The sequence below is a fragment of the Streptomyces roseus genome, from assembly GCF_001044425.1.
Lineage (GTDB): Bacteria > Actinomycetota > Actinomycetes > Streptomycetales > Streptomycetaceae > Streptomyces > Streptomyces roseus.
Genome location: NZ_LFML01000011.1, coordinates 1 through 40,544, shown reverse-complemented (window position 1 = coordinate 40,544; position 40,544 = coordinate 1). Strand labels below are relative to the sequence as shown.

35 protein-coding genes, 4 pseudogenes and 1 riboswitch are annotated in these 40,544 nt (G+C 72.2%); of the genes and pseudogenes, 18 read left to right on the top strand and 21 right to left on the bottom strand.

What is annotated here, in order from left to right:
- The 4 genes and pseudogenes from ACS04_RS02815 to ACS04_RS02800 all read right to left on the bottom strand — a co-directional run.
- A pseudogene (locus tag ACS04_RS02815) lies at positions 1 to 201 on the bottom strand (hypothetical protein); the annotation flags it as partial.
- Positions 202 to 307: 106 nt separating this feature from the next.
- Complete coding sequence (locus tag ACS04_RS02810; protein ID WP_048474851.1) at positions 308 to 1,219, bottom strand: N-acetylneuraminate synthase family protein; 912 nt, start codon at positions 1,217 to 1,219, stop codon at positions 308 to 310.
- Between the two features lie 20 nt (positions 1,220 to 1,239).
- Positions 1,240 to 1,962, bottom strand: a pseudogene (locus tag ACS04_RS02805) (acylneuraminate cytidylyltransferase family protein); the annotation flags it as partial.
- Entirely contained in the window at positions 1,959 to 3,341 is a 1,383-nt protein-coding gene (locus tag ACS04_RS02800; protein ID WP_048474850.1) for a DUF6716 putative glycosyltransferase, read from the bottom strand. The gene ACS04_RS02800 and the pseudogene ACS04_RS02805, both read right to left, overlap by 4 nt.
- Before the next feature lie 176 nt (positions 3,342 to 3,517).
- Here ACS04_RS02800 and ACS04_RS02795 point away from each other — a divergent pair, with 176 nt between their 5' ends.
- Positions 3,518 to 4,495 (top strand): glycosyltransferase family 2 protein, encoded by a 978-nt coding sequence (locus ACS04_RS02795; protein WP_048474849.1) that lies wholly within the window; start codon positions 3,518 to 3,520, stop codon positions 4,493 to 4,495.
- Positions 4,495 to 5,877, top strand: coding sequence for a polysialyltransferase family glycosyltransferase (locus ACS04_RS02790; RefSeq protein ID WP_048474848.1), 1,383 nt, complete (start codon positions 4,495 to 4,497; stop codon positions 5,875 to 5,877). The genes ACS04_RS02795 and ACS04_RS02790 overlap by 1 nt, the downstream gene beginning before the upstream one ends.
- 51 nt (positions 5,878 to 5,928) lie before the next feature.
- Here the strand turns inward: ACS04_RS02790 and leuE are convergent, their stop codons facing one another.
- A complete protein-coding gene (gene leuE / locus ACS04_RS02785; RefSeq protein ID WP_048474847.1) occupies positions 5,929 to 6,588 on the bottom strand; it encodes a leucine efflux protein LeuE in 660 nt (219 codons plus the stop codon).
- 44 nt (positions 6,589 to 6,632) lie between these two features.
- Positions 6,633 to 8,213 (bottom strand): acyl-CoA mutase large subunit family protein, encoded by a 1,581-nt coding sequence (locus ACS04_RS02780; protein WP_048474846.1) that lies wholly within the window; start codon positions 8,211 to 8,213, stop codon positions 6,633 to 6,635.
- 176 nt (positions 8,214 to 8,389) lie between these two features.
- Between ACS04_RS02780 and ACS04_RS02775 the strand changes: the two genes are divergently transcribed.
- The gene (locus ACS04_RS02775) at positions 8,390 to 9,262 is read left to right on the top strand and encodes a L,D-transpeptidase family protein (protein WP_048474845.1); all 873 of its coding nucleotides are present in this window, start codon (positions 8,390 to 8,392) and stop codon (positions 9,260 to 9,262) included.
- Positions 9,263 to 9,585: 323 nt separating this feature from the next.
- On the opposite strand, the gene ACS04_RS35195 is transcribed toward ACS04_RS02775, so the two are convergent.
- Positions 9,586 to 10,647 carry a hypothetical protein gene (locus ACS04_RS35195; RefSeq protein ID WP_053080679.1) on the bottom strand — a complete coding sequence of 354 codons (1,062 nt, stop codon included), beginning with the start codon at positions 10,645 to 10,647 and terminating at the stop codon, positions 9,586 to 9,588.
- Positions 10,647 to 11,390, bottom strand: coding sequence for an RNA polymerase sigma factor (locus tag ACS04_RS02765; protein ID WP_048474844.1), 744 nt, complete (start codon positions 11,388 to 11,390; stop codon positions 10,647 to 10,649). The genes ACS04_RS35195 and ACS04_RS02765 overlap by 1 nt, the downstream gene beginning before the upstream one ends.
- A gap of 343 nt (positions 11,391 to 11,733) precedes the next feature.
- Here ACS04_RS02765 and ACS04_RS02760 point away from each other — a divergent pair, with 343 nt between their 5' ends.
- From ACS04_RS02760 to ACS04_RS02735, 6 genes and pseudogenes are all read left to right on the top strand, one after another.
- On the top strand, positions 11,734 to 12,339 hold the full coding sequence (locus ACS04_RS02760; RefSeq protein ID WP_078864376.1) for a 2-oxo-4-hydroxy-4-carboxy-5-ureidoimidazoline decarboxylase: 606 nt from the start codon (positions 11,734 to 11,736) through the stop codon (positions 12,337 to 12,339).
- 152 nt (positions 12,340 to 12,491) lie between these two features.
- A complete protein-coding gene (gene sdhC, locus ACS04_RS02755) occupies positions 12,492 to 12,872 on the top strand; it encodes a succinate dehydrogenase, cytochrome b556 subunit (protein ID WP_078864375.1) in 381 nt (126 codons plus the stop codon).
- A 5-nt stretch (positions 12,873 to 12,877) separates the two neighbouring features.
- Positions 12,878 to 13,360, top strand: a complete 483-nt coding sequence (locus ACS04_RS02750) for a succinate dehydrogenase hydrophobic membrane anchor subunit (RefSeq protein WP_048474842.1) — start codon at positions 12,878 to 12,880, stop codon at positions 13,358 to 13,360.
- Positions 13,361 to 13,383: 23 nt separating this feature from the next.
- Entirely contained in the window at positions 13,384 to 15,138 is a 1,755-nt protein-coding gene (gene sdhA / locus ACS04_RS02745; RefSeq protein WP_048474841.1) for a succinate dehydrogenase flavoprotein subunit, read from the top strand.
- Positions 15,138 to 15,902, top strand: a pseudogene (locus ACS04_RS02740) (succinate dehydrogenase iron-sulfur subunit); the annotation flags it as partial. The gene sdhA and the pseudogene ACS04_RS02740, both read left to right, overlap by 1 nt.
- Positions 15,903 to 16,105: 203 nt before the next feature.
- Positions 16,106 to 16,708, top strand: a complete 603-nt coding sequence (locus ACS04_RS02735) for a membrane protein (protein ID WP_048474840.1) — start codon at positions 16,106 to 16,108, stop codon at positions 16,706 to 16,708.
- On the opposite strand, the gene ACS04_RS02730 is transcribed toward ACS04_RS02735, so the two are convergent.
- Together ACS04_RS02730 and ACS04_RS02725 are read right to left on the bottom strand one after the other, a co-directional pair.
- Positions 16,684 to 19,236 carry a DUF4132 domain-containing protein gene (locus ACS04_RS02730; RefSeq protein ID WP_048474839.1) on the bottom strand — a complete coding sequence of 851 codons (2,553 nt, stop codon included), beginning with the start codon at positions 19,234 to 19,236 and terminating at the stop codon, positions 16,684 to 16,686. The two genes, ACS04_RS02735 and ACS04_RS02730, sit on opposite strands and share 25 nt — an antisense overlap.
- A gap of 1 nt (position 19,237) precedes the next feature.
- Entirely contained in the window at positions 19,238 to 19,570 is a 333-nt protein-coding gene (locus ACS04_RS02725; protein ID WP_048474838.1) for a hypothetical protein, read from the bottom strand.
- A gap of 115 nt (positions 19,571 to 19,685) precedes the next feature.
- Between ACS04_RS02725 and ACS04_RS02720 the strand changes: the two genes are divergently transcribed.
- From ACS04_RS02720 to ACS04_RS02700, 5 genes are all read left to right on the top strand, one after another.
- The gene (locus tag ACS04_RS02720; RefSeq protein WP_048474837.1) at positions 19,686 to 20,867 is read left to right on the top strand and encodes an acyltransferase family protein; all 1,182 of its coding nucleotides are present in this window, start codon (positions 19,686 to 19,688) and stop codon (positions 20,865 to 20,867) included.
- A gap of 98 nt (positions 20,868 to 20,965) precedes the next feature.
- Entirely contained in the window at positions 20,966 to 22,972 is a 2,007-nt protein-coding gene (locus tag ACS04_RS02715) for a bifunctional metallophosphatase/5'-nucleotidase (RefSeq protein ID WP_048474836.1), read from the top strand.
- A gap of 104 nt (positions 22,973 to 23,076) precedes the next feature.
- Positions 23,077 to 23,481 (top strand): hypothetical protein, encoded by a 405-nt coding sequence (locus tag ACS04_RS02710; protein ID WP_048474835.1) that lies wholly within the window; start codon positions 23,077 to 23,079, stop codon positions 23,479 to 23,481.
- Between the two features lie 3 nt (positions 23,482 to 23,484).
- Positions 23,485 to 23,934 (top strand): thiol-disulfide oxidoreductase DCC family protein, encoded by a 450-nt coding sequence (locus tag ACS04_RS02705; RefSeq protein WP_048474834.1) that lies wholly within the window; start codon positions 23,485 to 23,487, stop codon positions 23,932 to 23,934.
- 11 nt (positions 23,935 to 23,945) lie between these two features.
- Positions 23,946 to 24,716 carry a TetR family transcriptional regulator gene (locus tag ACS04_RS02700; protein ID WP_048474833.1) on the top strand — a complete coding sequence of 257 codons (771 nt, stop codon included), beginning with the start codon at positions 23,946 to 23,948 and terminating at the stop codon, positions 24,714 to 24,716.
- On the opposite strand, the gene ACS04_RS02695 is transcribed toward ACS04_RS02700, so the two are convergent.
- The 3 genes from ACS04_RS02695 to ACS04_RS02685 form a co-directional block, all read right to left on the bottom strand.
- Positions 24,703 to 26,265, bottom strand: a complete 1,563-nt coding sequence (locus ACS04_RS02695) for an ABC transporter substrate-binding protein (RefSeq protein ID WP_048474832.1) — start codon at positions 26,263 to 26,265, stop codon at positions 24,703 to 24,705. The genes ACS04_RS02700 and ACS04_RS02695 overlap by 14 nt on opposite strands.
- A 140-nt stretch (positions 26,266 to 26,405) precedes the next feature.
- Positions 26,406 to 27,722 (bottom strand): metallophosphoesterase, encoded by a 1,317-nt coding sequence (locus tag ACS04_RS02690; RefSeq protein WP_048474831.1) that lies wholly within the window; start codon positions 27,720 to 27,722, stop codon positions 26,406 to 26,408.
- Positions 27,719 to 27,979 (bottom strand): SCO4848 family membrane protein, encoded by a 261-nt coding sequence (locus ACS04_RS02685; protein WP_048474830.1) that lies wholly within the window; start codon positions 27,977 to 27,979, stop codon positions 27,719 to 27,721. Before ACS04_RS02685 ends, ACS04_RS02690 begins: the two co-directional genes overlap by 4 nt.
- Before the next feature lie 121 nt (positions 27,980 to 28,100).
- On the opposite strand from ACS04_RS02685, the gene ACS04_RS02680 reads away from it, so the two are divergent.
- On the top strand, positions 28,101 to 29,357 hold the full coding sequence (locus ACS04_RS02680) for a D-alanyl-D-alanine carboxypeptidase family protein (protein ID WP_245236254.1): 1,257 nt from the start codon (positions 28,101 to 28,103) through the stop codon (positions 29,355 to 29,357).
- Here ACS04_RS02680 and ACS04_RS02675 read toward each other — a convergent pair.
- The 4 genes from ACS04_RS02675 to ACS04_RS02660 all read right to left on the bottom strand — a co-directional run bounded on the left by ACS04_RS02675 (position 29,354) and on the right by ACS04_RS02660 (position 33,587).
- On the bottom strand, positions 29,354 to 30,331 hold the full coding sequence (locus ACS04_RS02675; RefSeq protein ID WP_048474829.1) for a YihY/virulence factor BrkB family protein: 978 nt from the start codon (positions 30,329 to 30,331) through the stop codon (positions 29,354 to 29,356). The genes ACS04_RS02680 and ACS04_RS02675 overlap by 4 nt on opposite strands.
- A gap of 166 nt (positions 30,332 to 30,497) precedes the next feature.
- Positions 30,498 to 31,118: a 2'-5' RNA ligase family protein gene (locus ACS04_RS02670; RefSeq protein ID WP_048474828.1), complete on the bottom strand. Its 621-nt coding sequence runs from the start codon at positions 31,116 to 31,118 to the stop codon at positions 30,498 to 30,500.
- 98 nt (positions 31,119 to 31,216) lie between these two features.
- Positions 31,217 to 32,230 carry a tryptophan--tRNA ligase gene (gene trpS, locus ACS04_RS02665; protein ID WP_048474827.1) on the bottom strand — a complete coding sequence of 338 codons (1,014 nt, stop codon included), beginning with the start codon at positions 32,228 to 32,230 and terminating at the stop codon, positions 31,217 to 31,219.
- Between the two features lie 88 nt (positions 32,231 to 32,318).
- On the bottom strand, positions 32,319 to 33,587 hold the full coding sequence (locus ACS04_RS02660) for a serine hydroxymethyltransferase (protein ID WP_048474826.1): 1,269 nt from the start codon (positions 33,585 to 33,587) through the stop codon (positions 32,319 to 32,321).
- 35 nt (positions 33,588 to 33,622) lie between these two features.
- A riboswitch (ZMP/ZTP riboswitch) is annotated at positions 33,623 to 33,713 on the bottom strand.
- A gap of 159 nt (positions 33,714 to 33,872) precedes the next feature.
- On the opposite strand from ACS04_RS02660, the gene rocD reads away from it, so the two are divergent.
- Positions 33,873 to 35,081 (top strand): ornithine--oxo-acid transaminase, encoded by a 1,209-nt coding sequence (rocD, locus tag ACS04_RS02655; protein WP_048474825.1) that lies wholly within the window; start codon positions 33,873 to 33,875, stop codon positions 35,079 to 35,081.
- Positions 35,082 to 35,133: 52 nt separating this feature from the next.
- On the opposite strand, the gene ACS04_RS02650 is transcribed toward rocD, so the two are convergent.
- The gene (locus ACS04_RS02650; RefSeq protein WP_048474824.1) at positions 35,134 to 36,327 is read right to left on the bottom strand and encodes a glutathionylspermidine synthase family protein; all 1,194 of its coding nucleotides are present in this window, start codon (positions 36,325 to 36,327) and stop codon (positions 35,134 to 35,136) included.
- 5 nt (positions 36,328 to 36,332) lie between these two features.
- Positions 36,333 to 36,605: a hypothetical protein gene (locus ACS04_RS02645; protein ID WP_048474854.1), complete on the bottom strand. Its 273-nt coding sequence runs from the start codon at positions 36,603 to 36,605 to the stop codon at positions 36,333 to 36,335.
- A gap of 190 nt (positions 36,606 to 36,795) precedes the next feature.
- Between ACS04_RS02645 and ACS04_RS02640 the strand changes: the two genes are divergently transcribed.
- Positions 36,796 to 37,635, top strand: coding sequence for a DMT family protein (locus tag ACS04_RS02640; protein WP_048474823.1), 840 nt, complete (start codon positions 36,796 to 36,798; stop codon positions 37,633 to 37,635).
- A gap of 93 nt (positions 37,636 to 37,728) precedes the next feature.
- On the opposite strand, the gene pdxR is transcribed toward ACS04_RS02640, so the two are convergent.
- Positions 37,729 to 39,180, bottom strand: coding sequence for a MocR-like pyridoxine biosynthesis transcription factor PdxR (pdxR, locus tag ACS04_RS02635; RefSeq protein ID WP_078864373.1), 1,452 nt, complete (start codon positions 39,178 to 39,180; stop codon positions 37,729 to 37,731).
- A gap of 47 nt (positions 39,181 to 39,227) precedes the next feature.
- Here pdxR and ACS04_RS02630 point away from each other — a divergent pair, with 47 nt between their 5' ends.
- A complete protein-coding gene (locus ACS04_RS02630) occupies positions 39,228 to 39,731 on the top strand; it encodes a carboxymuconolactone decarboxylase family protein (RefSeq protein ID WP_048474822.1) in 504 nt (167 codons plus the stop codon).
- A 39-nt stretch (positions 39,732 to 39,770) separates the two neighbouring features.
- Here ACS04_RS02630 and ACS04_RS02625 read toward each other — a convergent pair.
- Positions 39,771 to 40,544 (bottom strand): annotated as a pseudogene (locus tag ACS04_RS02625) (hypothetical protein); the annotation flags it as partial.

The window sequence follows — 40,544 nt, the reverse complement described above, 5'->3', positions numbered from 1 at the left end:
GGGGGCGCGGACCGGGGCGGCCGCGGCCCCGCCGGCCCCGGCCGGGCCGCGGGAGCCGGCCCGGCCGGGCTGGGCCGGGACGGCGTCGAGCAGCGGGGCGCCGCCCGGGGCGCACGCGGCCTGGGCGTGCGCCCACTCCAGGACGTTCAGGAGCTGGACCGGACTCTCGACGAAAGCCAGGGTGGAGGCGGAGGGGGTCACCACGTACTCCTCGTCAGGGGCGGGGCGGGGCGCCGTACCGGACGGACACCGGACGGAGCGCCGGACGGGCCGCGGGGTGGGATCGCGGCCCGGACCGGGGGGAGGGTCAGACCGAGGCGAGGTCGCCCCGGACCCGTCGGAGCTTCTTCATGGGGCCGAGCTCGGACTCGTAGACGCGCTTGACGCCGTCGCCGAGGGCGGTCTCGATGGTGCGGATGTCGCGGACCAGGCGGGCCAGACCGCCGGGCTCCACGGAGGCGGCCTGGTCGGAGCCCCACATGGCCCGGTCGAGGGTGATGTGGCGCTCGACGAAGGCGGCGCCGAGGGCGACGGCCGCCAGGGTGGTCTGCAGGCCGGTCTCGTGGCCCGAGTAGCCGATCGGCACGTTCGGGTACTCCTCCTGGAGGGTGTTGATCACCCGCAGGTTGAGCTCCTCGGCCTTGGCCGGGTAGGTGGACGTGGCGTGGCAGAGCAGGATGTTGTCGCTGCCGAGCACCTCCACCGCGTGGCGGATCTGCTTCGGGGTGGACATGCCGGTGGAGAGGACGACGGTGCGGCCGGTGGCGCGCAGGGCGCGCAGCAGCTCGTCGTCGGTGAGGGAGGCGGAGGCCACCTTGTGGGCGGGGACGTCGAACTTCTCCAGGAAGGCGACGGCCTCGGTGTCCCACGGGGAGGCGAACCAGTCGATGCCGCGCTTGGCGCAGTACTCGTCGATGGAGCGGTACTCGGCCTCGCCGAACTCGACGCGGTGGCGGTAGTCGATGTACGTCATCCGGCCCCAGGGGGTGTCGCGCTCGATGTCCCACTGGTCGCGCGGGGTGCAGATCTCCGGGGTGCGCTTTTGGAACTTCACGGCGTCGCAGCCCGCATCGGCGGCGGCGTCGATGAGGGCGAACGCGTTGCCGAGGTCGCCGTTGTGGTTGATGCCGATCTCACCGACGACGTACACGGGCCGGCCGGGGCCGGCGGTGCGCGAGCCGAAGGTGCGCAGGCGGGGGTTGGGGGTGTCGACGGTCATGGCAGCTGAGGTCCTTCGTTCGGTGCGTGGGGGTGCTCGGGGGAGGTGAACAGGGGGGCGAGGAGGCGGGCGCGCGCCAGGTCGTGCGGGTCGTCGATCTCCAGGACCCGTGCGGGGTCGGTGGGGACGGGGAGGGTGCGCCCGAAGAAGCGGTGGCGCGCGCCGCGGAAGCCGGCGGCGTCCATGGCGTACGCGGCTCCGGTCTCCAGCAGGTCCTGGGGGCGGTCCTGGCGGCGGGGGCGGACGGCCTTGTCGTGGTTGACCCCGGTCCCGCCGGTGCCGTCGGCCGTCTCGCGCCAGAGGAACCCGTGGAACGGGGCGACGGTCAGGGCCGAGTCGGCCGCGCCGGTGGCGACGGCGGCGGCGACCGACTCGACGTCGCCGGAGGTCAGGAAGGGGCTGGTGCACTGGACGAGGAGGACGACGTCCACGGTGAGGGAGTGCAGCTCCTCGAAGGCGTCGAGCGCGTGCAGGACGGCCGCCTCGCTGCCGGCCGTGTCCCCGGAGAGCGCCGCGGGGCGGCGGATCACGGCGGCCCCGGCGGCGCGGGCCGCTTCGGCGATGGGCTCGGCGTCGGTGGAGACCACGACGTCGGTGACGGTGGCCGCGCCCCGGCAGGCCTGGACGGCCCGTACGACGAGGGGCACCCCGGCCACTTCGGCGAGGTTCTTGCCGGGGACTCCCTTGGAGCCGCCGCGGGCCGGGATCACGGCCAGGACGCGGGGGCTCGCGGGGGCGGTCACAGCTCCCCCATCCGGCGGATCACCGGGGCCACGCGCTGGACGCCGTGCCGGTACGCCCCCCGGGCGGCGTCGCGCAGGTACGAGCGGAGCCGGCGGCGCAGCCGGGACTCCCCCTCGTCGTCCCGGACGGCTCCGGGCAGCGGGCTGCCGTCGGGGGCGAGGTGGTGGCGGGCGAGGATCCCGGGCAGGTACCGGGGCGCGGTGACCTGCGTGTAGTAGGGGGCCACGGCGGGGAGCACCGGCAGCTCCAGCAGCTCGGCGAGCCGCTCGCGCGCGGCGGCGAAGGGATCACCGGCACGGGAGGGATCACCGGCGCGGGAGGGATCACCGGCGCCGGAGGCGCCCGTCACGCCCTGGTCGGCCAGCCAGTCGGGGTCGCCCTGCGGCAGCAGGCCCGCGTCGAGCTGGTCCCAGGAGGCCAGGCAGCCCGAGCCGAGGAAGTGATGGTTTCCGAGCGCCTCGCGGATGCCGAGGTCGGTGAGGACCGCCGTCGGGATCCCGCGGTGCAAGGACTCCAGCGCGGCCGTGGAGGAGACGGTGACCAGCAGGTCCGTACCGTCCAGGACCTCGCCCATGTTCCCGTACACCAGCCGGCAGTTGGCGGGCAGTCCGCCCGGGATGCGCTCGGCGAGCCGCTGGTAGGGCTGCTCCTCCAGATGCGTGGTGTGCTCCCCCGGGCGGCTGCGCAGCTTGATCAGCACCTCGCGACCGGGGTGCAGCCGGGCGTGCCCCGCGGCGCGTTCCAGCAGGTAGGCGCGGTCGGCGCGGCTCTCGGGGACGGACGGCTGGACGGCGAAGACGACCGTGTGGGCGCGGCTGCCGGCCTTCTCGTACGCCGCTCCCTCCAGGAAGGGCAGCGCGGTCCGGGTGACGGCGCCGGCGTCCGCGCCGACGCCCTCGTAGACCGCGCGGAAGCGTCCCGCGTCGTAGCGGGAGTTGGCGAGGACGAGGTCGGCGCCGTGGCGCAGCAGCAGGCCGTCGGCGAGCTTCTCGTATACGACGCCCACGTACCCGGTGACGAGCACGGGGCGCTCGGCCGGCTCCGGCCACAGCGCGCGGATCCCGTGCAGGACGGCCTGGACGGCCCCGCCGACGAGGGCGAGGACGACGACGTCGTACTTCTCGCGCTCGATCTCCGCGAGGAACTGTGCGCAGGTCACCTCGGAGAGCCGCTCCGCGCGGACGCCCACTTCGCCGAGCTGGCGCGCCGTCGGGGTGGCCCGGCCGCGGAGCAGGAATCCGGTGAGGTGCGGTTCTTCCGACAGGCGGCGGGCGGTGAGTGCGCCCCATTTCCACCGCGTATCGGAATCGGCGAGTACGGCGACGCGGAGGGCAGTCCGGGGACGACTACGGGATGCTGCGCGATTACTGGCTGGCACCCGGCAGAAGCTATTCCGCAATTTCGGTGATCGGCCCAACGAGCGCACAACAGCGGGTTAACAACCCGTCGACGTGATGCGAAACCGCACCGGTTAACGCGCCTGCCCCGCGTCGTTCACATGGAATCCGCGTACGGGCCATGGTGAATGCCGGAGGGCGCCTTAATGTCTCGCGGGTGCTCAAGCTCTCTGTTGTCGTGCCGTTCTACAACGTGCAGACATACGCACCGGATGCCCTGAAAAGCCTCGAACTGAACGCCCGGGACGATTTCGAGTTCCTGCTCGTCGACGACCGCTCGACGGACGGCACGCCCGAACTCCTGGAGCGGGCGGCGCGCGAGCTGCCGGGGGCGGTGCTCCTCAGACACGAACGGAACGGCGGCCTGGCCACCGCCCGGAACACCGGCCTGGACGCGGCGCGCGGCGAGTACGTCACGTTCCTGGACGGCGACGACTGGCTGGCGCCCGGCCACCTGGCCCGCACCCTGGCCGCCATAGAGGCTCTGAACTGCGATTTCGTCCGCAACGACCATGTCCAGGTGACCGGCCGCACCCGCAGCGTGCAGCGCGTTCCCCACGGTCCGCAGCTGGTCGCCGGCGATCCGCGCGCCGGGATCCTGCCCTCCTCCCGGGCCACCTCGGTCGACTACCCGTACGCCTGGGCCGGGATGTACCACCGGCGGCTGCTGGACCGCGGACTGCTGCACTTCACCGACGGCCTGCGCACGGCGGAGGACCGGCCGTGGATCTGGCGGCTGCACCGGGGGGCCGATTCCTTCGCGGCGATCGGACTGCCGGGGATCTTCTACCGGCGCGGGGTCGCGACCTCGCTCACGCAGATCAAGGACGAGCGCCAGCTCGATTTCATCAAGGCTTTCGACCAGGTCCTGGCGGATATCGCGGAGGACCGGGAAAGTGATCTTCTGCTTCCGAAAGCAGTCCGAACATATTGTGCAATTATCGCGCACCATATCGGGACCATCGAGAGGTACGAACCGGCCGTGGCGAGAAAACTCCGTTCGATGAGCACGGCCGCGCTCGGACGCATGCCCCAGGACGTACTCGACGGGACACTGGACTCGATGGACGCCGACCGCGCCGCGGTGCTGCGCCGCCTGCGCCGCCGGCCCGCACGAGCGGGAGCCTCGCTCTGATGGCGACGCAGAACGCTCTGACGGCGACGCGGGACATCCCCTGCACGCAGATCTTCCTCGCCTCCACCCTGTACGGAATGGCCACGCTCGCCGCCGGCATCGACGCGGGCGGTTTCCCGCCGGCCGGCCGGCGCATCCTGCTCACCAGCAATCACGCCCTCACCGCCGAGGTCTCCCCCGGCCTCGCCGGCATGCCGGGCTTCGCCGCGCTCAGCACCCGCTTCGACGAGGTCCTCGACTGGAACGCCGCCATCGCCCCGCAGCACCCGAGCGTCTGGGCCCCGCGCCCCGAGGACGTCCCGCTCTGGGAGCGCCAGCTGCGGGCGGTCTGGGCGCTGGGCGAGGACCGCGTCGAGATCATCGTGGAGTCGATCCAGGTCCCGCCCGCCCGGACGCTGTGCGCACTGTTCCCCGGCGCCGCCGTCGACGTGTACGCCGACGGGCTGATGAGCTACGGACCCACCCGCTTCCGCCTCGACCCGCAGCTCGGGATGCGTGTGCGCCGCGTCCTGCACCTGGACCTGGTGCCGGGTCTGGAGCCGCTGCTGCTCACCGAGTTCGGCGTACGGCCGGAGCTGGTCCCGACCCCCGAGTTCCTGAAGGTGCTCGCCGAGCTGCCCTCGTACGGGCCCGAGCTGGACGGGGTCGGCGAGGCCCCGGCGCTGCTGCTCGGCCAGTACCTCTCCGCGCTCGAACTCCTCTCCCCGCAGGAAGAGGAGGAGCTGCACGTGGAGATGGTCCGGGGCGCGCACGCCCTCGGCCACCACGAGCTCGTCTTCAAACCGCACCCCAGCGCCCCCGCCGCGTACTCGCGCCGCGCCGAGGCCGAGGCCGAGCGGCTGGGCGCCCGGCTCACCGTCGCGGCCACCCCGGTCCTGGCCGAGACCCTCTACCAGCGGCTGCGGCCCGCCCTGGTCGTCGGCTGCTTCTCCACCGGGCTGCTGACCGCCGCCACCCTGTACGGACTGCCCGTCGCGCGTACCGGGACCGAGGCCGTACTGGCCCGCCTGGCCCCGTACCAGAACAGCAACCGGATCCCGCTGACGATCGTGGACGCGGCCCTGCCCGCCCTCGCGGACGCCGGGGCCGTCGCCGGCTGGACCGCGCCCGGCCCCGAGGAGAACCGGGACCGGCTGACCGGGCTGCTCACCGCGGTCGGGTTCACCATGCAGCCGCAGATCCTCGCCCCGCGCCGCAGCGAGGCCGAGCGGTACCTGGCCGCGCACCTGGACGACCGGACCTGGCGCTACTTCAAACGGCGCCGGCTGACCACCCTCGGGCTGCCCGGAGGCATCCCGGCCCAGCTGTCCTTCCTGCCGAACAGCCGGGTCGTCCGCCGCGTGGTCCGCCGGCTGAAGCGGCTGCGGCGGCCCATCGGCTGACGGCGGGAACGGCGGGACCCGGAGGGGGCCGCCGGGGTCCGAAAGGCTCCCCTAGCCGACGGCCAGCTTCGCCGCGAAGCCGAGGAACAGCACGCCCGCCGCCGAAGTGGCCCCGGCCGACAGCCGCCTGCGGCGGCGGAAGGCGGCGGACAGCCGGGTCCCCCCGAAGATCAGCAGCGTCAGGTACAGGAAGCTGCCGAGCTGGAGCAGCGCACCGAGCAGCAGGAACGAGAGCGCCGGGTAGGCGTACGAGGGGTCCACGAACTGCACGAAGAAGGAGACGAGGAACAGGATCGCCTTGGGGTTGAACAGGCTGATCAACAGCGCCCGCCGGTACGGCCGCTCCCCCTCGGCGCCGTCGCCCCCGGCCCCGGCCGGCGCCCCGGCCGGCTCCTCCCGCTCGGCCCGCGAGCGCCACAGCGCCCACGCCCCGCGCATCATCCCGATGGCGAGCCAGGTCAGGTACCCGGCGCCGAGCACCTTGACGATGCCGAAGGCCACCGGGCTGGCCTGGAGCAGCGCCCCGGCCCCGGCGGCGGCGAGCACCATGAGCACGGCGTCGCCGGTGAACACCCCGGCGGCGGCCTTGTACCCGGTCCGCACCCCGCGGCGCGCGGCGACCGAGAGCACGTACAGCGAGTTCGGCCCCGGCAGCAAAATGATCAGTACGAGTCCGACGAGATAGGTCGGCAGATCGGTGACACCCAGCATGAGCAGGAGTGTCCCATGGGGACGCACCTGTCGTCGCCGGGATTTCACCATGTGGAATCCGTCGGTTCGTACGTCCCCCAGACCTCCCGCAGCGCGTTGCAGACCTCACCCACCGTGGCCCGCGCGCGCAGGGCCTCCTTCATCGGATAGAGCACGTTCGCCGTCCCGGCCGCCGCCTCGCGCAGGGCGGCCAGCGCCGCCGCCACCGCCTCGCCGTCGCGCTCCGCGCGCAGCGCCGCCAGCGCCGCCCGCTGCCGGTCCTCGATCCGCGGGTCGACGCGCAGGGGCTCGTACCGCTCCTCCTGCTCCAGCGTGAAGCGGTTGACCCCGACCACCACGCGCTCACCGCCGTCCGTCTCGCGCGCGATGCGGTACGCGTTGCGCTCGATCTCCCCCTTCTGGAAGCCGGCCTCGATCGCGGCCACCGCCCCGCCGAGGTCCTCGACCCGGCGCATCAGCGCGAGCGCGGCCTCCTCCACCTCGTCCGTCATCCGCTCCACGGCGTACGAGCCGGCGAAGGGGTCGACGGTGTGCGGGACGTCCGTCTCGTACGCGAGCACCTGCTGGGTGCGCAGCGCGAGGCGCGCCGCTTTCTCCGTCGGCAGGGCGATCGCCTCGTCGAAGGAGTTGGTGTGCAGCGACTGGGTGCCGCCCAGCACCGCTCCCAGTGCCTGCACGGCCACCCGTACGAGATTGAGCTCGGGCTGCTGCGCCGTCAGCTGGACCCCGGCCGTCTGGGTGTGGAAGCGCAGCATGAGCGACTTCGGGTTCCGGGCCCCGAACTCCTCGCGCATGACGCGGGCCCAGATCCGGCGGGCGGCCCGGAACTTCGCGACCTCCTCCAGCAGGGTGGTGCGGGCGACGAAGAAGAAGGACAGGCGCGGGGCGAACTCGTCGACCTCCATCCCGGCCGCCAGTGCGGTCCGTACGTACGCGATGCCGTCCGCCAGCGTGAAGGCGATCTCCTGCGCGGGCGAGGCCCCGGCCTCGGCCATGTGGTAGCCGGAGATGGAGATGGTGTTCCAGCGGGGGATCTCCGCCTTGCAGTAGCGGAAGGTGTCGGCGGTCAGCCGCAGCGAGGGCTCGGGCGGGAAGATGTAGGTGCCGCGCGCGATGTACTCCTTGAGCACGTCGTTCTGCACGGTCCCGGTCAGCTGCGCGCCCTCGAGCCCGTGCTCCTCGGCGACCAGCTGGTACATGAGGAGGAGGAGCGCCGCCGGGGCGTTGATCGTCATGGACGTGGAGACCCGGTCGAGCGGGATCCCGTCGAAGAGCACCCGCATGTCGTCGACGGAGTCGACGGCGACGCCGACCTTGCCGACCTCCCCGTGGGCGAGGGGCGCGTCGGAGTCGTGCCCCATCTGCGTCGGCAGGTCGAAGGCGACCGACAGTCCGGTGCCGCCGCCCGCGATGAGCTGCCGGTACCGGGCGTTGGACTCGGCCGCCGTGCCGAAGCCGGCGTACTGCCGCATCGTCCACGGCTTGCCGGTGTACATGGTCGGGTAGACGCCTCTTGTGTACGGATACGCCCCCGGTTCTCCCAGTTTGACCTCGGGATCCCACCCCGTCAGATCCCCCGGCCCATACACGGGTTCGATGGGATTCCCGCTCTCGGTACTGGCCATGTGACCAAACCCTCCATGGAGCTGATGGGCTCGGGGCTGATACAACTCCCCGCGGCGGCTCCGGCTGTCTTCTGACGGCCGCTGGTCACAATGGCGCAACATCCCTGGATCGTCTGCAACTGTCCACGCCCGCCAGGCATCACCTACATACACGACGTAGAAATCGGGGGACTGCAATGCTTCGCCAGAGAGTCATAATCCGCACGCTCGGGGTGGCCACCGCCGTCGCGCTCGCCGCGACCGCCTGCGGGCCCCAGAAGACGGAGCCGGCCGGCTCCGCTTCCACGGTTCCGTCCGCGTCCGCGGCGGGTTCCACCCCTGAGACCTCCCCCTCGGCGGACAACAAGCCCGCCGAGGCCTCGCCCTCGCCGTCCGCCTCGCAGTCGGCCTCGCCGTCCGCGTCCCCGTCGCCGACCGTCAAGGCCATCATGGCGAACGGCGACGAGAGCGAGCAGATCCGCGAGCTCCAGGCACGCCTGAAGCAGCTCAAGTACATGACGGTCGCGCCGACCGGGTTCTACGGCTCGAAGACGACCGCCGCGGTCAAGGCCTTCCAGGGGAAGAACGGCCTGACGGCCTCCGGCGCGGTCGACGACGCCACCTGGAAGAAGATCCAGAGCGTCAGCAAGAAGCCCACCGCCGACGAACTGCGCCCGCCGACCGTCAACGAGGTCGACGCGCCGGACCCGCGCTGCATGACGGGCCGCGTGATGTGCATCAGCAAGGAGAGCCGCACGCTCGCCTGGATGATCGACGGCAAGATCGTCTCCACGATGGACGTCCGCTTCGGCTCCGAGAACACTCCGACCCGTGAGGGCCAGTTCAAGGTGGAGTGGAAGGCCAAGGACTGGACGTCGACGATCTACCACACGCCGATGCCGTACGCGATGTTCTTCAGCCAGGGCCAGGCGGTGCACTACTCCGCCGACTTCGCGGCCCGCGGTTACGCCGGCGCCTCGCACGGCTGCGTGAACGTCCGGGACAAGGGGAAGCTGGCATCGCTCTTCGAGCAGGTGCAGGTCGGCGACAAGGTCGTCGTCTACTGGTGACCCCCGGGCCTGCCGGGCGTGCTCCCCGCCGGCTGGGCGTGATCCCCGATGGCGGGGGGGGGTGCCGGTGATCCGGTCGGTGAAGTAAAGGGCGCGGGCAGGGCCGGGGGAACGAACCCTGCCCGCGCCGGGTGCGCAGAGCCCAGGGGTACGGGGGGAACCCCGGCTCATGCGCGGCCGATGACCAGTCGGCTCGATATGTACTGCGCCGCAGGTTCGAAAAGTGTTACAGCCCGTTCATGACGTGGTCCGGAACCTTCCCGGTGAGCCCGTACGGACCACCCGAAAGGTGGCCGGAAAACGCCGTCGGGTCCTTCGGGAGCTCAGCGCGAGGGCAGGCGGGCGGGCGCCGAGATCCCCGGGCTGGCCGGGACGAGCGTCGGGGCCTTGAACACGTCGCCCCCGATGCCCGAACCGCGCGGCATGGTCGTGCCGGTGCCCTTGTCCGGCCCGTCGAGCAGTTCCTCGCAGAAGTGCGGGATGCGCGCGAGGCCCTTCGCCAGCTTCGAGAGCTTGTCGCGGCGGTCCGAGGTCATCTGCCCCGACCGGTAGGCCTCGCACAGGTCCACCGCCTTGAGGCGGGTCTGCTTGTCCGCGTCCTTCAGCGAGGTGGTCCCGCCCGCGAGCGCGTCCTTGCCGTCCTTGGCGGCCTTGCCGTCCCGGCCCTGGGTGTCGGCGCCGCCGCCGGACGCGGCGTCGGGGTCCGTCACCGTTCCGGTTCCGAATCCCTGCAGCGCGCCGGAGTCCGGTCCGCCGGGCGTCGGCCCGCCACCCGGGGTCGGCGGCACGCCGTCGGCGCCCCGGAGGGGAGTGGGCCGCAGCTGCGGGCCCGGGGTCGGGCCCGCGGTGCCGCCGGGCGGCGTCGGGTTCTCGTCCGCGCTGAGGGAGACCGCCGGTACGGGACCCGCCGAATCGTGCGTGCCCCGGTCCAGCAGGCCGGCCCCCGCGGCGACCGCCAGGCCGCCGACGGCGACGCTCGCCAGCGCGGCGACGAGCCCGAAGCGCACCGGGCGGCCGCGCCGGGCCGGGGACGCCGGGGCGGCGAGGGGCAGGATCCTGCCGAGTTCCACGAGGGGGGAGGTGTCACCGCCGGCCGGCTCGGACATCCCGGACGCACCGGATGTCCCGGGCGCCCCGGAGAGTGCGGACGTGCCGGACACCGCCCCGGCCCCGGCGCGCGCCGCGCGGAAGGCGGCCACCGCGGCGGCCTCGCCGGGCAGTTCCGCCCCGGTGGCCGGCTGCGGCGCGGCCAGCAGTTCGAGGGCGGTCCGAAGCCGTGCTTCCGCTTCGCGGGCGCTCGGGTCGCCGCCAGGTACGGCCGGGCCGCCGCGCAGCACTCGTTCCGCCGCGGCCTTGTCCAGCCACCTGTCGCGCTCGTCGGCCATCACATGTCCTTCTGCGTCCGCCAACGTGAATGCGTCACACCGGTTTGCTGTACGAGACCACCGCCCCTGCCGCGCTGAGCGGGCACGGCGTCGAGATCCCTCCCGCCCCCGCCGTCCCTCGCCTGGCCACCGGCATTATGGCCGACCGGGCCCGCCGGATCCGAGCCGGTTTCCGGCTCCGGCGCGAACCCGCCCTCCGCGCAGAGCAGCTCCGCCAGTTTCTTCAGGCCGCGATGGGCCGCGGTGCGCACGGCCCCGGGCCGCTTGCCGAGGGTCTCGGCCGCGGTCTTCGCGTCGAGACCGACGACGACGCGGAGCACCACGGCCTCGGCCTGGTCCTGCGGAAGCTGCGCGATCAGCGCCATGGTCCGGCCGGTCGACAGTGCCTCCATCGCCTCGCCGGCGGTGTCGCTGTCGGCGGCGCGGGTGGTCAGCTCGGTCTCGTCGCCGCCGATGGCGGGACGGCGTCCGCGCATGCGGATGTGATCCAGCGCACGGTTGCGCCCGATGCGGGCGGCCCAGCCGCGGAAGCGGTCGGCGTCGCCGGTGAAGGAGTCGAGGTCGCGGGCGATCTGCAGCCATGCCTCGGAGGTCACGTCCTCCGCGTCGCCGTCTCCGACGAGCGTGCGTACGTATCCGAGCAGGCGCGGGTGCACGGCGCGGTACACAGACCGGAACGCACTCTCGTCGCCGCCCTGTGCCGCGAGCACCGCGGCGGTCAGCTCCGCGTCGTCCCCCAGCAAAGTCCCCAACCGTTTCACTGTCCTGTACCTGTGGCGCAAATCAGCACGTTACGGCTTTCAAGTACCTTCGTCCACGAGTTGTACGGGGAGCAACCAATCGTGCGCGAAGCGGGGTGTGACACAAAACGCACTCGCGGCGCTGACAGGGGTACGGGCTTGTCGCACGAGTCCGTACGGACGGCGACCGGGGCCTCTCCTGTGGGGGGTGGCGGCCTCGGTCGTCTTCCTCTTCCCCCGTCGGGTCCCCACCGGGCCGTTCCCGCGCCACGCCCGTCATCCTTTCGGCTCACTTCCGGGTGAAAACCTCGGATCGGTACGACACACCCGGCCCCGCGTCGCTAGCGTGGCGGTACACCCAAGCCGCGCCCCGAGGAGCCCCCCGCTGTCCAGCCACCTTCCGGCACAGGCCCGCGGCTGCTCCGATCCCTCCGCCGGCTCGGGACTGGCGCGGTTCAACGCCCTCTCCCCCGAGGCCGCCGCGGCCGTGCTGCTGCACTGCTGCGGGAGCCGGCGCTGGGCGCAGCGGGTGGCCGCCCACCGACCGTACCCGGATCCGGGCGCGCTGCTGGCCGCCGCCGACGAGGCCTCGTACGACCTCTCCCAGGCGGACCTCAGCGAGGCGCTGGCCTCGGAGGTCCCGGTGGAGCTGGACCACGGGGCCCCCTACGCCGCGCTCCTGGCGCTGGACGCCGCGCACGCCGAGTACGAGCGCAACTTCGGCCACGTCTTCGTCATCTGCCTGGACGGACACCCGCCGGAGGAGCAGGCGGACCAGCTCCTCGCCGCGATCCGGCGGCGGATGGAGCTGGAGGCCGACGAGGAGCGGTCGATCTCGGCGGACGAGCTGCGCCGCCTCGCCCAGGTGCGGCTCGCCGACCTGACACACTGGCTGACCTCCCAGGACGGGGTAAACGCCGAGGATTCAGGGCTATTCGCCCCTGTGGGATAGTCCGTCCGTGCCTGTTTGATCACACCGATGGACCCGGCGCAAGGGAACCGACAAAGCGTCGCTACGATGTCCGGGGCCGGAGGACCGTACCCGGCCGGGCCCGACCGACAAAGAAGCCGGCTGGCCCCCGCCCCGCTTCCGGAGGGTTTTCCGTGCCGGCTGGAACGTTGTACCGCGGCCGGGAAGGAATGTGGTCCTGGGTGGCTCATCGAGTCACCGGCGTCCTCATCTTCTTCTTCCTGTTCGTACACGTCCTCGACACCGCTCTCGTCCGCGTCTCCCCCGAGGCGTACGACGATGTCGTGGCTACCTACAAGACTCCGATCGTCGCGCTGCTGGAGTACGGCCTCGTCGCCGCCATCCTGTTCCACGCGCTGAACGGTCTCCGTGTGATCGCCGTGGACTTCTGGTCCAAGGGCCCCCGTCTCCAGAAGCAGATGCTCTGGGGCGTCGTGATCGTCTGGATCATCCTGATGATCGGGGCCCTGTACCCCGTCCTGGGCCACGCAGCTGCCGAACTGTTCGGGAAGTGACACTCATGTCTTCTGACACTTCTTCCGCCAAGGCCATCGGCGACGTGGAGGGCGTAAGCCTCTACGACGTCGACAACCCGGCGCCGTACATCGAGGCCCCGCGCAAGCGCACGGGCAGGACCCCGCGCTCGACCCGCGGCAACTTCGAGATGGCCGCCTGGCTGTTCATGCGCCTCTCGGGCATCGTGCTCGTCGTCCTCGTCATCGGCCACCTCCTGATCCAGCTGGTGCTGGACGGCGGCGTCTCCAAGATCGGCTTCGCCTTCGTGGCCGGCCGCTGGGCGTCCCCGTTCTGGCAGGTCTGGGACCTGCTGATGCTGTGGCTGGCCATGCTGCACGGCGCCAACGGTCTGCGTACCGTCATCAACGACTACGCGGAGCGCGCCAACACGCGGCTGTGGCTGAAGGGCCTGCTCTACACCGCCACGGTGTTCACCATCCTTCTGGGCACGCTGGTGATCTTCACCTTCGACCCGAACATCCGCTAGGCAACGGGGCTGAGGCGAAAAAGATGAAGATCCACAAGTACGACACCGTCATCGTCGGCGCAGGTGGCGCAGGCATGCGCGCCGCCATCGAGTCGACGAAGCGCAGCCGCACCGCCGTGCTGACGAAGCTCTACCCCACCCGCTCCCACACGGGCGCCGCGCAGGGCGGCATGGCCGCCGCGCTGGCGAACGTGGAGGAGGACAACTGGGAGTGGCACACCTTCGACACGGTCAAGGGCGGTGACTACCTGGTCGACCAGGACGCCGCCGAGATCCTGGCGAAGGAGGCCATCGACGCGGTCCTCGACCTGGAGAAGATGGGCCTGCCGTTCAACCGCACCCCGGACGGCACCATCGACCAGCGCCGCTTCGGCGGCCACTCGCGCAACCACGGCGAGGCGCCGGTCCGCCGGTCCTGCTACGCCGCGGACCGCACCGGTCACATGATCCTCCAGACGCTCTACCAGAACTGCGTCAAGGAGGGCGTGGAGTTCTTCAACGAGTTCTACGTCCTGGACCAGCTCCTGGTGGAGGAGGACGGCGTCAAGAAGTCGGCCGGTGTGGTCGCGTACGAGCTCGCCACCGGCGAGATCCACGTCTTCCAGGCGAAGTCCGTGATCTACGCCTCGGGCGGCACCGGCAAGTTCTTCAAGGTGACCTCCAACGCGCACACCCTCACGGGTGACGGCCAGGCGGCCTGCTACCGCCGCGGCCTGCCGCTGGAGGACATGGAGTTCTTCCAGTTCCACCCGACGGGCATCTGGCGCATGGGCATCCTGCTGACGGAGGGCGCCCGCGGTGAGGGCGGCATCCTCCGCAACAAGGACGGCGAGCGCTTCATGGAGAAGTACGCGCCGGTCATGAAGGACCTCGCGTCCCGTGACGTCGTCTCGCGCTCCATCTACACCGAGATCCGCGAGGGCCGCGGCTGCGGTCCGGCCGGTGACCACGTGTACCTGGACCTGACGCACCTGCCGCCGGAGCAGCTCGACGCGAAGCTCCCGGACATCACCGAGTTCGCGCGCACGTACCTGGGCATCGAGCCGTACACGGACCCGATCCCGATCCAGCCCACCGCGCACTACGCCATGGGCGGCATCCCGACGAACGTCGAGGGTGAGGTCCTGGCGGACAACACCACCGTCGTCCCGGGCCTGTACGCGGCCGGCGAGGTCGCCTGCGTCTCCGTGCACGGCGCCAACCGCCTCGGCACCAACTCGCTGCTGGACATCAACGTGTTCGGCAAGCGCTCGGGCATCGCCGCGGCCAAGTACGCGCAGGAGAACGACTACGTCGAGCTCCCCGAGAACCCGGCGCAGCAGGTCGTCGACCTCGTCGAGCACCTGCGCAACTCCACGGGCAAGGAGCGGGTCGCCGACCTGCGCCTGGAGCTCCAGGAGACGATGGACGCCTGCGTGATGGTCTTCCGTACGGAGCAGACCATCAAGACCGCGGTCGAGAAGATCGCGGAGCTGCGCGAGCGCTACAAGAACGTGTCCGTCCAGGACAAGGGCAAGCGCTTCAACACGGACCTGCTGGAGGCCATCGAGCTGGGCAACCTGCTCGACCTGGCCGAGGTCATGGCCGTGTCCGCGCTCGCGCGCAAGGAGTCCCGCGGCGGTCACTACCGCGAGGACTACCCGAACCGCGACGACGTCAACTTCATGCGCCACACCATGGCGTACCGCGAGGTCGGAGCCGATGGCTCGGACTCGGTCCGGCTCGACTACAAGCCGGTCGTGACGACCCGCTACCAGCCGATGGAGCGTAAGTACTGATGGCTACCCCGACCCTGTCCAAGACGGACAAGATGGAAGAGGCGGCAGCGGCCTCCCCGTACATCACGGTCACGTTCCGGATCCGCCGCTTCAACCCCGAGATCTCGGACGAGGCGCAGTGGCAGGACTTCCAGATCGAGATCGACCCGAAGGAGCGCGTGCTCGACGGTCTCCACAAGATCAAGTGGGACCTCGACGGCACGCTGACCTTCCGCCGGTCGTGCGCGCACGGCATCTGCGGCTCCGACGCGATGCGGATCAACGGCAAGAACAGGCTCGCCTGCAAGACGCTGATCAAGGACATCAACCCGGAGAAGCCGATCACCGTCGAGGCCATCAAGGGCCTCACGGTGATGAAGGACCTCGTCGTCGACATGGAGCCCTTCTTCCAGGCGTACCGCGACGTCATGCCGTTCCTCGTCACCAAGGGGAACGAGCCGACGCGTGAGCGCCTGCAGTCGGCCGAGGACCGCGAGCGGTTCGACGACACCACCAAGTGCATCCTGTGCGCCGCGTGCACGTCCTCGTGCCCGGTGTTCTGGAACGACGGGCAGTACTTCGGCCCGGCGGCGATCGTCAACGCGCACCGCTTCATCTTCGACTCGCGCGACGAGGCCGGCGAGCAGCGGCTGGAGATCCTGAACGACAAGGACGGCGTGTGGCGCTGCCGCACGACCTTCAACTGCACCGACGCGTGCCCCCGCGGCATCGAGGTCACGAAGGCGATCCAGGAAGTCAAGCGCGCCCTGATCACGCGCCGCTTCTGCCCGCTCCGCGGTCGCCGGTACGAGGGCCCCGCCCCGGAATGCGTATTCCGGGGCGGGGCCCTCGCCCGTTCGGGTGAGCACGCGCCTTCCGTGATCGCCGACCGCCGGCGCAGCCCCCTGCACGCAGGCCGCGCAGGCCGAGCCCGAAGGCGAATGGGCGGGGGTACTCGGCCGGGGTTCGCTGTGGAAAGATCGAGCGCATGAGCGAGCAGCAGCCGAATCCGTACTCAGGTGACAACGGGGCCCCGGGCGGCCCCGGTTATGGCTATCCCCAGGGGTATCCGGCGACGCCGGGGACCCCCGGGTACGGGTACCCGGCCCAGCCGCCCGCGCCGGGGTACGGATACCCCCAGGACACCCCGCCCGCGCCCGGATACCAGCCGACCATGGGCGGCGCCGGAATCCCCGCCCCCGGGCAGCCCCCGATCATGCCGCCCGGGCAGCCCCAGGCGTTCGGCGGCGGGTCCGGGTTCGCCCTCGGCGACATCACCATCGCCGGGGACCAGATCATGACCCCCTCGGGCCCGATGCCGCTGCGGGGCGCCATGTGGAACGCCTCGGACCTCTCCCGCACGGAGACGAAGATCCCGGCGCACGCCATCGTGCTCGCCGTCATCTTCTTCCTGTTCTGCCTGCTCGGTCTGCTCTTCCTCCTCATGAAGGAGAAGACCACCACCGGCTACATCCAGGTCACGGTCACGAGCGGCGGCCGGCACCACTCCACGATGATCCCGGCCGTCGACGCGAGCACCTACCACTGGGTCATGAACCAGATCAACTACGCCCGTTCCCTCAGTATCTGACGGGTGATCGTCGGGTCGGTGATGCCGGTGTCGGCCGCCAGCATCATCGCCTTGCTGAGGATCAGCGCGAGCGTCCGGTCCCCCTCGAACGGCAGGTACCCGGTCTCCGGCCCGGAGGCCGAACGCCCCGCCGGGACGATGCACAGGTACTGGTCGCCCGGGTCCATGAGGATGTTGCCCGACCCCAGGTGGATCCGGTACGTGCGCAGCTCGCCCCGTACGTGCAGGAACCGGCCCTCGATCCGGCACCGGTCGGCGATGGCGAGCCTGGGGACCAGCCGCTCCAGCAGGAGCCGGCGGGTCTCGGCCGTCTGGCTCAGCTCGCCGAACCCGTACGCGTTCCAGTAGTCGCGGAAGCGGCCCTCGGGGCCGCCGTCCTGCCACGTCGGGTCGTTGCCGACGCTGGCCACCCCGACGAACAGGTCCACGTCGCGCAGGACTTCGCTGAGCACGAGCGCGGGCACCTCGGCCAGCGGCACCGGATCGACGGGCGCCTCGCCGTTCCTCAGCCACATCGTGTACTCGCCGCCGCAGGCGTGCGCCGTGTTCTGCGGGGCGTCGATCGGATAGAAGCGGACCTGGTCGGTGCGCAGCCGCAGGAAGCTGCCCGAATCGGTGATGTCCTCGTACTCGCCGTCCCCGGTGTCGCCCTCGATCCAGTACTCGGCGCGCAGCCCCCACCGCGGCAGCTCGCGCACGGCGGGCGGGGCGGTGTCGTCGACGGCGAGGCGCAGCTGGTTGCGCCAGCCGCGGACGGCGGCCAGGGAGTGGAACTGGTGCTGGCGCAGGTAGTGCGCGGCGAAGCGGTTGGAGTACGTGCCGGTGCGGACCTCGGCGTCGGTCAGCGGGTACACCTCGCGGTGGGCCTGCTTGAACGGCTGGGTGACGCCGTGCCGTTCGAGCCGGTCCCGCCAGGCGGCCACCTCGGCCGGTTCGCGGTCGACGGGATGCCAGAGGGTGACCTCGGCGCCCTCGGTGACCGGGCTGCCGGCGAGGGTGCGCAGCTCGCCGTCGGCGAAGCCGACCGGGGTGCCGTCCACGACCCAGAGCAGGCGCCGGGCCAGGGTTCCGACCAGGGGGTGGTCGAGGTACCGCTCGCGCCACTTCCCGTACGACCAGGTGCGGCGGGCGAGGAACTGCCGGTCCAGCCGCTCGGCCTGCGCCCCGAGCATCTTGTCGATGTCCTTGACGGCCGCCTTGAGCTCCTTGAGCTCCTCGGGGTGGTCGCGGCGCACGGCGGCGGGCACGCTCTTGACCGCCTTGCCGGTGGCGCTGCGCCAGGAGAGCAGCGCCTTGGAGCCGCGGACCTCCACGAGGGCGGTGGTCTCGCCCAGCGCGTGCTCGGCGCGGCCCACGGCGGTGAGCCCGTACGCCGGCACCGCGAGCTCCTCGATCTCCTCGCGGTTGAGCCCGAGCGCGGCGGCCCGCGCCTCCAGGGCCGAGTCCAGCATCTTGAGGGTGCCCTTGAACGTCACGCGGGTGGCCAGGCGGGCCAGCTCGGCGAGGGCGGCCTCGCCGTCGATGCGGGAGAGGGCGGTGACGCAGGCGTTGGCCACCTTGGGGTTGCGCGGGCCCAGGCCCGAGACCTTGCGCAGCGAGGTCTCGGCGAGCGCGCCGAGCACCCGCGCGGTGTCGGGGTGCGGGGGCAGGAAGGAGAGCAGCCAGGCCAGACCGCGCAGGGCGTTGGCGTTGTACGCGTCGTAGACCTCGTTCGGGTTCGGCCCGAACCGTGGCTCGTCCAGGGAGAGGGTGCGGGGCGCCCCGACGAGCCGGAACCAGCCGAGCAGCCGCTCGCGTACCGCGTCCTCTCCGATCCCCTCCGTGCCCTGTCCGGTCGCCGCGGCCTGTCCGGTCGCCGCGGCCTGTCCGGTCGCCTGCGCGGCCTCCGTGATCAGCGCCCGGCCGGTCTTCTCCCACTTGGCGCTGGGCTTGGCGGACGTCGCGGTCGCGGCGTGCGCGAGGAGGGCCCGCCAGCGCTCCCCGTCCGCCATCGCCCGCTCCGCCCAGGCCTCGCCGACGTTGAGCACGGGCTCGGTCAGGCGCGCGGCGACCTCCACGAGCGGCTTGTAGACGTACGTACCCAGGGCGCTGCGGCGCAGGGCGGCGACGACGGCCGGCGCCGGCATACGGCCCGCGGCGAGCTCGGCGAGCACCAGCTCCGGCACCCATCCCAGATAGCCGGCCTCGCTCATGCGGCCGATCTCGTCGAACTTCTCGCGCCGCGCGGCGTCTAGCTCTTCGCCCCAGGGCAGGTCCCGGCCGACGGCGGCGGCGAGGGCGAGCGCGTTCACCCGCGCGCCGGACTCCCGCGCGAGCGAGGCGAGGGTGTGGCCGAACGCGTCCACGAGCCGCTGCCGGAACTCGGCGGGGCGGGCGTTGACGTCGGCGACCAGTTGCGCCGCTTCCTTGTTGTTCTGCCAGTGGCCGCTGTAGTGGATGGCGGCCTTCAGCAGCGCGGTGGCGAGCTCGGAGGCGTTCTCGTCCTCCAGGGCGCGGCGCGCCGCGTCCGCGTGGCTGCGGTCGGCCATGTCAGCCACCCACCAGGGCGACGAGCTTCAGGAAGGTGACCTCGGTGCCGAGCGGCAGTTCGAGGACCTCGTCGAGGTCGGTGACCTGCCGGTCCCCGACGAGGACCAGGAACCCGTTGCGCCGGAAGGCGGTGAGCGCGAGCTCGGCCTGCTGCTCGGCATCGGGCTGCTCGGGCAGCTTGACCAGGCCGGCGGCGCGCCGCTCGGCGACCTCCCGGAACACCCGCCGCCGGATCAACTCGCGCAGCGCGAGCCGCTCTTCGGCCACCTCGAACGCCCAGCCGCCGGCCCGGCCGCCGGAGGTCGTCTCGTCGACAAACATCACCGTTCCCATGCCCGAAAGCCTAGGACCCCCCTCTGACACCACCCCGGGCCCGCCGTCGGGCAGGGTCGCGCGGGCCCGGCCGGCGCGGGAGCCGGCCGGCCCCGTGCTCGGTAGGATCTGCCGGATGGCGACCCACCTCATACCCACCCAGCGCAGCGAGGCTGCTCCGGCGCCCGTTCCGGCTGCCGGGAAGCGTCCAAGGCTGGCTGCTTTGGACGGGTTGCGGCTCATCGCCGCGCTGATGGTGGTTTTCCATCATTACGTGGGTTTCGGCGGCAATGCCGATGCGGCCAAGAACGCCTGGGCCAAGCCCGTGGATGTGGTCTTCCCCACAGCTTCCTGGCTGGCTTCCTACACCTGGACCGGCGTCGAGTTCTTCTTCGTCATCAGCGGCTTCGTCATCTGCATGAGCAGTTGGGGCCGCAGCCTGGGCGAGTTCTTCACCTCGCGGGTGGTGCGGCTCTATCCGGCCTACTGGTTCGGCGTCGTGGCCACGACCGCCGTGGTCACCCTGTGGCCGGTGGTCGTACGGCCGGAGAGCCTGAAGGACGTCCTCCTCAACCTCACCATGCTGCAGGAGCCGTTCGGGGTCCGCTCGGTGGACGCCGTGTACTGGACGCTCTGGGTGGAGCTGCGCTTCTACCTGCTGTTCGCCCTGGTGGTGTGGAAGGGCGTCACCTACCGGCGCGTGGTCCTCTTCTGCGCGCTGTGGACCGTGGCCTCGGTCCTGGTCACCGCCGGCCGGGCGCCCTTCGCCGACTACGTCGTCATGCCGGAGTACTCGCCCTACTTCATCGCCGGTGTCGCGATGTACCTGATGCACCGGTTCCGGCCGACCATGCTGCTGTGGGGGATCGTGGCGATCTCCTGGCTGTTCTCCGTCCGCCAGGTCGCCCTCTACAACGACGCTCTCGCGGTCAGTCTCGGCCGCACGATGGACTCGAAGCCGGCGATCGCCCTGATGACCCTCGGCTACCTGGTGATGCTCGCCCTCGCGCTCGGCCGGCTGAACTGGGTACGGGGGAAGTGGCTCACCGTGGCCGGCGCGACCACGTACCCGCTCTACCTCCTCCACGAGCACATCGGCTGGACCGGTATCAGGCTGCTGCGCCACCATGTGTCGCCGTGGGCGCTGGTGGCCGTCATGACGCTCGGCATGCTCGTCGCCGCCTGGCTGGTCCACCGCCTCGTCGAGCGCCCCCTCGCCAGGATCCTGAAGCGCGGTCTCACCGGGGCCCTCGGCAGCGTACGCTCGCACGCGGACGAGGGCCCCGCCCGGCCGCCCCGGGGCCCGACCGCCCCATAGGCCCCGCCCGCGCTCGCGCCGGCCGCCGGCGGGCGGGCCCGCGGGCGGTGGCCGCGGGCGGTGTCGACAGGGGGTGCCGGGCACGGGACCATGCCCCCGTGACGAGGAACTCGCACCCCACGACCCACCGTCCCGACCGCAGTTCACCTCATCTCGGGCGCCGGGGGTTCCTCACCGCCCTCGGTACCGCCGCGGCCACCTTCGCCACCGGCGTCCCCGCCCACGCCACCGAGCACGCGCGCGACGCCGCCTCCGCCGCCGAATACGTCGACGTCCAGCTGCTCAGCATCACCGACCTGCACGGCTACCTCCAGGCCGCCCCCGGCCCCCACGCCACCATCAGCGGCAACGGAGGACTGACCTACACCGTCGGGGGCGTGGCCCCCATGGCCGCCCACCTCGCCCGCCTGCGCGCCGGCCGCGCCAACTCGTTCTTCTTCACCCCCGGCGACGCCTTCTCCGGCTGGGAGTTCGACGCCGCCGCCTTCGCGGACGAGCCCACCATCGAGGCCCTCAACCGCATGGGGCTCGACTTCGCGACCGCCGGGAACCACGAGTTCGACAAGTCCCCGGCCTTCCTCCGACGGCACATGGAGCAGGCCGTCACCTTCCCCGTCGAGGGGCGCGACACCACCTTCGCCGACTCCTCCGGCGCCCGCTTCCAAGGCGCCCGCTTCCGCTTCCACAGCGCCAACGTCGTCCGGGCGGGCGACCCGGGCCGTACCGTCCTGCCCGCGTACAACATCGAGACGGTACGGACGGCCGCCGGGCAGGAGCTGCGGATCGGGTTCATCCACCTCACCGCCCTCGGCACCGAGTCCTTCCCCGGCTCCTACCAGCCGGGCCTCGCCACCCTCGCCGAGACCGCCACCGCCGACCGGTACGCGGCCGAGCTCAAGGCCCGGGGCGTGGGCGCGATCATCCTGAGCATGCACGACGGGGCCGTCGCCGGCGCCGACTTCAACAGCGGCACCGACCCGTCCGGCCCCGCCCTCGACCTGGCGCTGCGCGTCTCCCCCGACATCGACGCCATCGTCACCGGCCACTGGCACACCCGGTTCAACATGATGCTCCCGGACCCGGACGGCGTCCCCCGCCCCTTCGTCGAAGCCGGCTGCTACGGCCAGCTGATCAACGAGATCAACCTCCGCCTCGACCCGGCCACCGGCAAGGTGGTCCGCGAGCTGACGGTGTCCACGAACCACCCCAACACCCGTGACGTCGCCCCCGACCCCGCCCTCAAGGAGGTCGTCGACTACTGGGCCGGCCAGGCCGCGGCCCGCGACGCCACGAGGATCGGGACGCAGAGCGGCTCGTTCCTCCGTACGCGCAACGCCGCGGGCGAGAGCACGATGGGCGACCTCGCCGCCGACTGGGCGCTGTGGGCGGGCAGCCGCCCGAGCGACCCCGAGAACGACGCCAACGCCCACCCCAACGTCCCGGCCCAGCTGGCCCTGGTCGCCACGGCGCCCCGGGTCGGCGTGACCGTGATCGCGGGCGACCTCGTACGGGACGCGGAATCGGGCGGCGCCGTCACCTTCGGGCGCGCCTGGAGGGCGGTCGGCTTCGGCGACCCGATCGTCAGCGCGACGGTGACCGGGCAGCAGATCCACGACGCGCTGGAGCAGCAGTGGACGACCGCGGCCGGTGGCGAACTGCTCTTCGCGCCGCTGGCCGTCTCCGGAAACGTCCGCTACACCTTCGACGCCCTGAGGCCGGCCGGCGACCGCGTGGACCCGGCCGAGGTCTTCATCGACGGCGTGGCCCTCGACCCCGCCCGCTCCTACCGCCTGGCCTGCCCCTCGTACACCTTCCTGGCGAACGACGGCTACGCGGCGCTGAGCGAGGGCCGGTCCCCGTACCGCCACCAGCGCGACTTCGAGAGCTTCGTGGCGTACGTCCGCGAGAGCGGGACCCTCACCCCGGCCCCGCTGAACCGCGTCACGGCCGCCCACACCACCCGCCGCGGCGCCGACACCGGCGCCACCCCGGACCGCGCCCCCCTCCTCCACCCAGACGGCACCCCCATGGCGCGCCCCGAAGCCGCTGCCCTCGCGGCCGCCCCCGCCCACCCCACCCCCGACGGCCCCCGGCCGCCTTGCTGATCCGACGCTTCGAGAGCCCGCGACGAGATCGCTTGAACTTGTTCAAAAAGAGGCCTACAGTCAGTCCTGCCAACGAGTTGAACACGTTCAAGGGGGGCTGAGGCATGGACCTCACCGTCGTCGCATACGTCATCTACCTGCTCATCAGCATCGGGCTGACCGTCTGGGTCGCCCGTACGCTCAGCCGTAACGGCCGCATCTTCATCGCCGACGTACTGCACGGGAACGAGAAGCTCGCGGACGCCGTGAACCACCTCCTGGTGGTGGGGTTCTACCTCGTCAACATCGGCTTCGTGACGCTCTACCTGCGCTCGGACGTCGGCATCGACTCGGCCCGCCGGCTCTTCGAGGCGCTCTCGGTCAAGCTCGGCGTCGTCCTGCTCGTCCTCGGCGTCATGCACCTCGGCAACGTCTGGGTGCTCAACAAGATGCGCCGCCGCGGGATCATGGAGCGCCAGCAGACCCCGCCGGTCGCCCCGCAGGGGTGGACCGGCCCGGCCGGGGCCTGAGCGATGACCACGGCGACGGCGACGGCGGCGCGGGCGACCCGGCACCTGACGGTGCTCTACGACGCCGACTGTCCGCTCTGCGTCCACATCCGGCACTGGCTCCTCGGGCAGCGCTGGCTGGTGCCGCTCCGGCTGATCCCGGCCGGGTCCCTCGCGGCGCGGGGCAGGTTCCCGCAGCTCGACCACGCCTCCACGCTCCGCGAGATCACCGTCATCGGGGACGCGGGGCAGGTGTGGACCGGGACCGACGCCTTCATCGTGTGCCTGTGGGCGCTGGCGGAGCACCGGCCGAAGGCGAACTGGCTCGCCACCGCGGCGGGCCGGCCCTTCGCCCGGGCCGCCATGTACACGGCCTCCGCATGGCGCCAGGCCGTGCGGACCGAGCCGGGTGCGGAGGGCGAAGCGGAGCCCGGGGCACCGGCCTGTGACGACCACTGCGCCGCACCCCGATAGGCTCGTACACCGTGACTGATCAGAAGGCTCCCAAGAGCGAGCAGACCCGCACGCTCATCCTCGAAACCGCGCTCCGTCTCTTCCAGGAGCGCGGCTTCGACAAGACGACCATGCGGGCCATCGCCAAGGAGGCAGGGGTCTCGGTCGGCAACGCCTACTACTACTTCGCGTCGAAGGAACACCTGGTCCAGGGGTTCTACGACCGGATCGGCGCCGCGCACCTCGCGGCGGTCCGGCCCATCCTGGACAGCGAGACCGATCTGCAGAAGCGCCTGGCGGGCGTGCTGACGACCTGGCTGGACATCGCGGCGCCCTACCACGAGTTCGCCTCCCAGTTCTTCAAGAACGCGGCGGACCCGGAGAGCCCGCTCAGCCCCTTCTCCCCGGAGTCGGAGCCGGCCCGCAAGCAGGCCATCGAGATGCACCGCGAGGTGCTGGCCGGCGCGAAGACCAAGGTCCCGGCCGAACTGGCCGACGTACTGCCGGAGCTGATGTGGCTCTCGCAGATGGGGCTCGTCCTGTACTGGGTCTTCGACCGGTCCCCCGGCAGCGAGAAGACGCGGCGGCTCGCGGAGCGCGGCGCGCAGCTGACGACGCGGGGCATCGTCCTGGCCCGGTTCCGGGTGCTGCGGCCGCTGGTGCGCGAGGTCCACGAGCTGTTCGCGGACTTCCTGCCGGGAATGGCCCAGACGGCGGTGTCGAGGAAGAAGCGTGCATCAGATCCGGATGCCGACTTCGACCCCGCGGCCGGCGCCGACGGGGCGGCCGCTACAGCCAGTTGAGCTCCCACAGGCGCCAGACCCCGGTGCCGTCCGAGAGGTACTGGGTGCCGGAGACGGACGCGCGGGACATCACGTAGTCCTTCTTCTGCCAGATCGGCAGCATCGGGATCTGCTGGGCGACCAGCTTCTGGAGCTCGCGGAAGTCGGCGGCGGCCTGGCCCCGGTCCGAGAAGGACTGGGTGCGGGTGATGAGGCCGTCGACGGCCTTGTCCGAGAAGCCGTTGTTCATGCTGGAGTCGGCACCGACGAGCGGGGCGAGGAAGTTGTCCGCGTCCGGGAAGTCGGGGATCCAGCCGATGGTGTAGGCGTCGAACTCGCCGGCCGCGTAGGCCTTCTGGAAATCGGCCCACTGCTCGACGGCCTTGATCTTGACCTGGAAGAGCCCAGTGGCCGTGAGCTGCTTCGCGATCTCGTCGGCCTCGGCGGCGTTCGGGCCGCGCGCGTTCAGGCCGAGGGTGAGGGAGACCGGGGCGGTGATCCCGGCGTCCTTGAGCAGCTTCTTCGCGGTGGCGCCGTTCGGGGCCGGGTAGGCGTCGAAGAACGGGTTGCCGTGCGAGGAGATCCCGGCCGGTACCAGGGAATAGAGCGGGGTCACCGTGCCGCGGTGGACCTCGCCGGCCACCTTGGAGCGGTCGATGACGGCGGCGATCGCCTGGCGCACGGCGAGCGGCGCGGCCGTGGAGCCGGGGCGGACGTTGAAGACCAGGCTGCGGATCTCGGAGCCGCCGGAAGTCTGGTACTTGGTGTCCTCCAGCCCCGGGTTGAGGCCCGCGAGCACCTCCGGCGGCATGTCGCGGTGGGCGACCTCGACCTGGTGGTCGGCCCAGGCCTGGTTGAGCTGGGCCGAGTCCTTGTAGTACCGGACGGTGACGGCCGTCTTGGCGAGCTGCTTGGACTGGCCGCGGTAGGCCTCGTTCGGCTTGAGCTCGGCGCTGGTGCCGGCGTGGTACGCGCCGAGGGTGAAGGGGCCGGAGCCGTCGACCTTTCCGTCCTCCCGGAGGGCCTTCGCCGGGTACTTCTCCTTGTCGACGATCGAGGCGGCGCCTGTCGCGATCTTGAAGGGGAAGGTGGCGTCGGGCGCGGAGAGCGTGAAGGTGACGGTGCGGCCGTCCGCCTTGACCGACTGGAGGGTGTTGAAGAGCGGCGCCGGACCCTGATCGGAGTTGATCGCCTTGATCCGGTCGAAGGAGTGCTTGACGTCCTCCGCGGTGACGGCGCGCCCGTTCGAGAACTTCAGGTCGGGGCGGAGCTCGCACTGGTACGTGGTGAGCTGGGCGCCGGTGAACTTGCAGGCGGAGGCCGCGTCCGGGACCGGGGTGTCGGAGCCGGACTTGATGGTCAGCAGGGACTGGTAGACGTTGCTGAACAGGGCCCAGGAGCCCGCGTCGTACGCCCCGGCGGGGTCGAGGGACGAGACCACGTCGCTCGTCCCGACCCGCAGGGCGGTCCCGCTCCCCCGGCCCTCCTCCGGAAGCAGCTGCCAGGCGCCGACACCGGCGACGCCGATCACCAGCCCCGCCGCGATGACCTTCGAGCGGACAGACTTCACCCTTGACCCCACCCCACCCATGAAAATGCCATGGTTTGACTCGCTGACCGGATCCCCATGTCCGATTAACGGTCATCCCATCATGGAAATTCAGCCCCGGGAAGGCCGAATGACGGCGGGTCGTTGCCGGTTGCGCCCGGTCACGCCTGGTATGAGGCGAGTTCGACGACCGTGATGTCGGACGGGGCGCCGACCCGTACCGGCGGCCCCCAGGCACCGGCTCCGCGCGATACGTAGAGCTGGGTCTCGCCGTAGCGCTCCAGCCCGGCGACGGTGGGGTTGGCGAGCTCGGCGAGGTAGTTGCCGGGCCAGAGCTGGCCGCCGTGGGTGTGGCCGGAGAGCTGGAGGTCGACGCCGTGGCGGACGGCGTCGTGGATGACGACCGGCTGGTGCGCCATGAGCACGGCGGTACGGGCCGGGTCGCGGTCGCCGAGGGCGGCCGTGAAGTCCGGGCCCTGGCCCTCCGTCTCGCCCGCCACGTCGTTGACCCCGGCGAGGTCGAAGTACGGGAGGGGGCGGCGGGCGTTCTCCAGGGGTGTGAGGCCGAGCTCGCGGACGTGGTCGACCCACTGCCGGGCGCCGGAGAAGTACTCGTGGTTGCCGGTGACGAAGTAGGAGCCGTGGCGGGCGCGGAGCCCGCGCAGGGGCTCGGCGGCGGGGCCGAGGTCGTGGACGCTGCCGTCCACCAGGTCGCCGACGACGGCGATGAGGTCGGGCTGCGTGCGGTTGATCGTCTCGACGATGCGCGTGGTGTGGGCGCGGCCGAGGATGGGACCGAGGTGGATGTCGCTGACGACGGCGATGCGGAAGCCGTGCGCGGCCCGGGGGAGTTTGGCCAGGGGGACCTGGACGCGCTTGACGCGGGGGCCGCGGAGGACTCCGTACGTGCCCTGGGCGACGGTGGCGGTCGCCGCGAGGGCGGCCGCGCCGCCCACCGCCCGTGCGACGAACTGGCGGCGGGTGGCTCCGCCGGGGGCCGGCCCCGGCCCGGGCGCACCGGCAGGTGCGGGTGCAGGGGCGGGTGCGGGTGCCACGTCGGGTGCCGGCTCGCCGGCCGTGGCAGGTGCCGGCTCGCCCGCCGTCGCGGGCGCCGCCGCCCGCGGGGCCGGGGCGTCGAGGCAGGCCCCGGGCCCGGAGGCCCCCCGGCGCCGCAGCAGGATCGCCCGTACCGGCTCCGCCACCAGCATCGCCAGGCTCAGGTACAGCAGCACCGCGAGCCACATGTACCCGGGCCAGGCCACCGACCGCTGGAGCCAGAAGGGGGCGCCGGCGCGCCCCGCGGTGAGGGCGGCCAGGGACAGGAGGGGCAGTGCGAAGGCCAGGGCGGTGCCGGCGCGGCGCGCCGCGCCGCGCGGGCGCGTCGTATCGCGGACCAGGCGGACCCACAGCCAGCGGTGGACCAGGACCAGCAGGGCCAGCACCGCCAGCCCGATGCCCGCGAAGAGCACGATCCTCATGCGTGCGGACCCCGGCGTGATTCACGCCGCAGCGCGAGGACGCCGCGCAACCCGATCACACCAACGGCCGTCCCCAGGAGAAAGGAGGCGATGGCCAGGAGAAGGTGTACCCAGAAGTAGGCCGTCGGCTCGCCCGCCGCGTCGAATGCCAGACCACTGGCGTCCTTCCACAGGTTCCGGACGAAAGTTGCCCAGATGAACCAGCTCCACACTCCGAAGGCGAGCAGGAACCAGGACACGGCGCGGCTGAGTTTCATGCCCCCAGTATCGGTTCGGTCCCCAGGACGGACGCGTCGGGGTGGGCTGTCCCGGCGGTGGTTCGGCCGCGTTGACCGCTCCCTGACGGCAGAAAGCCGATATGGATGTAATTTCACCTGCGTGTCTGCAAAGAAGACCGCACTGACGGTCCTTTCCGCCGGCCTGCTGGTCCCCGCGATGCTCGTGGTGCCCGCGCACGCCGCGCCCGCCCCGCCCTCGGACGGGAAGGCGCAGCCGCCCAAGGCGCCTGCCGCCGCGGCGCCGCCGGCGTCGATGTCCACCGTCGGCGGCTCCCTCCTGGGCAAGCCGGGGGTGCAGGTGAACCCGCTCGCGGGCGCCCCCGCCCTGCCGACGAGCCTGACGGGGCGTTCGTGGATCGTGGCCGACGCCGACACCGGCGAGGTGCTGGCCGCCAACAACGCGCACTGGCGGCTGCCCCCGGCCTCCACCCTGAAGATGCTCTTCGCGGACACGGTGCTGCCCAGCCTCCCCAAGGACCAGGTCCACAGGGTCACCGAGCAGGAGATGGAGGGCATCGGCTCCGGCTCCAGCCTGGTCGGGGTCAAGGAGGACCACGAGTACTCGGTGCACGACCTGTGGCTCGGGGTGTTCCTGCGGTCCGGCAACGACGCCGTGCACGTGCTGGCCGCCATGAACGGCGGCATCGAGAAGACCGTCAAGGACATGCAGGCGCACGCCGAGGAGCTCCAGGCCCTCGACACGCACGTGGTCTCCCCGGACGGGTACGACGCCCCGGAGCAGGTGTCGAGCGCGTACGACCTCACCCTCATCGCCCGCTCCGGCCTGCAGAAGCAGGACTTCCGGGAGTACTGCGGGACGGCGGAGGCGAAGTTCCCGGGGCACCAGGAGCCCGGGAAGCCGCGCGAGTACTTCGAGATCCAGAACACCAACCGGCTGATGACGGGCTCCGGCGGGCTCTCCCCGTACAAGGGCATCGCGGGGGTGAAGAACGGCAACACGACCATGGCCGGGTCGACGTTCACCGGTGCGGCGCAGCAGGGCGGCAAGAAGCTGCTGGTGACGGTGATGAACCCGGCCGCGGGCGGGCTGAACTCGGTCTACGAGGAGACCGCCGACCTCTTCGACTGGGGCTTCGCGGCGATCGGCAAGGTCAAGCCCGTCGGTGAGCTGGTCCCGCCGAAGAGCGCGGACACCACCTCGCTGGGTTCCCCCGCCCAGTCGCACGAGAAGAACCCGGCGGCGGCCGGTGCGGGCGCGGGCGGCGGTGTCGGTACCGCGCTCGGGGTCGCGGGCGGGGCGCTGGCCGTGATCGCGGGCGGGGCGTACGCGGTCAACCGGCGCTGGCCGCGGGGCCCGCGCGGCCGCCGCGCGGGCGGCGGCGACCCGGTGGCCTAGCCTTCGGCACCCGGGACGCCCCTGGGACCCGGGGCCGGGGCCCCCTCGGCTTTCGCGTTGTCCGCGTCGGCGGGGGTCGGCGGCGTCCGCTCCGCCCGCGCGTCCTCGCCGTCCTCGCCGTCGGCGGCGGCGTGGGTGGCCGTCCAGGCGGAGCAGTACAGCAGCAGCTTCGCCATCAGGTTGATCCAGATCAGCAGGGCGACCGGCACGCCGAAGGCCCCGTACATGCTCTTCGCGGCCACCCCGCGCATATAGCCGCTGAGCAGCAGTTTCAGCAGTTCGAACCCGGCCGCGCCGATGAGTGCGGCCTGGATGAGGCGCCGGCGCGGCGGTTCGACGCCGGGCAGCAAGGTCAGTACGTACAGCAGGATCAGGAAGGCGGCGACGACGCCGACGAGGAAGGCTCCGGCGCGCAGCAGTGCTCCGCCCGCACCCTGCTGCGGCACGCCCAGCCAGCCGCCGAACTTGCCGACCGCGCTGGAGCCGAGGATGGAGGCGGCCGCCGAGGCCAGGCCCACGCCGCCGAGGCCGACGAGGACGAGCGCGTCCTTGCCCTTGCGGAGGATGGGGTTGCCCAGGTCCTCGTCGTCCTTCTCCCAGACGGCGCGCAGGCAGTCCCGCATCGAGCCGACCCACCCGACGCCGGTGACGAGCAGCAGGGCGGCGGCGACGAGGCCGACCGTGCCCGCGTTGGCGACGAGGCCCTCGATGTCGAGCTGGTCGGAGATGCCGGGGACCTGCTCGGCGAGGTTCTTCTGGAGCCGGTCCAGCTGCTCCTGGCTGAGCAGCCCGGCTCCGATGGCGGCGGCCACGGTGATCAGGGGGAAGAGCGCGAGGAAGCTGATGAAGGTGATCGCGGCGGCGAGCCGGCTCCAGTGGACCCGGTCGAGGCGCTCGTAGGCACGCCAGGCGTGGGTCCGCATGAGGCGGACCACCAGCGGGCCGATCACCGGGAGTTTCGTCAGCCAGTCCATGGGGTCACGGTAAATGAGGGAACGGAAATAGCCGGGATTGCCGGGTTCGGGCGCTACGGTCGTCGATTGTGACTTTTCGCGAAGTGCTTCCGACGGGCTGTTCATTCCCCACTCTGGTCCTACGTACGCTCCGCTTCCACGTCCGCACGACCCTCAGGCCGCTGCGTCAGGAACGCCGCGAGCCGCTGTCGCCCGCGGCCCCGGCGGCCGGCGCCGCCTCATCGACCCGTGAGCCCGACTGCGCCGGGACCCCGGCGATCGGGCTCGTGCCGAAAGGGTATTCGCGCAGCTTGCGCCAGACCCCGTCCGAGCCCTGCTCGTAGAGCGCGAACCCGGTGCAGGTCCACTGCGCCTCGTAGTCGGCGAGGGTGTCGAACGCCAGGTCCATCGCCTCCTCGGAGATCCCGTGGGCGACCGTGACGTGGGGGTGGTACGGGAACGCCAGCTCCCGGCTGAGCGGCCCGTCCGGGTCGCGGACCAGGCTCTGGAGCCGGGTGCACCCCGTACCGCCTTCGACGATCTGGACGAAGACGACCGGGGAGACCGGGCGAAAGGTTCCCGTCCCCTCCAGCCGCATCCCGAAGGGGCCGAAGGCGGCCGCGACCTCGGCCAGGTGGGCCCTGATCTCCGGCAGCCGGTCCGCCTCCACCTCGGTGGGCGGGACGAGGGTGACGTGCGTGGGGATGCCGTGCGCGGCGGCGTCCCCGAAGCCGGCGCGCAGCTGTTGCAGCCGGCTGCCGTACGGCTCCGGGACCGCGATCGAAACGCCGAGCGTTACGGTCCCCACGTCTGTCTCCTCCGTCGTCTGGTGTGTACCGGTCGCGTACGGGTCCTGCCGACCCAGTGTGGGGCCAGCACCCCCCGGATTGCCAGGGGCCCCGGGCCTCAGTGCTTGGCGGGCACCAGACCGAGGCGGTCGTAGGCCTGCGCGAGGGTCTCGGCGGCGACCGCGCGGGCCTTCTCGGCGCCCTTGGCCAGGATGGAATCCAGGGTCTCCGGGTCGTCCAGGTACTCCTGGGTGCGCTGCTTGAAGGGTGTGACGAAGTCGACCATCACACCGGCCAGGTCCGTCTTGAGCGCCCCGTAGCCCTTGCCCTCGTAGCGGGTTTCGAGGTCCGCGACGGACTCCCCCGTGAGGGTGGAGTAGATCGTGAGCAGGTTGCTGACGCCGGGCTTGTTCTCGGTGTCGAAGCGGATCACGGCCTCGGTGTCGGTGACCGCGCTCTTGATCTTCTTCTCGGTGGCCCTGGGCTCGTCGAGGAGGTTGATCAGGCCCTTGGGGGAGGACGCGGACTTCGACATCTTGATCGAGGGGTCCTGGAGGTCGTAGATCTTCGCGACCTCCTTGACGATGTGCGCGGCGGGGACCGTGAAGGTCCGGCCGTAGCGCTGGTTGAAGCGCTCGGCCAGGTCGCGCGTGAGCTCGATGTGCTGGCGCTGGTCCTCGCCGACCGGGACGGCGTTCGCCTGGTAGAGCAGGATGTCCGCGACCTGGAGGATCGGGTACGTGAAGAGGCCGACGCTGGCGCTGTTGACGCCGCCCTTGGCGGACTTGTCCTTGAACTGCGTCATCCGGCTGGCCTCGCCGAAGCCGGTGATGCAGTTCATGACCCAGCCGAGCTGCGCGTGCTCGGGGACGTGGCTCTGGATGAAGAGCGTGCAGCGGTCCGGGTCGAGGCCGGCGGCGAGCAGCTGGGCCGCGGAGAGGCGGGTATTGGCGCGCAGGTCCTTCGGATCCTGCGGCATGGTGATCGCGTGCAGGTCGACGACCATGTAGAACGCGTCGTGCGTCTCCTGGAGGGCGACGTACTGGCGGATGGCACCGAGGTAGTTCCCGAGGTGGAACGAGCCGGAGGTGGGCTGGATGCCGGAGAGCGCGCGAGGACGATCAGAAGCCATGGCCCCATTCTCTCAGGTACGAGGGCCCCGCCGGTCCGCACCCGTCCGGTGAATCCCCCCGGGGCCGGGGCCCCGGGGAGAGGGCCGGTCAGGACAGCGGGAGGCCCGGGGCGGGGTGGGCCGCCATGAGGTCCGCGACCTCCGCGCGGATCGCGGCGAGGGCCGGCTCGTCCGACTTCGCGGCGGCGTCGACCGCCCGGGAGATCCACTCCGCCACCACCGGCATGTGGTCCGTCCCCAGGCCCCGCGAGGTCAGCGAGGGCGTGCCGATGCGGATGCCCGACGGGTCGAACGGCTTGCGGGGGTCGAACGGGACCGTGTTGTAGTTCACGACGATCCCGGCGCGGTCCAGGGCCTTGGCCGCCACCTTGCCCGCCACCCCCCGCGAGGTGAGGTCCATCAGGATCAGGTGGTTGTCCGTGCCGCCCGACACCAGGTCGAAGCCGCGCTCCAGCAGGGCCGCCGCCAGCGCCTTCGCGTTGGCGACCACCGCGTGCGCGTACGTCACGAACGAGGGCTGGGCCGCCTCGTGCAGGGCCACCGCGATGCCCGCCGTCGTCTGGTTGTGCGGGCCGCCCTGGAGGCCGGGGAAGACCGCCTTGTCGAGGGCCTTCGCGTGCTCCTCCTTGCACATCAGCATCGCGCCGCGCGGTCCGCGCAGCGTCTTGTGCGTGGTGGTGGAGACGACGTCCACGTGCCCGACCGGCGAGGGGTGCGCCCCGCCCGCGATCAGGCCCGCGATGTGCGCGACGTCGGCGACGAGGACCGAGCCCGCCTCCTGCGCGATCGAGGAGAACGCCTCGAAGTCGATGGTGCGCGGGAGCGCCGTACCGCCACAGAAGATGATCTTCGGGCGCTCGGCCAGCGCGAGCTCGCGCACGGCGTCGTAGTCGATCAGGCCGGTCTCGGCGGACACCCCGTACTGCACGCCCCGGAACCAGGACCCCGTGGCCGAGACCCCCCAGCCGTGGGTCAGGTGGCCGCCCATCGGCAGGGCCATGCCCATCACCGTGTCGCCGGGCTTCGCGAAGGCCAGGTACACGGCGAGGTTCGCCGGGGAGCCGGAGTACGGCTGGACGTTGGCGTGGTCGACCCCGAACAGGCCCTTGGCCCGCTCGACGGCCAGCGCCTCGACCCGGTCGATGTTCTGCTGGCCCTCGTAGTAGCGGCGGCCCGGGTAGCCCTCGCTGTACTTGTTCTGCAGCACCGTGCCGGAGGCTTCGAGGACGGCGGCGGACACGTAGTTCTCGCTGGGGATCAGGCGCAGGGTCTGCGCCTGCAAGGTCTCCTCGGCGGCGACGAAGGACGCCAGCTCGGGGTCGACTGCGGTCAGGGCGGGGTGGCGGCTCGCGCTCATGGCGGCTCCTCCGGGGTCGATGTCGGTTCTCGTCCCCGCGAGGCCCAGGCGAGCGGCCCTGTATGCGGTCCTGCGCGCACGACTCCCCCGGAGTTGGTTCTCCGTACGCCAGTCGCCGTGCGTAGCGCTCACCTTAGCGGGCGGTCCACAAGAAAGGTTTCCCCGTCCGGTATACGAGCGACGTATAGCCGTATACAAGGTGACGTGATGCTGGTGACGCCACCCCCGTCACCTCCATCGCCCCAGTCACCGCCCCATCCGCCCGCACCGACGATCGGAGACCCCGTGTCGACAACTGCTGAAGCCCTGCGTTCCGCCGAGGCGCACAGCGCGCACAACTACCATCCGCTGCCCGTCGTCGTGGCGTCCGCGGAAGGCGCGTGGATGACCGACGTGGAGGGCCGCCGGTTCCTGGACATGCTCGCGGGCTACTCGGCGCTCAACTTCGGCCACGGCAACCGTCGTTTGATCGATGCGGCCAAGGCGCAGCTGGAGCGGGTCACGCTCACCTCGCGGGCCTTCCACCACGACCGGTTCGCCGATTTCTGCCGCGAACTCGCCGCGCTGTGCGGCAAGGAGATGGTGCTGCCGATGAACACGGGCGCGGAGGCCGTGGAGACGGCGGTGAAGACCGCCCGCAAGTGGGGCTACGAGGTCAAGGGCGTGCCGGACGGGCAGGCCAAGATCGTGGTCGCCGCGAACAACTTCCACGGCCGTACGACCACCATCGTGAGCTTCTCGACGGACCACGAGGCCCGCGACCACTACGGGCCCTACACCCCCGGGTTCGAGATCGTCCCGTACGGGGACCTGACCGCGCTGGCGGAGGCCGTCACGGCGAACACCGTGGCCGTGCTGCTGGAGCCGATCCAGGGCGAGGCCGGGGTGCTGGTGCCGCCGGCCGGCTACCTGCGGGGCGTACGGGAGCTCACGCGCGAGCGGAACGTGCTGTTCATGGCCGACGAGATCCAGTCGGGGCTGGGCCGGACCGGCAGGACCTTCGCGTGCGAGCACGAGGACGTCGTGCCGGACGTCTACATCCTCGGCAAGGCGCTCGGCGGCGGCGTGGTCCCGGTCTCGGCCGTGGTCGCCGACCGGGACGTGCTCGGGGTGTTCCGGCCCGGCGAGCACGGCTCCACTTTCGGGGGCAACCCGCTGGCCTGCGCGGTCGCCCTGGAGGTGATCGCGATGCTGCGCTCGGGCGAGTACCAGCAGCACGCCGCCGAGCTCGGCGACCACCTGCACCGGGAGCTGAACCTGCTGGTCGGCGGGGGCGCGGTGACCGCCGTACGCGGGCGGGGGCTGTGGGCCGGCGTCGACATCGACCCGGCGCACGGCACGGGCCGGCAGATCTCGGAGGCGCTGATGCGGCGGGGCGTGCTGGTCAAGGACACGCACGGGTCGACGATCCGCATCGCGCCGCCGCTGGTGATCGCCAAGGAGGACCTGGACTGGGGCCTGGACCAGCTGCGGGAGGTCCTGGCCGCCGGCTGACGGATCCGCCGTGGGCGCGGCCCGAGGGGCCGGCCGCGCCCACCCGGCGGCGCTACAGGATGACGTGGGGAAGGAAGCGAGCGTACTCGTCCGTGACCGGGCCCGCCGATTCCCGGATGCCCAGGCCCGCGGCCTCCTCCTCGACGACCCAGGCGCCGAGCACCACGCGGTTGCCGTCGAAGTCGGGGAGCGGGGCCAGGCCCTGGAAGACGTACGCCTCCCCCTCCTGCGGAGTGAACGGCTCGGCGCCGCCCGCCGGGTGCAGGGTGACCCCGGCGCCCTCGCGGCCCAGCAGCGGCTTCGCCGCGTACCCGGTGGTGCCGGCGAGCTCGCGCGGGCCGTCCAGGTAGGCGGGCAGCAGGTTCGGGTGCTCCGGGAAGAGCTCCCACAGGATCGCCAGCAGCGCCTTGTTCGACAGCAGCATCTTCCACAGCGGCTCGATCCAGGTGGTGCTCCCGGAGCCGCCGCCGTGGTCGTAGGTGCCGAGGACCTGCGGGCCGAAGGCGTCGGTGGCCAGCCATTCCCACGGGTAGAGCTTGAAGCAGCTGCGGATGAACCCGAGCTTCCGGTCGACGAACCGGCCCGACAGGCTGTCCCAGCCGATCTGTTCGACGGACAGCTCCTCGGTCTCCAGGCCCGCCTGCTCGGCGGTCTCCTGGAGGTAGGCGACCGTCATCAGGTCCTCGCCGAGCTCGTCCGTCTCGGAGTGCGCGAAGTGCACCGGGCCGGGCGGCAGCAGCTCGGCCTGGCGGCGCCAGGCCTCGACGAGCCGCTCGTGGAGGGAGTTCCACTGGTCGGCGCCGGGGAAGCGCTCCTCCATCCAGAACCACTGCGGACTGGCCGCCTCCACGAGGGAGGTGGGGGTGTCGGCGTTGTACTCCAGCATCTTGGCCGGCTCGCCGGAACCGTCGTAGCGCAGGTCGAAGCGGCCGTAGAGGGAGGGCTGTTCGGCCCGCCGGCGCCAGGACTCGGCGATCAGCGCGGCCAGCTTCGGGTCGGTGATGCCGAGGTCCGCGAAGCGGTCGTGCTCGACGATGTGCGCGGCCGCGGCCAGGCACATGGCGTGCAGCTCCTCGACGACGTTCTCCAGTGCCTCCACCTCGGGGAGCGAGAAGGAGTAGTACGCGCTCTCGTCCCAATAGGGCCGCAGGGAGTCGTCGGGGTAGCGGGTGAGGGGATAGATCAGCCCCTGCTCCTCGACGGTCTTCTGCCAGTCGGGGCGCGGCTCGATGGTGTGGCGCTGCACGGGGTTCAGCCGCCGCTGGAGCCGGAGTGGCCGCCGATGCCGCCGCGGGTGACGGCGGACTTGTCGAAGCTGCCGCCGCTGACCCGGTTGTTGCTCGCGATGGAGCCGCCGTAGTAGTAGGAGCCGCGGCCGCCGCTCTTCTTGCACTCCTTGGTGTTCAGCTTCTCCAGGGTGACGCGGTCCGCGCAGCGCTTGTCGGGCTCGTTGCTGCTGCCACAGGCCACGAGGGCGGCGGCCAGCAGGCCCATGCCGCCGAGGGCGACGCCACCGGAGCGCATGCGGCGGCGGGTGGTGCCGGCGGGGGCGCCGATGGCGGCGGGGGTCGTGGTCGTTCTGCTGCCCGTACTGCTGTCCGTACTGCTGTCGTCCATGGCGGACAGACTAGAACGGGGCGGCGAAACGATGGAATCCGGCCGCCGAAACCCCCTCACGACCTTCATGACCTAGAGTCGTTTCGTGCTTCTTGGGATGGTTTGCGCGCTGGGTGCGGCGGTCTGTTTCGGTACGGCTTCGGTGCTCCAGGCGATGGCCGCGCGGGCGGCGGAGCCGGGGACGGGATCCGGGGTGGACGCGGCCCTCCTGCTGCGGGCGGCCCGGCAGTGGCGCTACGTGGCGGGCCTGGGGCTGGACGCGGCCGGGTTCGTCCTGCAGATCGTGGCGCTGCGGCACGTCCCGATCTACACGGTGGGTGCGGCGCTGGCGGCGAGCCTCGCGGTGACGGCGGTGGTCTCGGCGCGGCTGCTGCACGTGCGGCTGAGCGGCGCCGAGTGGGGCGCGGTGGGGGTGGTCTGCGCGGGGCTGGCCATGCTGGCGCTGGCCTCGGGCGAGGAGGGCTCGGGGACGGGCTCGTTCGCGCTGAAGGTGGGGCTGCTGGTGGTGGCGGGGCTGGTGCTGCTGGTGGGGGTGGTGGCGGGCGGGCTCCCGGACCGCTCCCGGGCCCTCGTCCTCGGTTTGGCGGCGGGCACGGGGTTCGGGGTGGTGGAGGTGGCGGTCCGCCTCATCGACGACGTGTCGCTCGCGATGTTCGCGAACCCGGCGCTGTACGCCCTGCTGCTGGGCGGGGGCGCGGCGTTCCTGCTGCTCACCTCGGCGCTCCAGCGCGGCTCGGTGACGGTGGCCACCGCGGGCATGGTGATCGGCGAGACGATCGGCCCGGCGGTGGTGGGCGTGGCCTGGCTCGGCGACCGCACCCGCGAGGGCCTGACCTGGCTGGCGGTCCTCGGCTTCGCGGTCGCGGTGGCCGGAGCCCTGGCACTGGCCCGCTTCGGCGAACCCCCGCAGACGGAAAGGGAGACGGAGCCGGCCTGACGGCGGGACGGACGGCGGACGGCGGACGGCGGACGGCGGACGGCGGACGGCAGGACTGACGGCGGGCCGTACGGGGACGCCCCGCGCGGTCCGCTACGGCAGTGCCGCGAGCAGGGCCGCCAGCGTCGCCGACCAGGCGCTCGTCGGCGGCGTTCCGTAGCCGACCACCAGGGCCTCCCGCCGCGGGAGCCGGGCGTCCGGGTGGGCGAAGAAGGACAGCGGCACCACCGCGAGGTCCTGCCAGGCCGCGGAGCGCAACGCGGCGGCCTCGGTCCCCGCCGGGAGGTCCAGCACCGCGTGCAGCCCCGCCGCGATGCCCGACACCGCCACCCGGCCGGAGACGGCCGCGACCAGCTCGTCCCGGCGGCGCCGGTACCGCAGCCGCATGCCGCGCACGTGCCGGTCGTACGCCCCCGACCTGATGAACTCCGCCAGCGTCAGCTGGTCCACCGCGCTCGACGTCCAGTCGGTCCGGCCCTTCGCCGCCACGACCTCGTCCAGCAGCCCCGGCGGCACCACCATCCACCCCATCCGCAGCCCCGGGGCGAGCGACTTGCTCGCCGTACCGAGGTAGACCACCCGGTCCGGGTCCAGGCCCTGCAAGGCGCCCACCGACTGGCCGTCGTAGCGGAACTCCCCGTCGTAGTCGTCCTCCACGATCAGTGCGCCGGTGCTGCGGGCCCAGTCGACCGCCGCCGCCCGGCGGGCGGGGGTCAGCGCCGCCCCGGTGGGGAACTGGTGCGCCGGCGTCAGCAGCACCGCCCCGGCGCCCGCGCCCACCGGCCCCGCGAGGTCCTGCGTCCGCGCCCCCGCGTCGTCCACCGCCAGCGGACGGGTCCGCAGCCCCGCCTCCGCGAGCGAGTCCCGGTGGTGGTGGAGGCCGTACCCCTCCACCACCACGTCCCGTACCCGGCGCGCCCGCAACACCCCCGCCAGCAGCATCAGCGCGTGCGCGAACCCCGCGCACAACACGATCCGCTCCGGGTCCGCGTAGACTCCGCGCGCCCGCGCCAGGTACCCGGCCAGCGCCTCCCGCAGCTCCACCCGGCCGCGCGCGTCGACCGCGTACCCGAAGGCCTCGTTCGGCGCCTGCGCCAGCGCCCGCCGGGCTGCCGTCAGCCAGGCGGCGCGGGGAAAGGCGCCCAGGTCCGGGGTGCCGGGCACCAGGCTGTACGCGTGCCGCCGCGGCGCGGGGTGGCGCAGGCGGGCGGAGCCCGCGGGCCGCAGCGGCCGGGCCCGCTGCGCCACCCGGGTGCCCGAGCCCTGGCGGGCCGTCAGCCAGCCCTCGGCGACGAGCTCGGCGTACGCCTCCGCGACCGTGTTTCGCGCGATCCCGAGGTCCGCGGCGAACGTGCGCGAGGAGGGCAGCCGGGTGCCGGGCGCCAGTCGCCCGCTGCGTGCGGCCTCGCGCAGCGCCTCGACCAGCCCGGCGCGCAGACCGCGCCCGCCGGAGAGGTCCAGATGCAGGTCAGCACCGAAACCGGAACCCGGTCCGCCGACCGCTTCCGCCGCCTCGTCACCGGAAATGGCCCAAGGATCCGTCATGGATATGGACCATACGGGCGGGCCGCCTGCTTCCTAAAGTTGGACACATGACCACCACGTACGCAGACACCACCGCACACGCACCCGAGCACACCCCCCGCATGGGCTGGGCCAAGCACGCCCCCGAGGTCTACAAGGCGATCGTCGGCCTGGAGATGGCCGCGAGGAAGGGCCTGGACCCGGCCCTGGTCGAGCTGGTCAAGATCCGCGCCTCGCAGCTCAACCACTGCGCGTTCTGCCTGGACATGCACACCAAGGACGCCATCGCCGGCGGCGAGACCGTCGAGCGGATCGTCCAGCTCACCGCGCTGGAGGAGTCGCGCCACTTCTACACCGAGAAGGAAGTGGCCGCGCTCGAACTGACCGAGGCCGTGACCGTCCTGACCGAGGGGTTCGTTCCCGACGAGGTGTACGAGAAGGCCGCGAAGCACTTCGAGGAGAAGGAACTCTCCCACTTGATCGCCATCATCGCGACGATCAACGTCTGGAACCGCTTCGCCGTCACCACGCGCATGGTCCCGGGCCACTACACGCCGGGCATGTTCAAGTAGGCCCGGCGCCGGACCGCCGCGCCGGTCCGGCCGGACGCTTCAGTCCGGCCGGAACGAGCCCAGGGCCGCCGCCATGCGCGTGCGGACGGCCTTGGTCTCGGCGACCGGGCCGAAGCCCATGAGCACCCAGCGGCTGCCGTCGGAGGCGACGGTCAGCCGCCCGATGGCGTGCGCGGTCCCGTTCGTCTCCCCGTCGGGAAGCTCGTACACGATCTCGCAGCCGGTGGTGTCCGTCGCTCCGAGCGAGAGCCGCCGGTAGCCGTCCCGGGAGCTGAGCCCCTTGGTGTCCTCGATCAGGACCTCGCACGCGTTGTCGGAGCCGCCGGTGACCCGGTAGACCTGGAGCAGGCGGCCCCGGCCCTGCTCGGGGCGGAACACCGTGCCGATCGTGCCCCCGCTCTCGGACGCGCTGAGCTGCCAGTCGTCCGGCACCGCGACCCGGAAGCCGGCTCCGGCGCTGCGCAGCACCTTGTACCCGTCCGGCACCTGCGCGGAATCCCCCGTCAGGTACGAGGCGCCCCAGACGGCCCCGCCCACGGCCGCGGCGACGCCGAGCGCGATGCCCAGCCGGCGCGGCCACCGGCGCGCGGTGCGCCGCGCGGGCGGGCCGCTGCGGGGTGCCGGGTCGGCCGGAGCGGCCCACGGGTTCGGCGGCTCGGTGTCCGCGGGTTCGGCAGCAGGGAGTTCGGCGGCCCGCGGCTCGGTGCCCGCGGGCTCGGCGGCCGGCGGCTCGGTGCCCGGCGGCTCGGCGCCCGGCGCGTAGGCGGGCTTCGGCGGGAGGTCCGGGCGCCCCGGCCCCGGCCCCTCACGCCC

Coding starts and splice junctions, on each gene's coding strand:
- ACS04_RS02810 (WP_048474851.1), bottom strand. CDS start 1,219: ATGACCGTCGACACCCCCAACCCCCGCCTGCGCACCTTCGGCTCGCGC.
- ACS04_RS02790 (WP_048474848.1), top strand. CDS start 4,495: ATGGCGACGCAGAACGCTCTGACGGCGACGCGGGACATCCCCTGCACG.
- leuE (WP_048474847.1), bottom strand. CDS start 6,588: ATGCTGGGTGTCACCGATCTGCCGACCTATCTCGTCGGACTCGTACTG.
- ACS04_RS02780 (WP_048474846.1), bottom strand. CDS start 8,213: ATGGCCAGTACCGAGAGCGGGAATCCCATCGAACCCGTGTATGGGCCG.
- ACS04_RS02775 (WP_048474845.1), top strand. CDS start 8,390: ATGCTTCGCCAGAGAGTCATAATCCGCACGCTCGGGGTGGCCACCGCC.
- ACS04_RS35195 (WP_053080679.1), bottom strand. CDS start 10,647: ATGGCCGACGAGCGCGACAGGTGGCTGGACAAGGCCGCGGCGGAACGA.
- ACS04_RS02750 (WP_048474842.1), top strand. CDS start 12,878: ATGTCTTCTGACACTTCTTCCGCCAAGGCCATCGGCGACGTGGAGGGC.
- sdhA (WP_048474841.1), top strand. CDS start 13,384: ATGAAGATCCACAAGTACGACACCGTCATCGTCGGCGCAGGTGGCGCA.
- ACS04_RS02735 (WP_048474840.1), top strand. CDS start 16,106: ATGAGCGAGCAGCAGCCGAATCCGTACTCAGGTGACAACGGGGCCCCG.
- ACS04_RS02730 (WP_048474839.1), bottom strand. CDS start 19,236: ATGGCCGACCGCAGCCACGCGGACGCGGCGCGCCGCGCCCTGGAGGAC.
- ACS04_RS02725 (WP_048474838.1), bottom strand. CDS start 19,570: ATGGGAACGGTGATGTTTGTCGACGAGACGACCTCCGGCGGCCGGGCC.
- ACS04_RS02720 (WP_048474837.1), top strand. CDS start 19,686: ATGGCGACCCACCTCATACCCACCCAGCGCAGCGAGGCTGCTCCGGCG.
- ACS04_RS02710 (WP_048474835.1), top strand. CDS start 23,077: ATGGACCTCACCGTCGTCGCATACGTCATCTACCTGCTCATCAGCATC.
- ACS04_RS02705 (WP_048474834.1), top strand. CDS start 23,485: ATGACCACGGCGACGGCGACGGCGGCGCGGGCGACCCGGCACCTGACG.
- ACS04_RS02690 (WP_048474831.1), bottom strand. CDS start 27,722: ATGAGGATCGTGCTCTTCGCGGGCATCGGGCTGGCGGTGCTGGCCCTG.
- ACS04_RS02685 (WP_048474830.1), bottom strand. CDS start 27,979: ATGAAACTCAGCCGCGCCGTGTCCTGGTTCCTGCTCGCCTTCGGAGTG.
- ACS04_RS02675 (WP_048474829.1), bottom strand. CDS start 30,331: ATGGACTGGCTGACGAAACTCCCGGTGATCGGCCCGCTGGTGGTCCGC.
- trpS (WP_048474827.1), bottom strand. CDS start 32,230: ATGGCTTCTGATCGTCCTCGCGCGCTCTCCGGCATCCAGCCCACCTCC.
- ACS04_RS02660 (WP_048474826.1), bottom strand. CDS start 33,587: ATGAGCGCGAGCCGCCACCCCGCCCTGACCGCAGTCGACCCCGAGCTG.
- ACS04_RS02645 (WP_048474854.1), bottom strand. CDS start 36,605: ATGCGCTCCGGTGGCGTCGCCCTCGGCGGCATGGGCCTGCTGGCCGCC.
- ACS04_RS02640 (WP_048474823.1), top strand. CDS start 36,796: ATGGTTTGCGCGCTGGGTGCGGCGGTCTGTTTCGGTACGGCTTCGGTG.
- pdxR (WP_078864373.1), bottom strand. CDS start 39,180: ATGACGGATCCTTGGGCCATTTCCGGTGACGAGGCGGCGGAAGCGGTC.
- ACS04_RS02630 (WP_048474822.1), top strand. CDS start 39,228: ATGACCACCACGTACGCAGACACCACCGCACACGCACCCGAGCACACC.